This is a genomic window from Lachnospiraceae bacterium GAM79 (assembly GCA_020735665.1).
Taxonomy (GTDB): Bacteria; Bacillota; Clostridia; order Lachnospirales; family Lachnospiraceae; genus Coprococcus.
Genome location: CP085928.1, coordinates 2,206,894 through 2,264,564 on the forward strand (window position 1 = coordinate 2,206,894; position 57,671 = coordinate 2,264,564).

Sequence of the window (57,671 nt, forward strand, 5' to 3'; positions counted from 1 at the left end):
GTTTCTCCCTCTCTTGTAAGCAGTTCATCCATCCTTCCAATCAGTCTTTCCATATGCGCCTGCCAGTGCTTCCAATCCCGTTCCTGAAACCAACCGCCCCACAAAACTCCCGACTTCTCCTGCTCTTTTGCACATTTACGGCTGTAAAAAAGAGTTTCCGACAGATATTCCCTTACCCACTGAAGGGATTCTTTTGATGCTGTAAAAGAAGACAGGGAGGAAAACTTTTTATCCCCCCTGATTCCATCCAGTGCAGAAAAATCCTTCTCCTGGAATTTTACAATTAGTTCTGCCACTGCCATTGGGCTTGTATGAGACACCCCTTCTGACACTTCCGGAGGGGCATTCCAAGAATCTGCCCTCAACCAGTCAATCATCTGCTGAAGCTTCACATCTCCTTGTTCCGGAAGATGGTTCCGTATAAGACCAATGGCATCCAGCCCAGTATCAGACTCAAACGCAGTAATTCCCCAACATCCCATGACATCCCTCCTAAATTCCGAGAATCTGCCAGATATAAAGCGGTGCAGTTAGGGTAAATACCAGACAGGCAAACAGAATTGCAGGTGCTGCCCATTCAAACTGTCCGTGCTTCCGATAATCAAAGTATGCCGTTCCCAGTTTTCCAAAAAAGAACACGGCAAGGATCAGATCTATAGCGGGAAATACAACATGATCGACAACTGTTTTAATCTGTTGGGATGCCGTCTGCCAAGTTCCCTCAATCGCACCGGCTACATCGCCCGATGCATATACCGGAACGCAGAACAAAACTACCAGTACGAATACCATGCACATAACTGCTGAAATTTTCTTTGTTCTCATTTATTTTTCCTTTCTACTAAGATTGTGTGAGTTTCAGCCCCATTCTTTGCTGTCTTTCAAGAAGAGGAGCCAATTCGATAATATCCGGATGTTCCTGAAACTTTAGATCTCCCCGAAAGCCAACTTTTAAACTGCTAAACCGCTTTGCCTCCTCCTGCAAAGAAGTAGGTGCATCTAGTGGAAGTTCCTGATTCCACCGAACCCATTCCCCATTTTGAAAACGTGGCTGCAATCTCAAAATCACATAGGATTCCGGAACAAATACAGGATAATACCTTAATACTCCTCCAACTCCATAGTAAGGCTTCCCTTCCATCATCACTGTCTTTTGCATTAATTCCAGTGTATCCTCTAAAGATGTACAAAACCAGCACTCCTTATCACCCATCCTTCGTATCCTGCCATCCCGCAGAATATCTTCCAAATGGTCACGGGTTGTGTAATGATACAAAAATCCCTTTGGTTTCTCCGTCTGTTGATATGACATACTTCCTCCTACTCTGGTTTCTGTGGTGCGATATGCCAGTCACTCCACAAGTTCCCATCAATGGTAATAGAATCATTCAGATTCATGGAGAGCATTCCAGCCGGTGTCCAGCAATCCAGCAGCCAAGTATATGGCGTATAACTTCCGTCCGGATACCAAATTGGTGTAAAATGCGTTCTCCTCTCATAGGTACTGTAACCATTTTTCTTAAACTCATGGGTCATATCATAGCCGACATTCATCCGCTCCAAAAGCCTCCAAAACCTCTCATACTGAAATTCCGGAAAATAAGTCACCGCATTCTGCGCAGATGTCACTGCAGAACTCTGATTGGTGCTGACATGAGTTGTTACCTTTTCCTGGAATCCATAACCGGATTTCATCGTCCTTCCCGTAGCAGTAGGGGACTTTTCATCGGTTGTAATTCTCATATCTGCAGTCAGGCTTGCGGAATATCGGTCCAGATCAAACTCCCACCAGCCATGGTCACACCAGTACCCGTCATCATCCTCATCCCCGCTGTGCCATACCCAGTATTCCCTCCACCATGGTCTCCACACACCCCAGGATGCAGAGGTTACTTCTGCATTGGAAGGAACCGAAGGTCTTGTAAACTCGTCATTCCGGTCATCCGCATTGGGATCTGGCGGTGGATTTTCATCCAGATCCACAACCTTGATGTGAAGAGTTCCTTTACTTGTTCCTCCTCCGCCCCGCACACGGACGGTCATCGTCATAGTCTGAGGCTGCTCCGGTGTTGTCCAGCGGATCCAAGCCAGCTGACTGTCGCCAGACGGATAATATACCTCCCCTACCTCATAGCTTCTTCCCCCTACGGAAAATGTTACGGATACCGGATGATCCGGATCACTCTGCCCGCCGCTTACCTCTACTGCCGTAATCACTTCCGTATTCGTCCGATATTCATAATCATAAGTCGTGATTTCCGGTTCTTCTGGAGGCACATCCCGGAACCGTACAATACCAAGACCCAAGGAACTCTTTATTTCACTGTTGGAACGGACTCCCGATGTCGGACCGCCCCAGGCCGGATATCCCAGATCTGGTGTTTCCAAAAACATGGAAAGCGGCAGGTTCTGAAATGCCACTGTTGGAAGGACAGTACGAAGCCCACCACTTAACATCTCATCATAGAGCGCTGCCTCTGTTGCTGTAACCGCAATCAGGGTTCCCTGAAATTTAAGGAAACTGATCGGCTCCAATAAGAGCCTATACTCCCCTCCCACCAGTGTGTCAAAGTCCATTCCGGTTAGTCCGGCAATGCTACGCACCACCTGTTCATCTGTAAAATAGCTTTTTATCTGCTCAATATTAGCTTGCCCCAAGCTTTTCGAGCTGATGATCCTTGGTAGGGGCTGTGCCGGATTCACATACTCATACGGATTGGTGTCGATCATCAGGGCACTTCCTTTGGTATATGACATTTTACTGACTTTCCCAAAGGAGTAGGTAATATTGGGATGCTTATTTGTTAAGTCAATCGGTCTTGTTACCGGATCATGGCTCTCTGCCCGGATTACGGTAACCCGCACTCCTTCATTTCCCGGTGACCAGGAATTCTGGATGGTCCCCTGTCCCATACTTCCGCCACCTCCATCCAGGTTCCCGTCCCCTACCGCATAAACCTGGATGGAGAGTATCAAAGACAGTAAGATTGAGACTGTAAAAAACACATATTTCTTCTGTTTCAAGTATCCTCCTTTCCAACCACGGGAAGCCTTGTTTCCTTCCCTGGTTTCTGGGAAAAGAAAAAACACCACATTGATGCGGTGCTTCCTCTTTCTGTCTTAATCCATAATGCCAATCTTATTCCCGTTTTCATACATATCTTCTGCTGCAGTTCCAGAGCCTCCTCCTCCATGATTTTCTACCCAGCCGAATCCTGGAACATAGATCTGGTTCCCGGAAGTATCTCCTGCCTGCGGCTGTTCCGGATCTGCTACCGGTTCGGACGGTTTTTCTACCGCTTCATGATCCACCGGAACCGGAGGGGTATCCTGCTTTGTACCATCCGGTTTTTGTGTTGGATCTGTCAGGATCTCCTTGCTTGGCGGTTCTGGTTTGGTTGGTTTCGGTTGGATACTCTGCGTTGTCTGATCAGTCTGTGGCGCCCGACTGTCCACCGCCTGAGTGTCTGTTTCCTGATTTTCTCCGATTCCCTGATGAATCACAAGGCTCTCTTCTTCTCTGGACACTACTTTACTTTCCTCTTCCTTCTTTTCAAAATCTCCAGGATCTACAATCAATTCTGTTTCCGTTTCCCCTGTTCCTGGCAGAACATCTTTACCTGACGGTTTCGAACCAAACTGCATTCCTATGGCAGCGATCAGGCCGATTCCTATGAGCACGCCACCCAAAATTGCCAGATTCTTTTTCATCTTCTCTGTCAGTTTCATAATTCTGCTCCTCCTTTATCCTGTTTTGTTATGCACAACATACTATACAATCCTCTCAAAGTCCAGGTCATTCCCTAGAACACCTCTGTATATCCAGCCTGTACCTTCAATGTGATCCACATGGATGGAAGAATCCGGCCGCCAAACCGAACCGGAACCTCCAGTCTAACAATAGCATCTGCCTCAAACCGCTGCGCATGGGCTGGATCTGATGGGGCCAGAGGTGCATTCCGAAGCGTCACTTGCAGGCTGTCTATGGCAAACTCCATTGCAGTTCCAGTATCCGCATACTTTATATGCCTGCCGCCAGACAATCGGGTCCCTATGGTTTCATCCAGATAATCATAAATGTCCCCTTCATTCAGATCTTCTTCCCAACTTCCCTCTCCAAAAGGAACATAACTGCCAGAATATCCCTCCCTGACTCCATGATACACACCTGCATAATTATCATTGACTGTGGAGATGACAGCATCCTCCACGGCTTCCCGCACACCTGCCGCAATAATTTGAAGCCGGAAATACTCACTAATCCCACACATCAGAATAATCAACGAAAGAACAATCCCGATGGTCATGGGAAATGAGGAGGCTCGCCTGTCTCTCAGTATCTCTTTCATCCGTTTCCGCAATCCCTCCACCTCATTTCCAGTAAACTTCTGATTTTCCAGCTTCCTGTGCGCGAAGCGTAACCGGAAAAGAAGCAAACTCGCCAAACAGACCGATATTTGTATCCATCGTCAGGGTAACGGTAACCTCTTCATTTAACTGGATTCTTCCATGACTGGACCATAAAATGTCCGGATAAAGCCCTGTTTTTTCTGACAGCACAGCGGCACGGCGGCTTGTCTCTGTACCTACGCGCCCGCTTACCTCTGCTTCACGCACCAGTTCTGTAGCGAAGGTATCCAACTGCTGTTTCTGAATAAAAATCGGAAGCACACGCATGGCAAGGGCAAGCACCATGACCGCACACAAAACCAACACGATCACATCCACATATCCTTCGCCCCGTCTTTCTGACAGTGCTCTCCATAAACGATGACTCCTCATCCTCTCCTCCTTCCTGTCTAAAACATTCCTCCGAGGCTCTCCAATGCCACATAGCAGATAATCGCCAGGTAAGTCAGCAGAAAACATACCAGCATGACAAAGGAAAAAACACGGATCTTAGGAGGGATTTTCTGTGCCTGTGCTTTTAATCTCTGCAGTTCGATCTGCTTAAAATCATGAGCCAGCATCTGAAAATACACTGTGCTGTCATCCCCTCGAAGGACACCAATCAATCCACGTACCACATCGGACAGCATGGGCGAGTTCAGTCTTGCCTCGAATCGTGTCAGCGCCGCTTCATAATTGGAGGAACGCATATCCGCCAGAAGAATATCTAACTCTCCAGTCAGCGCTGGTCCCGCATTCCCCTTGAACCGCTCCAACATACCGATCACATTACGGCTTGCTTTCAGTTCCTGTTCCATAGTCGCCACCATTCTCGGAAGCTCCCCCTCTATCTCTTCCCGCTTTGCCTTTAAGGTTTCATCCGCTTTCTGATTTTCCTTAAAGTAAAGAAGTAAGGCCAGCACAACCACGACAGGAACTAGAAGTGGAAAAAGAAATATGCAGGGAATCGCTCCCAAAAGAACTGCGCCTGATTTTACCAGAGCATACGCCTGATACACTTCCGGGGTCATATTCATTCCACTGGCTTTTAACACATTCTGCATCCTGCTTCTCTTATATGCATCCATCCGGATGAAACCAGACAGTCGCACTGCTAGGATCATAAAATAAGTTTCCAATGTCTTTGCCGCTTTCCGCTCCTGTTTTACCGTACCCAGCATGGCCTTCGCCGCACCCATGGTAGGTAACTTTAGAACAGACGCAGTTAAAAAGAAAAGTCCCAGAGCTAAAAACAGCCCGAATAAAAACAACAAGCCTTCCATAGCTACCTCCTGTATTCAATGGGACGGGTCAATTTCACTACAAAGCCAGCGGATATAAAAATAGCCGCTGCAGTAGCAGCCAGAATACACTGTCCCAGTACCGTATGCATCAGTACATCATACCAATCCTGATTCAGCAGATACATAAGAGGAATATTGCCTACTACAAACACAACCATGATCATAAACTCTTTTCTTGGTTCTGCGATCATGTATTCCAGTTCTGCGTTCACGTTCCGCATATCCGACAGCTTTGATACGATGGGCGGCAGTGTAGTCTTTAAGCTCCGGTCATGCTGGCAGTCACTGACCGCATCGCACCACTCCCGAAACACCTCATTATCAATCCTTCCCCGCAAAATCCGAAGGGCGGCCTGAACATCCGGATTTACCATTTTAATCTGGATGAGAAAATCCTGAAATACTCTGGACACTGGAGGATTTAAATATGCTGTATTCTCCTCCACCGCCGTCACAATATCTTCTGTCCTCAGATATGCTGTGGTAATGACCGAAAGCGCCGTTTCCAGTTCTGCAGACACATCCCTTTTATAATGATTGGCAGTCAGTTTCACATACCAGAATGGCAGAAATAAAAAACCCACTGCCATCACCGGAGCCAGGAAAAAATTCCCTAACAAAATGGCAATGGATCCCCCAGCGCAAAACAGTGCCAGAGCAACTGCGCAGATGAAGGAAAACCGGTTCCCCCTGCCCGTCATTTGAAGAATGTTCTGTGCTTCCTTCAGTTCCCTGCGCAAAATCCCTGATTTTTTTCTTCCTGATGATTCCCTGATGTCTTCCCGCAGACTTCGTTTGGGATTCAATAAAAATCCAAACAGGCTGTCCGTAAACTCCACTGGCTTCATTTCCAGCAGTAAAAATACACCCACGATCATTCCTGCACACGCCAATAGCTGAATCGCCGTCATCCGTTCTCCCCCTCTCTATCCTTTTTTACATTCAAAAGTCCTGCCAGCGTTTCCTGCGGCATTCCATTCTCCATCAGCCGTCTTGCCAGACTGTCCGAAATTGGGTTGATTTGTCTATGATGCCCCACAATTACAAACTTTCCATCCTCCACTCTGTTTTCCGTAATCTGATATTGAAACAGCGGACGGTATCGTCTGGTTCCATCTGCCAGAATCTCACACTCCATGATTTCCATTAAACGGCGTTCCTTGTTTTCCAGCTGTTTGCAAAATGCGATGATCGGATAGGCTTCCGTTACAAATCCCATCAAAGTCTCATCGCTCATATCCACAGCACGTTTACACAGGGAAACCATGCGGCGGTAGGTTGCCTCACAGCTCATGGAATGGATGGTTGTCACAACCGCAACACCGGTTCTGGCTGCCTCCTGTGCCGCATTCGCTTCTGGTCCACGCATTTCTCCTACCACAATAATATCCGGATTAAAGCGTAGCGCCATATCAAGAAGTGCAATCTGATCTACTCTCTGCCTCTCATTCTCGCTGTCACGGGTCAAGGTATGAATCACGGAATTGACTACCCTCCCATCCTTTCTGCGTACCAACGCCAGCTCCCTTGAACCATTCTCAATACTGTAAATACGCTTACCGTCCGGAATTGTGGTCAGAAGCCAGCCTAACAGTGTGGTTTTTCCGGAGCTTGTGGCTCCCGCCACACACACAGAGATTCCATACCGGATGCACTCCGATAAAAAATCCAGCATCTGACTGGTTGCCGTTCCTCCCTTTATAAAGTCCTGTTTCTTCATGCTCTGGGGATTCACAATTCGGATCGAAGCTGCCACCCCGACATCCTCATCAACAAGAGGTGTCTTCAGTACAGCAATACGGATATTTTTACTTAAATGTCCCAGAACGCTTGGACTCGCATCATCCAGCACCATTCCAGACACATGCAACATACGCCGAATGACATTGATGGCATGTTCGGGGCTTTCAAAATGCTCTTTCAATTTTTCTGTCACTCCACCAGAATACTGGACCTCCACATCATCCCAGGCATTTACATCGATCTCCTCGATTCCTTCCCCGTAGATGTACTTTGTGAGAAAACCGAACTCTGCCATTTCTGAATAAATCGCATCAATCAGCTCATCCGTGGTTTTTCCCGGTACTTGTATACGGTTATCCTGAATATACTTCCCGGCAAATCGGCGGATCTGTGCTTTTATTTCTTCGTTTCCATCTCCGGTTACCAGATTACTATATTCTTTGGAAAGATACGCCTGTATCTCCTGCAGCACGGACTGAAAGTCACGCCCTTCATCCTCCGATGCAAAAAACAGGTCATGGGTACGGAGAGAACGACCTCCCGTTTTTTGAGTGCGCAGAGGATCCTCTATGTCCTCCTCTTCTGACCAGATATCCTCCTTTCCATGCATCTGTCCTTCACAAGTCTGTTCCGACAGGCTATCATTTTGGAGGTTTTCTTCTGTCTCCTCCCCTCCATCCAAGCCATCCAAAGAAGCCTCCGTTTCCATGATCTCCTCCGGAAGATGTCCAGAATCCTGTCGTGTTTCTTCCCGAACAGCTTCGGGAAAACCCGCAGAAAACGCGGCTTTGCTGCGTCTTTCCCCTAACATCCGAACACCTCCTTTGTGATTGCTTCCATGGTTTTTCTAAACCCTTTACTGTCCTTTAGTACCAGTTCTTTCAGAAGGTTCCCTTCCAGAACCTGTGCCTTTACTTCCTCGGAATGAGGGATCTGGAATGCCACATTGCCGAGCACCCGTTCAATGTGTTCGCTGGCCTCATTGGGATATACATTGCTCGCCACTTTATACTGCTTTTCTGCATCCCACTGACTGTCCTTAAGAAGCGGAAGCTGGCTGGAAAGATAACTGATGGATTTCAGATCACAGTTTACCAGCCGCAGCACTGCATCTGCCTCCATCAAGGCAATGGCCGAAAGAATGTCATTGGCAATACAGCTTCCACAATCAACGATGATATAGGGAGCGATCTTTCTCAAACACTGCAGTAATTCCTCTGCCTGTGGCCGCTCGTAAGGTGGGTATGTGTATTCATTTTCCCCCTTCCTCATTCCAAGGATTGTTAGATGGCGTATTTTTTTATGAGTAATACAGTTATGGCGTACCAACGATTCCGACACATGGGTTGCTGCCAGAACACTCCCCAGAGAATGCTCCTCTTCCAGGTCTCCAGGAGGACAGATACAGGGAAGCATCGGTGTATTCATATCACACAGAAGGAGAGCTACATCCTTCTTCTGCATGGCAAGACGCGCCGCCAGCTTCACTGCTGTCGTGGTTTTACCAGATCCAGGACTTCCCCAGACTGCCAGCATTTGATTCTCATTTTCCGGTTCCCAGTCAGGAGAGCTGTCCCCGGCTCCCCTGCTGAAAATACTGTTTTTTAGAAAATTCAAGGCTTACTCCACCCCGCTTTCCTCTGTTTCGCCCTGTCTGGTTTCCTCCTGCTCCTCTGCTTTGGTTTCCTCTGGCTCCTTATCAGAATGATCCAGTGCCTCGTTTTCTTCCGCTTCTCCTTCCATATCTTCTGGAGGATACAGTTCCGTTAACATCTGGTTTTGCGCTTCCAAAAACTGCCCTGCACTCTTTTCATCCCCGCGATACACCAGAGATAAATGCAGTTTTCCATCTGCCTCCAGTTCTGCCAAAACCATTGACTGCTCTGGTGTTACCAGCAAGGTAACGGTTCCAGGCAGCTCACGATCCGCTCCATCTTCCAGTTCTTCTCCCGTATTTGCGTCATATCCACTGTTTGCAGTCACAGCAATGACCTCCACATACTGAAGTTCCGCAGGAATTACTGTTTTTCCCTGCTTTCTATAATCTGGAGCTATGACTGACACAATATCGCCGCTCTTTAGCTTTCCGGACAATCCATTGGCAAATGCCTTAACCGTAACAGAGATTGCCTGCTTTTCTCCTGTCAGATGATAGAGATAGGCATTTTCTGCCGCCGGCTCTTCTGCAATCTTGGATGTCAGGATGTAATCTCCTGGCGCCAAATCTGCAGATGCAAATGCCCCAACTACAGTATCCGAATGCTTTACTACATCATCCGGCAGGTTATAACTGCCAACCTCTATGGTCTTTACCATGTCAGAAGTAATTTCTTCTCCCACTGAAATTGGTTTTACTACACGGACAATTTCCGTCTTTTCACTCATAGCCTTATTAAACAATGGTGTAACTGCAAAGCAGATGATCAAAGACAGCACGATGCAAAGCACACCAAGTACAGTCCTGTTTTTCAAAAATCGCATTTCATCTCCTCCAACTCTTTTCCTTATTTTGATTCCTTTTTAACCAGTGTTCCACTGACTGCTGTCTTCCTATTTTCTGTTGTGGTATACGATGGCCGCAACCATTGTAAGCGGCACTGCAACACAAACCATGATCCATAATTTCTTCTTCATATCATCCATCCTCCTAATCTCATACAATAAACAGCTGCCGCTCCTCCTGCCAGAAACGGTCCCACAGGAAATGCTTCTTTATCTCGTTTTCCCTTGAACCGATTCCACAGGCAGACCATACAACCATACATCACAAATCCTGTCAGTCCTAAACAGGAAGCAGTCAGGCTTGCCGGAAGTCCCAGTACCAAGCCGGTTGCTCCTGCCAGCTTGATATCACCGCCGCCCATTCCACCTTCCCTCTTGCAAAATAATGCAACTATGAGGTATGGCACTGCCCCTAAAGCTCCAAGCAGCTGTCCGGGGGCAAAGTTCAGAAAGGAAAGCAGGGCAATCCCTGCCTGGAATCGGTCCGGAATAATCCGGTACCGAAGATCCCAGGCAGAAACCGCAATAAGCAGCGAGAAAAAAAGCACTGCCTGTACCGCCTGAAGCAGCGATATCCTGATCTCCATATCAACCGCTATAGTCAAACATTTCCTGCACCCTGCGTACCAGTGTAGGAAGTACGGTATCATTAAACAGTGCATAAAGACCTGCCAGAAGCAGTGCTCCCAGCACAACTGCGATCAGGATCTTAATGGCTGTGTCCACATATCCCTCACCGGATGTATCCTGAAGCTTGTTTTTTACATTCCACATATGCATAACCATTGCATTTCGATAATTTACCAGCTGTCTTTTAATATTCTTCATTTGATCTCCTCCATTGATTTTCTGTTTTTGTTCTCTGTACCCCTTAAATCAGACCATGTTCTGCCCTGGATTTTGAGGGGGTGCTGTCTGTAAGGTAGATGCCTGTGCCATGGACAGTGCCTCTCCATAAGCTCCCAATACCGCCTGTTTCAGCTCGTTGCGGAATTCCTCCGTCACAGGAAAACAGATATCCTTGTATCCATCCTGTGTTTTCCGGCTGGGCATAGACATAAAGAGCCCATCCTTACCTCCCTCGACGATTTTGATTCCCCGGACGGCAAAACATCCGGCGATTGTGGCGGATGCATAGGCTCTGATCCCGCCCTGTACTCCTGGTGGATACATAGATGTAATCCGAACGTCTAAATCTGGCATACTGATTCTTCCTCCTTTGTTTTTTTCTGCTCATAAACCGTTCCTTTCTGGATCTATTTCAGTCAAGCAGACAGACAAAACTGCATGCTAAAACTGCATGGTGTGTATGAATTCCTCCGCCAGTTGCGACTCTGTAAAATCAATTCTCTTAAAGTCATAACGATCCACATAAAAAAAGGAACTCCCTGTTTCATCATAGAGTTCCAGCACATCACTAATGGATAGCCCATGACCTGTATAACCGGACGGCGGATGATACCGGAATTTATCATAGAGTTCTTCCAGGTCATTGGTGTCAGATGCCCCTTCATAGACTTTGATATAAAAATCCGGCTTGGGGGAGCCATATTGCTGCTCCATCTGGAAAAGTGCAAGGAACTTCATATGCACATCCACATCTCCTCTCAGTTGCCAGATGCGTACATCTTTTAGCCCCTTTGCCGATTCCATATCTTGCTGGCTATTTGCCAACCGGTCGTAGATCCCGTCCTGCCACTGAATTTTTTGGATATTCCTCTGCTTACGCAGGAAGCTTTCTAATGCTTCATTCTGAAACATGGGATCCACTACTGCACATCCTTCCGTCACACGACCTACCCGGTTCCCATAATACCGGATCACTCCATTTTCAATCTGAATCTGCTTCATTTCCCTTCCCTCATTTCTAAATCATCTCCATCCCCCCGTCCTTATGTACCTGTTGAAACTGTTCCAGACTCTGCACATCGGGAAAGATCATCCTTCCCTCTAACATTTCCAGTACGGCAAAATCATCCCTGTCGCAGATCAAAATCCGATACTGGTAGTCCTTCTGCATCATTACATAGCTCCATACTTCCTCTGGATTTACCAGCCATACCCCTGACGCATAGCGTCCATCCGGCAGAAAACTGTATCCAGAATATTCAGGGGAATGTCCATGTAAATCCAGCGCCCCAAATGGACGGATCTGGGAGAGCTGGAGTCGTTCCTTTTCCCCCAACAGTTCTGGCCGCAGCACACCAACCACATCCCTGTTCCAGCAGTGCCATGCCTCCCCAGTAGATAGGGAAACCAGATGGGCAATGGAGTGTCTGGGATTTTCTGTTTTCTGGATATTCGTACAGAAAAAAAGCTGCCCTGTGTAATGCTCTGGTAATACCTTTGAGGGAAGAACCACCACCCGGTTCTGGATAGATGCCTCCTTTTCTGTCTGCATACAATCCTTTTCTGTGAATTCCTGCATGATCTTACCCCTCCTTTTTCTGCAGCAGTCTGCTCAGTTCTCCGATTAGATCCAGTCGGAGGCTGTCCGGCATAAACTGAAATGCAGTACGGACATATGCCTCCACTGCCTCCGGAGACTGATCTCCCACCTCGATAACCTCTACCTTCCGAACTGTAATTTTTCCACCCGCCATTCCCAGACAAACAATATCCCCATACTCCAGCTTTGCCGCTTCCCTCATAGATTTTGGAATCAGGACACGTCCCTTTCCATCCACTAAACGATACATCGGTTTACTCATCTGGTCCTTTTCTCCTTTCCCATCAATGCCTCCACTTCATTGGGTTCAATCCCCAGTTCATCGAACACCTTCAGATAAGGTTTGCAAACCGTCTGTACCGGAGCCTCAATACCAATCAGAATCACTCCGGGGACTGTTTCTATCATCAAATCACAATCAAGCGGAATCCCAGCCGTCAGTAACAGTTCACTAGGCACAGAAAGGACACCGTTTTCCTTTTTTTGCACCATTGTTTTTCTCTTGTTTTCTGTTCTCATAGCACCTCTCTTTCCGGACAGATTTCTTCCCGGATCTCATAATGATCCGTTTCTCCATCTCCCCACATTCCAAATAGATCCAGCTGTCTTGGTTTTGACCGCTCCCTCTCACCAGGATCATAATTGGTAATAATGACCTCTGGAAACTCACAACCGCCCTCATACCTCTGAGCCAGGTTATTGATGCGGGTAACAGCTGTAATAAAATATCCTGCATACAGTTCCCGGATGAAATCGCAGTCATTGTAACTGACCATCCACTTCCCCCTGCTCCCTGTCAGAGTGTCTCGGAGCCGTTTGTGATCCTCTTTTCGGAATACCACTGCATAATGACCTTCCGTCTCATAATAGGGCGGATCGCAATAAAAAAAGGCACTATCCCGGTCATACTGCCGAATCAGTGCCTCAAAGTCTTTATTTTCTATTACGGTATCTGCCAGCCTGCGGGATGCCTGCCAAATGGTGTCAAAGCAGTTTCTCACATCAAACGGACGGCAGCCAAAGGACGTGCAGCCACTTCCATAGCTGTACCGAATTAGTTTAAAAAATGCAGCCGCCCGTTTTACATCGGTTACCTCTGCATTTTCCAGCAGGATTTTTTTCACTTCCTCATAATCCGGCGGCATCAGATGCTTCTCTGCCAGCTCCAGCTCCTCAATTAAAAATCGGGTATCCGGTTCCTGCTTTTCAATAAAATTACGGATTACTGTAAATTCATCCCTGCTGTTTAACGGAAGAAATCCGAGTTCCTTAAGGAATGCCCCCGTGCGGTTCTTGACGCAATAAAACAGATTTGCCAAGTTAGAGTTATAATCATTATAAATCTCCATACACCGGTCATCTGGTGGTTTTCCAAATAGTACCCAACCACCTCCGCCAAACACCTCAATGTACCGGTCATAACTTGCAGGAAACATCGTGTAAATCAGGCTGCGGAGTGCTTTCTTTCCGCCAACCCATGAAATAAAACTGTTGATTCTGCATCCCTCCTAACATCCACAATACTCATGAAACATATAACTGAGTCCTACGAAAATACCGGTGACATCCCAGGTTCAAAGTCCAGCTTCTCTGCCTGTTCTACTGCCTTTTCCAGTCTTTGGGCTTCCCTATCAAATCGATAAACTGAATTCCCCAACTTCTCCTGTGGGGTCACGGCTTCCTCATTTACAGCTTCAACCATCGCATTCAGTTCAGTTACGCTTACATTCTCTGTTTCTTTTAGAATAATCGTTTCATGAATCGATGACGGAATCACGATCAAATCTGATCCCAGCTTTTCTGCAATAAGAGACATCACTTCTTCGTCACACATATAAACCGCCCCATTGACCTAATTTGAATTCGTCAGAACATACATCATTGCATTGGGATCCACATCCTCTAAATATTCCAAACTACCTGCTTTTACATCTCCCAGTTCATCAGAATACATTTTTGCCAGCATATCCTGTAAATCCAAAAAACAAGGAGGATTGCTCTGCTTCATGTTTTCCCAGGCATCCTGCTTTAACTGCTCCTCACTGACTCCCAACCACCTCAGCCTGTCATAATTAATAATGGCACTTCCGGCCTTTTCTCCATCCACCAACACATGAAATCCATAAACCAGTGCCAGATCCTCTCGTATTTCATGAGGACAGCTTGCCAGAAAATCTATATTTTCCTGTGCGTTGCGGACATAGACGGTCAGACTCTTCTTTATCGTTTCATAATCCCATTCCCTGCTTGAAATGCCATCTATGCTTATCTCTGCTTCCTGGCACTTCTGATAATCCTGAGCAATTTTCTGCCACACATCCTCCAGTTTCTTTCCATCCTCAAGTTCCTGATAATAGGATTCCAGATATAAAAGCGGAACGGATGTATAGCTTTTAGTGCCTGGAAGGTATACTCCCTGCAATTTGATGTTGTTATTTTTTAACACCTCCATGATTTCCACTTTTCTTTCCTGAAAAGATTCCGGAAAAAATCGTTTTAAATTCTTTTTTGTTAATTTCAAAAATTCTTCATATGTCATTTTCTATTCTCCTTCACACCTCATTCTTATTAGTTTCCTCCATTTGATCATCAAGCACGTTCAACGCTTCCCTTACTGCATTTTCATTCCCTGTTCTGTGTTCTGCTGTGTCTGTATTGGAAAATCTTCATTACGGGTAATCATTCCGTAGGTTGTCTGCACACTTTCCAACAGCCCAAGCTGACGTTCCCCATATCCTTGAAAATCAAATGTAGCAAATGCTGGATCATCAATATTGAACTCCAATTCCCGAAACAGATACCTTGCATACGAAGCCATGGAATACATCTGTGGATCATAGGAATAACAATCCAGGTTTTCCGCAATCCGAAGAGCCTGTTCCAAGCTATCGCATTGCTCTAGTTCCAAAGCTGCCTTGAATTTGCAAAGCGTTCTATCATCAGGAAATTCCTGAAGCTGTCTTGCCAGTTCATTCAATGTCTCAATGTCATCTGTCTGCTTAACGGATAATCCATGCACTGTGCTGATGCTCTCCGTAATGATACAGTCATCAAAAGTTCTCTCGTTTAATCTGTTCAGCGCCCACTGAAACCCCAAATCTGTAGTTGGAAGTTCCAACCAGGTTCCCTGTTCTTCTGGATATTGAGATCCGACCAGGCGAAGAGAAAAAATCCCTCCGGCCACTCCGTCAATATCGGGAAGGTGAATTCCATCATAAATATCTTGATACGAAAGAGCATTCTCAAATACATAACCTTTTGAGGTAAATATGCCCATTTCCTCCTTACGCTGATCCATCCCCACTCTTTGCGGATCCAATAATTCTCTTATATCCACTTCAAGCATATGGATCCACTCTAATCTGTCTTCCTCTAGGTAGAATTCTCCCAGTTTCCTGTCATCTATAATGCCTCGGAGGAATTTAAAGCACTCCAGGTTATAACAAAGATTGAGTAACTCTTTTATCCCAACTAGAACATCTATATTTTCTTCCTGACGCATCTGAATGGCGGCTTCATAAGTTTCTATCTGACTGGAGTCCATATGAGTAACCAGACAAGCTAATACATTGACTTCTTCTAAGGTAACAGACGCTGCCTTTTCCAATATATTCTTAAGAAAAGATGGCCAGTTCCCCAGAAGTTCAATCCGGTAAGGCTCATTTTCATGAATAAAGGCTCTCATCTTTGCATCCTTCAAAAAAGCGGGTTCTGCTGGAAGCCTCAGCTTCGCCCCTTGATAACTCCGCTCTGGGAAATATGCTTCTGAATAAATGGCAACATCCAGGGCTGGTTTTAATGTATGTGCCGTCCCTTTCAAAACCTCTTCCGGACATACAAAGTAATCCAGTCCCTCATTTCCAAGAAAAACCATAAGTTCTCCATCTGGTACCAGGATCCTTGTCTCTTGCATTTCTCTGATAAAGCCTCCAGCAGCAATCATTCCCCATGTTTCTGCTAAACTCTGAACCTCCTCATGTGTCAGTTTATCCTGTGAGTCTGCCTGCAGTACACTCCATAATCTTCCCTCATAAGCTTCCAGATCCAGTGATAGGCTAACCGGCTTATGCAGCCTCTTTGCATTATTAAAGTATGTCATCAATTTCTGATTTCTTTTTCCCAACAATCCTACACCTTCCATATGGTCGCGTATAAAAGACGAATAGTTTTCCATCTCATAAGCGGTCAGATGAATACCTTCCTCTGTACTATTCAGAGAATATATCTCTCCTTCTATGGGGCTGAACAATCGAAGGGTATAAAATTCTCCATCATAATGCTCCAAAAACAATCCCTCCTTTCTGAACGGCTGGTTCCTGCTCTTCTCCTTTCAAACCTTCTTCTGTGGTCAGAAAGAATTCATCTCCACTGTTCCAAAAGCTGACATACAGTTCTCCCTCTGGAATTTTGATTCCCCGCTGTTCAAATCCTTCTCCCCACCCATCACTTTCCTGACCTTCCCAGTACTCCTTTACTGCTTCAATCTCCCTTTCAGAAAGCTGGTTATGACTTTCTACTTCCAGAACTCCCCATAGTTCCCCCCGCCAGACTTCCACGGTAGGCTTCATACTGTAAATTTTTTCTTCTAACTTTGGATCATCCAGATAGACCGCCAGCCCCCTATCTCCTTCTTCCTCAAGATTTTCCTCTGCAATCCGTTTCAGGATCTCCGTCTCATAGCTGCACAACTCAGCTGGAAATACCTCCTCTCCGTATTCCTCCAAATTTCCCCAGTCATCTTTTGTATACATGGTAGCTATCAAAGGACTGAAAAACCGAAGTACAGAACGCTCCGTTGTTTTTTCACTGATGCTGTCCGATTTTACTCCTGTCAATACTTCTTTCCTCCTCTCGTAAAACTCTGCTTCCATGCCTGCGAATCACACAGGCCGTCATAATCCATTCAAATACTCGGTCGCTCACCAACTCTGGATCTGTAAGTTCTGATAAACGAATATGACTGCTTCCCTGATACAGATCCCTTGCCATATGAAACAAAACGTAGCCATCCAAATCAACACCGTGGATATGAATTTTGGAAAAATGAATCCCCTCCTGGTCAATTGCCGCTAAAGCTCTGCTACACAAAAATCGATCTGCGGAAAGAAGATAGACCGCAGAACAGGTCGCTGCTTCTTCAATGGCTCTGTTACACTTCTCTCCCATAGCCAAAAACCGTTCTCTATGACCACTTTGAAAAAAGCACGGATTTCTTCTCCCTGTCAGACGGCACACGCGGCTTACAAAGGTGCTGACAGCCACTTCCTCTGCCAACACCTCCAGAAGCTCATAAAACGGGACACAATCGGTAACACGGCGTTCACACGGGCTTCTCTGATTTTCCAGACAACCAGAAAGGTGACTGATAACCATTCCGCTCCTTCTTGGACGAAATCCTGGTATATGCTGCATTTCCTTTTCCAGCCCAGCATAACGTGTATCACTCATAAATCGAATCATTGTCTCCTACCTCCTCAATATCTCAATTTCTTCTACCCTAATGTCATTCCTCCATATCCTTGTTCTTTTGATTCTAATAATGTTTCAACCGCCTCCTCCCTTGTACGAAACATTCTCCACGGTGAAACTCGATGATAAAGTCCAGTATGACTTCGTACTCCAAAATACCTCCCGTCATAACTCTCTACCGTATATTCGCAGGTACTTTTTTTTGTTTTGTTTGTGATCATCACACAGGTATCTCCCTTATTCCATCCATAAGGAAAGCCCGAATCTTCTTTTAGCTTTTTTTCATCCATTTTCTTCAATTACCACACTCCCCTTTTCTTTGAACTTTTTAACGCCAAAAAGCCAACCATGTTCTAGTAAATAAAACATGATTGGCTCATCTGCTTCTAAATATATAAATACCAGTTATCCCCTTAAATCTTTTTCTCCTTATGATTTATCCACAAGGTTGTCCAGACTTACCTTTTAAGATCACACCTAAAGCGACAATACGAGTACAGATTCCAGATGTTGGCTAATATTGGATAATCTTTTCGATACTTGAACTTTGTTCTATACCTTATATTTTGTCTGGTGCACCAGCAATGAATATCCTTCATCATCATCGAATCTCCCATACCTATACGCTCGCCTAATATATTAATCTTATACTCATCCATCTCTGTTTTCGCAAATAAATAGAACCATACATTATAATATCTGATTCTATACACCTTGCAATCATCACTGTACTTCATACACACTCCTGTTTATACTGTTTCTCTATTTCCACTATTTCCACTGTATCTACATAATATATAGCGTGAATTAGGGGGTAAATATTCCAACTGTGATCAGCAAAATCTCTACAACACCCATTCCACTTTCATCTGTTAAAAAACGTTTTACATTCTTCATAGCTCTCTTAGGTTCCGGTTTATCCGGCACCCTTCCTCCTTCTCTTTTATTTCATTACTTAACTTATTTTTTCGTTTTGAACTTTCTGCCCCGACATTATTTAAAGTCCCGACAATATTGATCCAATTATGGTATTCTTTAAAATCCCATCAGTGCAGGCGCTATCACGATAATCATTACAACGCCCAGCTGTAATATCATAGGAAACAACAGTCGGGTTCCTGCCTCCTCTCCTTTCTTCTTTGCAAGTTCCCGTTTCAACTGAAGTGCTGACAGCTCTTCCTCTGCAAGCATATTCAGGATATCTCTTGTACCTTTTCTGATATTCTGAGAAAGCAGCGTCATCATCTTCAAATAGACCGGAAGCTCCAGTCGATTTCCCAATCTGTAATACCCTTCTGTCTCCGGTATGCCTGATCGGATCTCATTTAATGTATAATTGATCTCCTCCGAAAGGATACGACTATCCGTCATAGTAACGATCTTTAGAAGTGCTCCTTTTACTGTCAGACCCGCTCCCATATACAATGACAACAGATCGACAAATGATGGATATGCCTGCATCAGTTCCTGATTCCGCTTCTGTCCTGCCTTATGCAGATCAGAATATCCTTTGCAAACCAGAAGAACACCAATGCTTACACATAATAAGAACACTATAAATGGCAAAGGAATACTCTTTTTTGTCGTAATAGCATATCCGTCCAACTCAGCCGGAAGCTCTAACTGCCGGCTGTCATTTGACTGAAGCTGCATAAATCGGATCTGCTCTTTCAGCTGATCTATAACCTGTTCCGTCTTCGTCTTTTCTTTCCCGGTTATACGAATCGGATACTGCCTTACCGCCTGAAAATCCTCATACGATAACGTCGCCGTCAGATTGACCAGAACCGGCTCCGGATAATCACCATCCAGAATCGCACCCTTAAAATCCACACAGTCATCACGGTCTATCTCCCACGAAACATCAAGTCCGAGGTCTTCGATCTCATCAATCAGGTTCAGATCCTTCTTCACCTGATCTGCGCTCCCATTTTCTCCCAGATACACTGAATCCAGATATTCAAATCCCGCATCAAATGCCTGCTCTATGCTGTCGGCATCATACATGACTGGAAGCACCGCAACATGAAAATGTTTCTGTTCTCCATCGATCTCTGTCTGCAATTCCATACTGCTCTCATCTCCTCCATATGAGTCGCGATCCAGCACCACCTTTCGTTCCTGACTGAATTCTTTAACCCCTGCGGCAATCATCAGAACCACCATTAAGATCAATATCATAAGAGTTCTGGATATCAGCCCGGTATAATAATCTTCACATATCTGTCCCAGACGTTCTTCTGATACTACATGAACCTTACGCAGACCGGCTCTGACCCTCCTGTGATCCAGATACCTGCCATACCTTTTATATAATCTTCTTACACCCGGTAACTCCATCCGTCACACTCCTATCCTGATCATTTTTCTACTCCACGCAGCAGAAAGGATACTTACAGCCAAACAGATTGTCATAATCAGTCTGCCTGCTATATTCTCATACAAAATATGTATATAGCTTCCATTTGCGATCCGCAGATATGCTAGAATGAAAAATGGAACGATCAACATAATCTTCTGTTCATATTTTTTCGCTGCGATCATCGTCTGTATCTCAAGCTCCACTTCCATCTTCCGGCTGATATCTGCCGCCGTTGCTTTCATAATGTGAACCATGTTGCCACCGGTTCGTTTTGCCACACCGACAACCTGCGCAAATTCCGATATCTCACGAACTCCGGAACGCTCCCCCATATCCTGAAGCAGATATTCTATATCTTCATGCATTCGAAGCCCACGTATCACCCATTTCAATTCCTTCACGATAAGACCAGAATCTCCATATAACTTGCGCATTTCTTCATATGCCGCCGTAAATGCATTTTCAAATGCATATCCTGCTCCCATACTTGCCGCAAGCGACTGCACCATATCCTTAAACTCGACATATAATTGCCTTTGTCGTTTCTCTATGCATCTGCTTCGAAAGACTCGAAGTGCCGCCACACCTCCCGGCGCTGCAATCAGTATAGGAAGCGGAGAATTGTAATATAGAAAACTAATGATCCCGACAAGCCCCAGATATAGGATCAGACACACCGCCACCTCAGGCAGAGACAGTCTGTATATTCTATAATCTGTTTTTCTTCTTGTATCCTCCTGTCTGTTCATCCCTTTCTTCCTTTCTGTCAAATCTTCCGCCAGTAACCTTACCGGAGATTCTTCCGAAAATGCCGCCGGTAACCCTACCGGAGATCCTTCTGAAAATACTGCCGGAAACCTTATCGGAGATCCTTCCGAAAATCTCACACCCCGGCACCTTCTGACCTTACCTCCGCACATAATACGCTCTTGTAAGCTATCCCGGCACGTAGGAACTTCTCCTGATGCAGCAGTTCCGCCCGCGCCCGAAGTCTGCCTGTAACCTTCTGCAGCTGAAAACCATCTGTCACATTTTGTTCCGACAGTGTTCCTGCTGCCGCATAAACCATATCTGTAACCTCCTGTTCTTCTCCCGCCACCATCTCCTCAAACTCATATATCGTATGAAGTTCTACCAGTCCTTCACGCATCCCGGTCACCTCGGCAATCTCCAGCACCTTTCTGGAACCATCCCTCAGTCTTCCAAGATGAATAATGACATCTACAGCAGATGCGATCTGTCTGCGAACAGCTTCCAGCGGAAGCTCCATTCCCATTAATACCATAGATTCCAGACGAGTGATCATATCTCCGGAAGAATTCGCATGTCCGGTAGAGAGGCTCCCATCATGTCCGGTATTCATAGCCGCAAGCATATCAATGGCAGCCGCATCCCTAACCTCTCCTACGATCACACGATCCGGCCGCATTCGAAGACTGGACTTAATAAGCTCCCGGATAGTAACCGCATTCGTTCCCTCTACATTTGAGTTCCGACTTTCCAGCCGAACGAGATTTACTACATTCTTCAACTGTAGTTCCGCAGAATCTTCGATCGTAATAACCCGTTCCTGCTGTGGGATATAATCAGATAATGCATTTAGAAACGTAGTCTTGCCTGCTCCGGTTCCTCCTGATACAAAGATATTGTACCGAGCTTTCACCAGCCGTTTAAGGAACTCTGCCGCATCCTCTGATAATGCCCCAACCTCAATCAGGCGTTCCATCGTCATTTTCTCTTTCGGAAATTTACGAATCGTCATCGTCGGTCCATTTAATGAAATCGGCGGCAATACCACATTCACACGGGAACCATCCGCCAGTCTGGCATCCACGATAGGAACCGCCTCATTTACAATACGATTACAGCCTGCGACGATCTGCTGAATGATCGAAGCCAAACGTTCCTCATTCTCAAATGTCTGATCAACCTTATAAACCCTGCCGGATCTCTCAATAAAGATATTGTCATAGCCATTGATCATGATCTCCGTCACGCTCTCATCCTCAAGGAATTCCGACAATACATCCATCCGCCTTACAGTATTAAACAGCTCCTTTCTAAGTTTTATCCGTGCAGGCAATGGCAGCTCTGTCGTTCCCTTATATTCCATAATGCACTGATCGACCAGCCGTCTGACTTCCATATCATCAATTTCCTGTGACATATCGAGCTCCGCAAGGATGCGTTGCTTCATCTCATTCTTTATTTCCTGTTCCATAACATCTTCTGCTACCCTCCCTGCCATTTTCTTCCATGAGGTTTCCCGCACAACGAATCATCTCCGCACTGTCATATTCAGCATTTGGAACTTCTACGCACTTCATGCGGCTGACGATCTTTCCAAGCTCCTGCCGTTTCAGACAATTCCGGAATACTTTCACTTTCTCCTTCGCATATGCTTCATCAAACACCGGCACGATCACATGGTCAAACGCTTCCAGAACCGAACTGTCACCAAGTACGCCTCCATCAATATCACATACGATCGTGGTGTATCTGCCCCATGCATAGAGCCGATCTAAGAACCAACACATATCTGCCGCATCCAGATTCCGAATATCCAGATAGGATCGGGGAGAATCAATAACCCCCATCTTCCCATCCGCAATGACGCTCCGTTCCACATAGTCAAGTATCTGATCCGACCTCGTCTTGATCAGATAAGCAAGCTCCGACATCGTATACCGCTCCTGAACTTCTCCGATAACTGCAGGAAGCCCATAAGCCTCAAATCCGATGTACAGACCACCTCTTACCTCGTCCAGATAACAGATGCACTTCGATAATCTTGTCTTCCCACAACGCCCAAGCGGTGAAATAACAGCATATGAACAAAACAATTCACTGGACAGGCTCTTACATCCGGCTCGAAAAAAACGTAGGATATCCTGAACGATCTTGTCTGCATCTTCATACTTACAAATAACATTCTCTGCACTATGCTCCGACATTCCTATCACACACAGCTCTGTGTATGTATCCCAGAACGCCGCATCAGCCATCCAGTCTTCCGCAACCAGTACCAGATCCAGATGATTGCCTGTAAGATATTCCGACAGACTCTCTCTCGTTGAAAATGCAAATGCCAGAAAAGAATTTCCGATATCAGCATTAATATAGTTCATCAGACTAACTGCATATCTGATATCCGGATCACAGATGCCAAGCTTTCTCTGTCTCATACAGCAACCTCCTTTATCCATATACTACATACACCAGACACGCCAGCCAGATAGCCAGAGAAAAATGAATCCTGTGTCTCTCTGCCCTGCCATCCAAACCACGCCGTTTCTTTTTGCGGATGAGCAGATTTATCACATAAAACAATGACAAAATTCCACCTGCAATAAATGCATACAGCAAGATCTTCCAGATCATAAATCCACAAAATGCTCCGACAGCCGAGAATAATTTGATATCTCCCGCACCAAGCCATCCTGCCAGAAACATCACATACAGAATACCGATTGGAATCCATATCCCTGCAAGTACACGAATACTTCCGATACGAACTCCATTCTGCCAAACGGTGATAAAAATACCTGTCTCAAGTCCTAACAGGATCAGCCAATTCGGAATCTTCCATGTTCTGATGTCATATAATGCTGCGATACCCGCAACCAGAATCATACCTGTGTTCTCAATCTCTGCCGATATCTCTCCCTCCTTTCATCTGACCTATATATTTCTCCTGTGAACAGCTACTCATCTTCGTGTCCGTCAAGAGCGTATCCATACGTTAGCATTCTGAAAAAGCGAAGTAAATACGCAGAAAATAAACTATATTTCACCATTCTGAACTTGACACAGATTCCCGCACATGACACAAATCAGCACATCTTTCCATCGGTAATCTGTTCTCGATAAAAACCATTACATTACCTTGATAATTCACCTTTACCCATTTTCTGACATCAAAAAAAGACCTGCCGAAACAGATCTTTTTCTGATACACATATGTAATTTTCAGCACTTGTGCTATTTTGAATCATAGACGCATTGTGCTATTTGATTTTGAATGTAATATACTTTTTGCCGTATCCAACGTATAAACGATATGTCCCTTTTTTCAGCTTTGAAAGATCATAATGATCTCCCAGATTGAATGTAACATATTTGCGGCTATGTGCCGGCAGGTCATACCAATTTGTCCATGTAATATTCTTTTCTGCTACTGTCTTCCATTTGCCATTTTCATACTTTTTGAGTTTCCTGTTATTGTTGTATCTGCGCTCTTTGTTGGTTCCGTTATACAGCATATAACAAACCATCATATAGTCCGAATCAAGCTCAACAAGCTCTGCTTTCACAGATTTTCCCTTGTATGCCGAAAGTGCTTTCACAACCTGAATCTTTATCTTATATACAACCGTTCCTGACTCACTTCTATATTTTGTCTGTACAACTACAGTTCCTGTCTTTTTACCGGTTCTGATCGCCATGCCATTCTTCGTCTTTACAACTTTGGCAATCTGCTTATTCGATACCGTCCATTCTGCATTTTTCAGCTTATCGGGTATCTCATATACAGCATATATCGAATAAAAATGCCATGTGGTATTCGTAGCTATCCACCGTTTCCATGAATGTGTCGTGATGCCTCCCTTTGCATTACTTCCACATAACTCTGCTTCCGATGCCTGAACGGAAGCCTGTGAAACAGTTCCATCCTTAAGCTCTGCGGCTTTACTGCTGATACCTGTTGTTACCACCATAGCAAAAATCAATATGCTGCTCATTAAACATTTAAACGCTTTTTTCATGTTTTCTCCCTTTCATATAATTCGCCTTTACATGTCCCTCTGTGATCAATATGAAATTGATACCTTATTTTAGCATATATCTTTCTGCATCTGGTATATATCAAATCTTAAATTTTGCTTTTAAAGCCTCAGATATGCTGCACGCTACCGAATCTTTTGCAGTTTGCCGTTCTCCATATAACGCAAGATAACTCTATAATTATTTCTGGATTTCAATCTTTACAGTATTATCTTTAAATGAAAGTACTATTTTTTGTGTATAATAGTCCAATATAATTTTATTATCTATAAATTTTGCATTAGTAAATGCACTATAGTATGGTTTTATTTCTTCGTACCCACATTTAAGTTCCATTTGCGTACTAAATATTTCTTCTTCGGCAATTGCTTCTCTTGGAAATGAAATCTTATAAATATTTGAATCATTTTCTATTTCGATTGTATTAGCCGAAAATAAATATTTATATCTGTCCATCCATAAAAACTTAGAATGTTCATAATATTTAATGGTATATATCACATTATCTTCTATAAATACATACTGATCTAATGTATCATCATAATACGCATTATTATAATGTGATTTTAACTCTTTTTGAAGAATATCAAAAGATACGTCACTACTGAATTGGGCATATGTGTATTCATATTGCAACAAATGGTTTTTTATATTTATAGTAAATTCTTTATTGTTTTTATTTGTAATTGTAATATATTTCGAATTATTGTAAAAAACCGTATTATAAAGTACTACTCCCGCTCCACACAAAATTAATATTGCTATCAACATAATTAAACCCACAGATTTCTTTTTTATTAAAAACATAACCATAGTGATAATCAATATTATTATAAACACTATAATTAATAAATGAAAACTCCACATAATTTTTCCCTTACTTTTTCATTGTTACGGTATTAAAAGAACCGAATCCTGATGTTACTAAGTCATAAGCAAATGCTGAATAATCAATAAATCTTTTGTATGTTGTCCAACCATCATAAACCTGTATCATATTATAGGTTTTATTTGAACTGATTTTAGATTTTTTTGAACTTCTTTTATATATTGCATAACCACATACCGTTACTGTGTGATTACCATAATACCCTCTAGCTATATTCATAATTACTGGTCTATTATTATCAATTTCTTTCTTTACCTGATTTTTAAAATTCCATACATATATTCCTTTACAATTACTTTTACTATATCCATAATCTTTAAGTACATCATTAACGACATTATTTATTTTTGTTGCTGAAATTCCATCACGAGATGTATATCCATATTTTTTTGCAATTTTTTTAACCTTACTATATATAGTTTTATAATCATTACTTATTTTGGTATATCCATTTTTGTTATAATAATATAACACTCTAGTTATTGCTGCTAAAGAGCAATTAGAACCATTATCAAGACTACTTTGTGAAAAAGTTGCCATTGTTAAAGATTTTGAAGATGTTTTAGTTATAGTTCCGCCATATCTATCTTTCAAATATTTGGCACAGTTATCGATACCACCATATCCCGAACCAGATTGTCCATCATATCTTTTTTGCAATAACATATCATCATAGTTATAATTATCAACATATATAAGATTATTTAACTGATAAACACATTCTGTCTCTAAGTCAGCAAGCAAATTCAAAGTAAGATTGTAATACTGTTCTTTCCTTTCTCTTAAAAATTCAGAAAATTCATCTTTATCTATACACACACCATCTAATGTATAATAATCTATATTTTTATAATATAATTCACCAGATGATAAATAATATAAATCACCATATTTTTCTGGTAAAATTTCTCCCTCAACAACATCTTTGATTAAAGCTTCCTTTGAATGTGTTGCAACTGTAATATAGCCTTTATTTCCTTCTATAACATAGTTAAAGCCCTTATATGTGTTTATATTATTCGCATCTAAAAGATTTATAGATTTTCCCAATACAACTTGACCCTTATCAACTCCATATTGCATAGAAAGTACTTTTTTAGCAATTTCTTCATAGCTAAAACCAGTTAGGGATGTAATGCTATCACCATATATTTCATCCAAATCTGTAATATATTTCTTCACCTGCATTCCATCATATTCTATATCTACATTTGCATACTCGCTTATATCATCACTTAATTGAATAAACTTATCAACATCAATATCACCGCATTCTGTGTTATCATATAAATCACTACGTGATTTCAAAAAATAAATATAATCTTCATATGGAATAACAAAATTCTCTGAATTAACCCCCACAAAATTTGCTATTTTTTTATTATAATTAGCGTTTATACTTGAACATTCAAATGTTATACTATTTGCAATAATAACAATATTATTAAGATTAAGATTTTGAGCCTTAATCTCAACATTACCAAACGGAGCATAAATTAATCCATTTAAATTTACATTTAAACTATCAATAACAATATCTCCATATTTTGAATAAATTATAGAATCATTTGAATTTTTCACTTCACCCTGCAGTGAAATATCCCTATAAGCTTTAATTGGCGCATTAATGTTTACATTTCCACTAAGAGTAATATCTCCCTTTACCTCCACAGGTGTGTTAATATCTATATTTTGATCTTTAACCATATAATCATCGGTATATTTCTCAATTTTACAATTAGTAAAATATTGCGATTCAATTTTATCAAAAATATAAATTACATTCTCATTAACATTTTCTTTTTTACTTCCATTAATATTCATATTGCCACTAGAAACAATTGTGCCATTCGTGGCTATATTGCCATTTATGCAAAAATTATCTGCATTAATTGTAATAGCACCGTTCTCATCAGATTCCGCAAATATAGTATATGGATAGTCTATTGTATTCTTATCAGTTGTCGTTTCTGCCTTTACTATACCAGTAACATTAAACAAAAGAATTACTACAAGTAATATTGTTATTAAACCTTTTAAATTATATTTCATTTTACACTGTATGATAATTTTAAATTAATTATCATATACCCCTTTCTTTAGTATTGTAATTCATTACTATTCGTTTTTACCTCTTTTATCTGAAACATTTTTTTGAATATTTTTCTATGTCTAACGAATATTACTATACCCATTACCAAAAAATTTGCTTTTCGTTATCCTCCCTCCTTCATTTAAATACTATTGACAAGTCTTCACAATGATTCTTAAAATTGTACACTTCTTTTGACTTACCAATCTGTAACCAGATAGATAATATAATTGCATGCTCATAAATCCCTGTATCATTACACGCACTATATTAACTCTGCATTATCCCTTTGTCAACAATATTTTAGCTTTTCTAAATAAAGTATTTCTATATATAAGTTTAACTTTTATATCATATAATACTTTACTTATAAAAATCCTATGTTATAATATATTAGGAATCTATAAGTCTATATTCGGAACACATAACCTTAAGAATTAATAGATTCAAATATAAGCGAGGTGTTGCTATGGACAACAACAAAAGTAATTTCAGGAGGGGATCTGTTGAACTTATGGTTCTGTATCTGTTAAGTCTGAGAGACTATTATGGATATGAATTAACTCAGATTTTAAAAGAACAGACAAATGGTGTCATGGATATACCTGTAGGATCACTGTATCCGGCACTATACAAATTAATTGATGCAGGCTTGATCTCTGATTATAAGATGCCTGCCGGGAAACGTCTAATGCGTGTATACTATCATCTGGAAGCTTCGGGTAAAAAGCGTTTAGAGCTTCTGTTAAAAGATTACCGGGAAACACACGAGGCGATCAATAATATTTTAAACTATACAGGAGATGAGGAAATCCATGAATAAGCAGGAACAACATGCAGTTAAGCGTTATTTACATGATATAAAACGAACACTTCCTGTGTATCGTAAAATGGAGCGACAATTTCTTTCAGATATCCGTTCTACGATAGAGGAATATGCCGAGACAGGTGCTGTTATCACTTTAACTACATTAAAACAAGAATTTGGAGAGCCCAAAGATCAAGTGATCACTTATCTTACATCAAAGGATGGAGAGACCCTGCAAAAAGATCTTTCAACCTCTGCTTATATCAGATCTACATTGGTTCTCTTAATGATCGCGATCTTAACTCTCCTCTTTGCAGGGCTTTGTTATGAATATAATATATACCGCATGGCGAATGAATCTCAGCTTGCTTATACCGAAACAGTAATTGGGGAGCTTCCGGATTGTGAATGGGAAGATGGAAATCCTCCCGGAGATGCAGTATTACCAACGGAAGACTCAACAACAGAAACAACAAATTAACGAACACAGCCCCCATATAACTAACCTGGCTATATGGGGACTGTATTTTTATGTCTGTTTTTTATTTAAACATTTTCTTCGTTCTGTGGAACTGCTTCCGGCTGGGATGTAGGTGCAGCTGCCGGTGCAGATTCCTGTACAGGCTCTGCCTGTGGTGCAGGTGCGACATTCTGCTGCGGTGGCATCTCATTCGTCTGTGGTGCCATACCCTGTGGTGGCATTCCATTCATCTGTGGCGCCATACCCTGTGGCGGCATTCCGTTCATCTGTGGTGCCATGCCCTGTGGTGGCATTCCGTTCATCTGCGGATTATACATACCCTGTGGTGGCATTCCGTTCATCTGCGGTGCCATGCCCTGTGGTGGCATTCCATTCATCTGCTGATTATACATGCCCTGTGGTGGCATTCCATTCATATGCGGATTATACATACCCTGTGGTGGCATTCCGTTCATCTGTGGATTGTACATACCCTGTGGCGGCATTCCGTTCATCTGCTGATTATACATACCCTGTGGTGGCGTCTGCTGATACTGGTTGCCACTGTTCATAATACGGTGTTCCTGTTCCTCTACTTCTCTGTACTCTTTCTCCAGAGCTGCGATATTCTCCAGGCCCTTTGCAGCGCTGTCGAACAGATGCTTGATCTCCTCCGGTGCTTCTTCCTTATTCAGATTGTAATAATATCTTCCGATCTCTGTATAGATTCTGTCAAGATTTGAATTCTCAGATGAGATCTTACCTTTTATCTTCGTCTTCTGTGCAGCACATTTTGTACTGTCAACTGCCTGATTGGCTAATGACTTTGTCTTTTCAAATGCATTCTGAAAAAAATTACCTGCCATTTTCAAATGACCCCCTTACGTTAATCATCAATATATTTATTTAATGTCTCAACAACATCATTCAGATTGTATGGCTTAGCTATGTAATCGTCCAGTTTATTCTCAAGGATTCGTTCCTTATCGCCGAACATCGCTCTCGCCGTTACTGCGATAATTGGAAGTCTCTTTCTCTTTTCCTTCTGCTCGATCTCACGGATCTCCTGCGTAGCTGCGATACCATCCATAACAGGCATCTGTACATCGAATAAAGCGGCATCGTAGATCTTCTGCTTGAAGAGTTCAACTGCTTTCTGACCATTCTCTGCAATATCATAAGAGAAGCCTGCCATACCAAGCAGCTTACCGATTACCTGCTGATTAACCGGTTCATCCTCTGCTACAAGGATTCTTGCTTTGCTGTGTGCATTGATTGAGAATACTGCCGGTTCTTCTTCCTTTTCAACCTCTTCTAATGCATCATCAGATGCCTTTACAACCTTCATAGGTACTTCTACGATGAAAGTAGAACCAATATCTTCTTTACTCTGAACCTGAATGTTACCACCCATCAGTTCAACGATCTGCTTTGTGATTACAAGTCCAAGTCCTGATCCGCCGTATCTTCTTGTATCAGAAGAATCAACCTGACTGAAACGGATGAACAGCTTGCTCATGTTTGCTTCTGAAATACCGATTCCGGTATCTGCAACCGCCATACGGATCTTAACTTTATTTTCCCCTTCCATATCCATGGATGCGATCTTAACACGGACACTTCCTTCAGAGGTGAACTTGATCGCGTTTGATAACAGACAGTTTAATACCTGCTGAATTCTCTGTCCATCGCCCTTTACCAGCTTTGGAATATTGTTTCCAAATGAACAGTCGAGCTGTAACCCCTTATTATTTGCAAGTGGTACCTGTGCAGCAACCGTCTCCTCGATCGCCTGCTTGATATCAAATGTTTCTTCTTTGATCTTATATTTTCCTGCTTCCAGTTTACTGATATCAAGAATATCATTGATCAGTCGGAGCAATGTATCCGCACAGTTCTTTGCGGTTACAAGATTATCTCTGTAATCTGCCTGAAGATCATCTGCCATCAATGTAAGCTGGAGCATACCCAGAATACCATTGATAGGTGTACGGATCTCATGGCTCATATTTGCAAGGAACTCAGCCTGTGTCTTATAGGCTGCATTCGCATCAACAATTGCCTTGGACAATTTGTTCTCTGTATCTTTCTGATCTGTGATATCGATAACGACCATGTTAATGTAATCTGCTTCTGACTTATACATTACGGTATTGAATACCTTCTGAAGGGATTCCATCGTGATCTCGACATCCATCAGATCTCCTTCTTTTGTTCCGGAGTTATTATATGCCGTGAACCATGCATTGATATCCTGAAGAACTTCAATCTTGCTCTCCTTCAGGTTCTTGCCGGTGTAATCACTGACATCAAGTTTGAAGTACTCGCCAAAGATCTCGTTTGCATCTACGATCTGATAACTGGTTCCGTTTACAGGATCTTCTATGATCTTTGCCTGCGCAAATCCGATTGGCAGGTTCATAAATAATTTCTTATATTTATCTCCCTTTCCACCATTGCCTCCGGCACTGTCACCGCAGACGATAAACAAGCCTCCAAATGTTACAATCGCAGCAAGTATTCCAACGATCAGAGCACCCGCTCCTACCCCTGCAACACCTAAGATACCAGCCAGAAGACCAAGTACCGCACCGGCTGCTGCGACCGGTTTCCAACCCAACTCCTTAATTTTCTCCATTGATGCACCTCTATTTCTACTTTTTTGAATCTAATACTTTGACTCCACATGTTATTATATTATAAATGAATGTTAAGGTCAACGAGATGATAAAAAAACCTATAGATTTTTCATAAAATCTATAGGCCTTTTTTGATATTTTTTACTATATATAACTAACAACATTATTCTGTTTCTTTTTATAATATGTCAGATATAAACAAATTTACCGGATGTACGCCACTCATTTTTTATCTATGTTATACATCCTATCTACAGCCTTCAAATGGTCGCCTTGCAGATGCTCAGATTCCCGATTTCTACTTCTTGTCATCGTCAAATACATCCTTAAGGATCTCATCTACATGCTTGTAATAATCATCATCTGTCGGCGGTTCAGCTTCATTCCGTACAGACTCCGGAAGCCTCTCATCATCCTTTGATACCTCTATTATATCTGATGGCTCTACATCGGAGATTTCACCTGACCGACTTCTGCGTCTCCGCTTGCCGGATGCCGCACCTTCCAGGCGATTCTGAAGCTGTGTTCTTCCGCATAAGAATCCGAACAAGATCCAGCATGCAAATGTAAGAATCAGTCCAAGCTTCAAGCCCGGTGGGAAATACCTGAACTCGATCACATGCTCTCCGGCCGCAAGCTTCAAGGCTATGAAAGCATTTCCTACCGTATCGATCTCATACTTCTTGCCATCTACATAAGCTGTCCAACCCTTATCATACGGGATGGATGTAAACAGCAGTCCCGGATAGTCGATCGTCATATATCCTTTCACATAACCATCTTCCATTTTACCAACCAGCATCTGCTGAGCACTTAATATATCATATGCCTGTAAGAAGGAATCCCAGTTAAAGGAAGATACGACCAATCTGGCACTTCCGCTGTTCGCCTGTGAACTCTGAAAACAATACTCAACCGTTACGGTCTGTCCCTGAACCAGATGTCCGACATGGTAAGTCTGGTTCTGAAGTCTCTCATAATTCTGTTCCTCTCCGTCTACATAGATCCTTACCTTATTGATACCGGAGCTGTTTGCCAGAATATAGATATCTGCAGACTCGTCCGTCACATCAAAGCTCAGCTGGAAATCGCACTTACTGTTGTCCGTTCTTGTATAGGAATAATACTCACTGGTATCACTATCATGTGACAGCTCGCAGTTATCACTGTACATCGTTACTTCCGGATATAACTGTGAGAATACACCCGGCACACCGGTTGACAGCTTCACGAACTGATTTAAGGTATCGAACATGTTACCGATCGTACCATCATAATCTAACAGGTCATTATTTACCATGTAGCCAAGACTTAACGCATATGGATTTTCATATATGTTCACTCCATCTACATCTGTTACATAGTTGACATCAAAATAATTATATTCGCCCTCTCTCTGTAACAGATAACGCACACGCAGTAATGAATTGGATAAGGTGTTACCGCCGTCGAACAGGAATTCATTTGCGCCTGTGTAATATCCAAGGTCATGCATCATATCAACCAGATCAGCGGACACTGTCGATCCGAACAGACAGACGCTCTTAAGATTATAATAAGTAGGCTCATCTACGATCTTTGTATTCATCAGCTCTACCCTATATGCCTTATCCTTACAGTCCAGTGTATCGATCGCCTGATTCATCGATGATTCCATGCCAAAATACTGGCTGATATCGACATATCCGTTGCTGTCATATCCCTTAATTCCATTTGTGACCGTCTCTACCAGACAGGCTATGGTCAGTACATATATGACAAGCTTCCGCCAGACTCCCTTTGTCAGGGTAAATGCCAGTATTAACAATGCATATACCGTCAGGAATATCTCAGTCCAGATCAGGGTCTGACGCTCAATCGTACACTTCTTATAGGATAAGATCAGGAAACCATATCCAAACGCTACAGCCAGAAGTACCGCAAAGGTATCTTTCTTATCCAGAAGCAGAAGCACCTCACAGCACATGGCAAGCATCAGGAAAATGAACAGGAATGAGAATCGGTTCGGAATTCCGTACTGATCATGAAAGCCATGCCAGATATAATTCAACAGCTTATTATTAAAGCTTGCAAAGATCACTACCAGAATGATCACATTCTTTATCTTATCCCACAGCTTAATGTTCCGGTTAAACAGATAGACAAATACCAGAACAAAACAGATCGTTCCGCAATAAATGTTCAGGCCGCCGTCAAACTGCTGGTTCTTGATCGGCTTCGTCAGATAAAACAGCTGTTTGATCTGATCCCATATACTTCCATACCATTCCCATTTCGGAAATACTCTGGTCGCCGACGCTGTTGTATTCAATCCCAGATATGCCGGGATCAACAGAAATGCCGACATACCCGCTGCCAGCAGAGAGCATCCGGCAAATCGGAAGCCATCGGTAAAGAATCTCTTCACACTCTTATGGTTTGTCAGCAGAAAGACCATAACGAGGAAGATACAGATCATAAAACTCATATAATAGTTACACATCAGCGCATAGAACAAAGACAGAACATAGAGCTTATAATCCCCACTCTCTGTCATACGCTCAAAGCCTGCCATGATGAGCGGAAGGATCATGATACAGTCCATCCACATCAGATTCCATGAATATCCGATCACATAATTACTGATCGCATATGCCGTTGAGAAGATCAGGATCGCAGCATCATATGTCTTATAATTCCTGCATTTCTCACGCATATAATATGCAAATGACATACCGGAAAGTACGATCTTGATTCCGATGAACAAACTCATTGCTATATAGATATGTTCTCTTTTGAATAATACAACAAGGAAATTGATCGGACATGCAATATAATATGCGATGATCGCCAACATATTACTTCCAAGTCCGATATCCCATGTATAGAACAGACTGCCTTCATTCTTTAACTTGTCATAATAATCTGAGAAAAACGGAAGATACTGATGAAGACTGTCTACCATAGTCAGACTGTTTCCTCCAAACGGTCCGATCTTTTCCGCGATCCATACCCCTAAAAGGAAGCACGCAGGAATCACTCCCGCAAGCAGGATAAGATAATTTCTTCTCATAAATATCCGGATTGACGTTTTTTCTTTCTTAAAGACAAAGCACTTACCGAATACATAATTGATTATGACTACAAAGAACTGAACAATGATCTTCGATATAAATTCATTGTAGCGGAACGAATCACATAACAGATTCGTGCCGACAACTTCAACCAGCATCGCAAGAAGCCTCGTTCCGACAAAGGAGATAAATTCCCGTATCAGCGTTCCTGCATCTTTTTTACTGCTCTCTGTGAACACAAAAAACTTATTTGCAAAGAATGCGAATAAAATCGCCAGTGATATAGCTATGATATTCGCTACGCTTCTTGACAAATCGGTAAACAGACGCAGCAGATAAAAAGATACAATATTTACAACCGTAGTTGCCCCACCTGCTATTACATATCTGACAATTTCTTTTTTTAATAACTTCTTTATTTTGTCCATAATGAAAACTCTCTTATACCAGCTACAGCCGAACAGTTATCCCGATCGGCTGTGCTATTTATGTGTGTGTTATTTTGTGTGTTTATTTCGTGTTGCCAAGTCCTGACATCAGATAGATCATCGGAGAATTCCAATAGATCGTCACCTCATTACAGGAGAATGACTGCGCATTGTCTGCATATCTGCTCTCCGGTGCTTTGCCCAGAAGAACAGCCTTTGCATATGGATCTTCCAGATTACTGTCTGCGCCACCTACTAACATACCCGGCATTGCTACCTCTAATACCTGAGATGGTCTGTGGTGCGGATGAAGCGGAGTTCTTGTACCATAGCCTGTTACATAACAGTAGCCAACTGCATTTCTTCCAAGCAGATAGTCTCTTTGGTATGAAGCATATTTTACATAATCTGCATTTGGCTTAAGCTTATTTGCCATCAGAAGTAACATTCCTTTATTTGCAATATTCATATTGCTTCCCCATGCAAATGTCTTGGTTGGTGATACCCATACACCGAAACCGTTGTCTTTAATCTGATCTACGGTCTTATCTACTTCATTGAAGAACAATTCGTTTGCCTTGGCAGAACCGCCGTCATATTTGATGTAGTCATACAGAGCGTAATATCCGACATCTGCCCATCCAAGTCCATAGTTTACGATATCGCTACCCTCAATGATCGCATCGGCAGCCTTCTTATAGGAAGCATCTCCGGTTGCTGCATATAATTCTACCGCTGCCCAGATCGTCTCATCACGGAAGATCGTATCCGGATATTCACCTGTTACGATATCGTCCGGATTTGAGAATCCGTAAGCATCCATATTACCGCTCAGGTATTCATATGCCTTCTTTGATGCATCCAGACATTTTGCTGCAAAATCCGCATCGTAATCTTTATAAAGAACTGAAGCCTTTGCCATAACAGCCGCAAAATCTCCGGTCGCTGTATTTGAAACCGGACATGCGATCAGCTGTGCGGTTTCTTCTTCCGGCATAACTGTCTCAGGGAATACATCACAGGTTACCTTGTGATATACACCACCATTTGCATCCTGCATCTTGAGCAACCAATCCAGCTCAAATCTTGCTTCATCTAAGACATCCGGCACACCGTTTCCGCTCTCCGGAATACCGATGTCATCTGCCTTATATCCATTGTCTTCATATGTTAAGAACAGATCCTGTACTGTCTTTGCACCTGATACAACATAGCGTCCATAATCACCGGCATCATGCCAGCCGCCTGTTACATCGATCTTCTTATCTGTTCCGTATACAACCGCTTCACCTGTATGGCAGGCAGGATGTGCAAATTCACCTGCAATGCTGCTATCAAGCTCCACACCGCAACGCTGATTATAAAGCATCAGCACGACATCCTTATACAGATCTCCGTAAATGTCGTCACCGATCTTGAATTCCACTGATTCTTCTCCATCATCTGTCTTGATCTTATAGGTTCCTGCATCCTTTACGGATGAGAAATCCGCCTGCTTACAGAACATCTCTGATGGTGGATCGTAGGTAGCTTCTTCCGGCAGATCTGCTGAATATACAGATTTTCCTGATGCCACATCAATTACTTCAAATGATTTCGCATTTTTTCCGATCACGGTAGCGACCTTGGAGTCACCGGTCATGTAGCCCACCTGGTTCACATTGATAGCCATAGGATCAGGTGTTGCTTCTACCTGCTGTGCGCCGGAAGCGTCAACTGCCTCTAATAAAATATTATCAAAATAAATATTATGCTCTGCTTCATCTCCGGTCATACCTTCCTGTTTTCCCATGTTGAAGCAAAGTCTTGGTGCAGGATCGGAATCCTCCTCCATCTTAAACTGTGCTGTGATATGCTGTGTCTCCGGTCCGATCGTGATCACATCACTGGTGTATGCATGATAATCTCCACCATTGATCTGTAATCTCCATTCGATCGTACGTTCCAGATCAGAACGGACATCGAAGGAATATTCATAGACACAACCCTGATACAGACGGAATCCATCATAATAGATCTGGTTCGCATAGTCTACGCTTCCCGTCTTCTTAATATTGATACGAAGTTCTCCATCTTCATTGGTCATTTCTTCATTTCCACCATTTGTATAAGTATGGAAACCATCGGTATCTTTATCATCAAAGTTGATATTGATCACCTTATCGCCGTCTGACACCCCGAGTTCCTCCTCTGTTGTTGCTTCTTCGGTCGTAGCTTCGGTTGTCTCTTCTTCGGTTGATACCTCTGTTGTCACTTCTGTCTCAGAAGTCGAACCATCGGTATCCTTCTTTGCTCCGCCACAGCCTGCAAGCAACGACATCGTCATCGCTGCTGTCAGGCACATGACTGCAACCTTCTTCATTTTTCTCATGTCTTATTGTCCCTCCATGTTTTCTATATTGCTATGTACCTTCCTTCTCAACTGTACATATAACTCTGTGTTCATTCAACACTTCATTACTGATCTGAATACTGCAAAACATCCTGATACTTCATATGGCCTCCAAAAATATCAAGTGCACTGCCTATCGTAAAATCAATTCGGCTCTTCCCCAACACACGGAGCTTATCCAGATCATCAAATGATGCAATACCACCTGCATAAGTTACAGGCATTCTGCCCCAATCTCCAAGAAGCTTTGCGATATGCATCTCTATACCGGATGCCTTACCTTCCACATCTACAGCATGGATCAGATATTCATCACAATAATCGGAAAGCATGTCCAATGTATCTGTTGTTATCTTCACATTTGTAAACTTCTGCCAGCGATCTGTCACAATGTAGTATCCGTCCTCGCGTTTTCTACAGCTTAAATCCAACACCAAATGTTCCTTTCCGACTGCCCGTCTGATCGCAGTCAGATTATCGTAGTTGATCTCACCATTCTTAAAGACATAGGATGTGACGATCACATGGGATGCTCCCATATCAAGAAACCGTCCGGCATTCTCGGCATTGATTCCGCCGCCGATCTGCAGCCCTCCCGGATATTCCGTAAGCGCCAGCTCTGCCTGATGGCAGTCCGCTTCGTAGTACCCGCTCCCCGCAGGATTCAATAAAATGATATGTCCACCATGTAGCCCGGCAGCCTTATACATCCTTGCAAATGCAGCCCCGTCATACTCAGATACAAAATTCTCCTTCGCAGTATTGCCTTCATCCTGAAGGCTGCTGCCAACGATCTGTTTTACTTTTCCATTATGTATATCAATACACGGACGAAATCTCATCTCTCACCCCGGCTGATACGCCTTTTCCATTTCTGTATATTTCTCCTGCCGATTCTTTTAAATATCCGCAGATATCATTTATTCTATCACAGAACCGACTATAAGCCAAGTCCTCTCATCGGCCTTCTCCTACGCATATCACACCGACGTAGATCTGTTCCGCTCCGGCCTCCTGCAAGGCTTCTGTACATGCCTGCACCGTTGCCCCTGTCGTATAGATATCATCTATTAATAACACTGTCTTCCATTCCGCCGGAAGCATCTTAACTTCTAATGCCTGTTTAATATTATTAGCGCGTTCAAGCGGAGATAATTCCTTCTGCGGTGCTGTCTCTGATACCCGGAGCAAATGCGTCTTATCTACCGGAAGATGAAGCTGTCGTCCTACCACCTCGGCCAAAAGCTCAGCCTGATTATAGCCACGTTTCTTTCTTCTGCGCTTATGTATCGGCACCGGAAGAATAATCTGTATCCGGTCTGCAACCCCTGCTTTTCTGAGACGTTCTGCCAGAAGGTTGCCATAATAATCCACATATTCCCGTTTATTATGATATTTAATAGCAAGCACACTGGATGCAACCGGCTCCTCATAACGAAAGACCGGATATGCCCGCTCGAAGCTTCTGGTGTGTCGCCTGCAGTCTTCACAATATTCCTGTTCAGCTTCCGAAAGCTCCTTCCCGCATTTCATACAGACCGGTCCGGTCACATATGGCAGCGTCTTATGCCGGTTACAGATGCCCTGTTCGCCATATGCCATAACTGCATCACAGATCGGACATCTCCTTGGAAATACAAGATCCATAAGCGTCCGGTTCCACATATTCTGTTCCCGCATATTTTATCCCCCTTTATAACTCTGAATTTATGCCAGTTCTGCCAGTCGTTCAGCAAATGTTGTATACCTCTTCTGTTCGTCGATATTATCGATCATTGTCTTAACCAGACCGATATTGCCTACGATCACAACACCCTTTCTGGCTCTCGTAACTGCCGTATAGAGCAGATTCCGGTTCAACAACTTTGCCGGTCCTGTAAGAAGTGGAATCACTACGACCGGATATTCGCTTCCCTGTGATTTATGTATCGTGATGGCATAAGCATGTTCCAGTTCATCAAGCTGGGAATAAAGGTAATCTACCAGTCTTCCGTCGTCGTATTCAACAACAATCTTCTGATCGAATTCATCGATTTCTTTTATAAAACCAACATCTCCGTTAAATACACCTACGCCCTCTTCCTTCACAAAGCGGTCCTTTGCATCCATGATCTTCCACTCTAGCTTATAGTTGTTTTTGATCTGCATGACCTTGTCACCCTTACGGAATACAACATCATTTTTCTCTTTCTCCGGTATGCTTCTGCTCGAAGGATTCAGGATCTCCTGCAATCGTTTATTCAGATTCTCGACACCCAGCTCATACTTACGCATCGGAGTAAGCACCTGGATATTCATCGGGTCAACCTGAAAGAAGCCCGGCAAACTGTCTAAGATTAAATGCTTCAATTCCGCAATGATATCCTGTGATCCCTGTCTTGGAATATAGAAGAAATCTCTGCTCTTATTATTAATCTCGAGTTGCTTTCCCGCATTGATCAAATGGGCATTCGTAATAATGTCACTATTCTCACCCTGTCGGAATATCTTGTCCAACACCGTTACAGAGAATACCCCCGAACGAATGATATCCTTTAATACATTGCCCGGTCCGACCGATGGAAGCTGATTGGAATCTCCTACCAGTACCAGCCTGGTTCCCGGCATGATCGCTTGCAGCAGGCTGTAGAACAGACTGCTGTCTACCATTGACATCTCATCTATTATGATCACATCCGCTTCTAACGGATTATTTGAATTTCTTACAAATGTATAAGCAGAGCGGTTGCCTTCTTCATCAATCCCGCCACCGGACAGCTCCAACAGGCGATGGATCGTCTGTGCCGTATATCCGGTTGCCTCGGTGATTCTCTTTGCCGCGCGTCCGGTCGGTGCCGCAAGCAGCAGTTCCAAATTCAGCTTCTCAAACATCTTGATCATGGCATTGATCGTTGTTGTTTTACCGGTACCCGGTCCACCTGTGATCACTGCCACACCATTGTTGACCGCATTCTTGATCGCAAGTTTTTGTTTTTCTTCCAGTGTGATCTTCTCTGCTTCCTCGATTTGCGCAAGCATCTTATCCAACGGTCGATCCTCTGATGTGAAATCAAGATCGATATCTGACAGTATCCTCGCCGAATTCAGTTCAATATAATAATTTGCCGCCGCATAGACAGCAGTAACATCTCCGGCAAGCTCCTTTACGATCGCCTTACCCGTCATCTGAAGTTCTATAATCTGGCTTCCGATCTCATCTTCCAGTTCTTCATTATATGGTACATTGTCATCAACCAAGAGCGAATAGGTCTTTGCCACCAGCATCTGCTTCGGAAGATACATATGTCCGAGCTGGCTCGCATTTAACAATGTATATAACAGTGCAGCGCGGATACGAAAATCCGAGTCACTGCTGATCCCCATTCGCTCCGCGATCTCATCTGCCGTCTTAAATCCGACACCGTTTATGTCCTCTGCAATCTTATACGGATTTGACCGGATGATCTTATACATCTCCTGTCCATATTCATTGAAGATCTTTACCGCCAGATTGATTGATATTCCATATCCGGTCAGGAAAATAATCGCATCCTGCATCTCTTTCTTTTCATTATAAGAAACAGCGATATCTCTTGCTTTTCGTTCCGAGATACCTTTAACTTCCGCCAGTCGTTCCGGTTCTTCTTCAATTATGCGCAGAGAATCCATCTTGAATTTTTTAACGATACGTTTTGCCAGTGCCTCACCGACACCCTTTATGATACCGGAACCCAGATATCGTTCTATACTTATCATATCATCCGGCATTTTTATTTCATAAGAATTAAATTTGAATTGGAGATCATACTGGGGATGATTGACATATTCCCCTTCCGCAGATATATAGATTCCCTCACTGACACCGTGAAGGGTTCCGACAAAAATGTCTTCGCCGTCTTCACCCTCTACAGTGAAAACGGCGTAGCCATTGTCGTCATTTTTATAGATAACTTTTTCAACATAACCTTCTTTTATCACAACAAGTCTCCTGCGTTACTCTTTCTTACTGTTGAGTAATTCGATATATTTTCCTGTTCCGATAGCAACTGCACGAAGCGGATCTTCGGCAGTCATGGTTGTAATTCCTGTCTTTTCTTCCAGAAGCTCCTCCAGTCCATGAAGCAAAGCTCCTCCACCGGTTAATACAATACCTCTGTCAGCAATATCTGCTGCCAGTTCAGGCGGAGTACGTTCCAGAACGGAGTGAACAGCCTCACATACCTGTGATGCAGGTTCTCGGAGTGCTTCTTCTGTCTCATCTGAGGTTACGGTAACTGTCTTCGGAAGTCCGGTTACAAGATTTCTTCCGCGGATATCCAGTGTGATATTCTCAGGTCTTCTAAAACATGTACCGATCTTGATCTTGATCTCCTCTGCAGTTCTCTCACCGATCAGAAGATTGTGTTTTTTTCTCATAAAACGTACGATTGCTTCATCAAAATCATCTCCGGCAACCTTGATGGATGCACTTACAACCGGACCGCCCAGAGATATAACCGCGATATCCGAAGTTCCGCCACCGATATCAACGATCATGTTGCCACATGGTCTGTAGATATCAATTCCTGCTCCGATTGCTGCTGCCACCGGTTCTTCTATGATAGACACGTCTCTTGCGCCTGCTGCGTAAGTTGCGTCCTCTACTGCTTTCTTCTCAACCTCTGTTACCTGTGAAGGCACACATACACTGATACGAGGTCGTCTTCCAAAGTAACTTCTGCCTACTGCTTTCTGAACAAAATACTTTAACATCTTTTCTGTTATTGTGTAGTCCGATATAACGCCCTGACGAAGCGGGCGGATTGCTACGATATTTCCCGGTGTTCTTCCAAGCATAAGTCTGGCTTCTTCACCGATCGCTACTATTTTATTTGTATCTCTGTCATAGGCAACTACGGACGGCTCTTTTAATACAACGCCCTTGCCTTTTACATATACCAATATACTGGCGGTACCTAAATCTATACCGATATCTGAACTTGCCATGATTGGTCCCCTTTCTGGTTACTGTTAATCCTGTACATCCCTTAATATTACAAGAGATGCCTTTCTTCCGTCAAGCCATTTCATGCTGACTTCGGATAAATCCATGATCTTGTCGAACTGTCTTATATAGCTTCTCCAGCTTACCTCTTTCCGTTCAGTAAGGAACGGCTTCTGTACGGTCGCCACACCCTTAAATGTATCATTCAGATCACGGATCAACGTCTTACTGTCTTTTCCTGTAAAATCATATCCAAGCATATCATTTAACGGCTGATTGGAGAACAATACCTCCCCCGTCTCTTCATCACGGATAAAGATGCCGATCTTGATATGATTATAAGTATCTACCAGAAGCTTATTTACCATTCGGATATTACCATCACCTTCTATTCTGGCAAGGATACCCTGAATGACATTCCGAATGTCCTTCGAGAATTCAATATCATCCTCTGACCATATCTTATCCGTATGGTTATTCGCCATAACGATACATCCGCTGATAATATTATTGATCTCTATACTGAGTGCAACAAAGCTTGTTACACCGATCTGTTCCATATTACTCTGAAAATTCTTAAAGTCATGGTTCTTATCCGCTACAATGCAGTCATATGTTCTTTCCTTACTGTGCGCAAAGAATTTCTTACCCTTCTGCCATTCTTCCACATATTCTTCCGCAGACATGCTTTTTTCCCTTGACCAGATATGGCTGCACATATACTCCTGATCTTCGTTCAGTGAGTATATCGCCATAACATCGATGCCCAGATAATCACCGGTTCTTTCCAAAATATTGCTGATTGTCTTATTATCATCGCTGTCCATGGAACTGAGTGCTTCTGTCAGGATCTTCTGTCTCTGGATCTTTTCCTCTAACAACATTTCAACAGATTTGCTCCGTTCTGCTTCTTTAGACAGAACCTTGTCATTATATGCATATTCTGAGAAGATATTGCACATATTCCACTGGATCTTATATACCTTCTTCATCTTTGCAACATCTGCTGTATCATATCCGCACAGAATCCAGGTTGCGATATGTTTCTCTCCGATCTTAACCGGTGCACCGCAGATAATACTTCCATCTATACCATCATCCATCTCCATAATGACCGGAACATTGTTCTGGAGGATCACCTCATTTAACTTCACAATGATGCTCTTATACTGAGGTTTCTCAAAAAGATCATAAAAGCTTCCCATATGCAGAGACGGTCCTGCCGGTTCTACAAGCTGATCACCCGCCGGAGATACAACCGTTGAATACAGTCCGCTTAAGCCTGCAAATGCTTTTACAATACTGTTCCATTTGTCTTTATCGATACTCTCGCTCGTATATTCATTCTCATCTACAGTCGTGTTCATAATGTAAGAAAGCTTGTCTTCATACTCTTTCTTAGCTTCCTCTACACTGTTCTGCAACTTCTTGTTCTCAGTAATATCTGTTATAAAGAACTCGATCGTATAAGAAGAATCCTCTGCCTGTGTGATACTGTTCTGGGAACGAACCCATCTGACATTTCCATAATCATCTACGATACGATACTCGTCCTCATAATCAGATCCACCACTCTTTAACACATTCTTCGCTTTCTGAATAACTCTTGCGCGATCCTGCGGATGAACATAGTCTTCTGTCAATTTATTCCCAGCCATAAGTGCATCTACATTCATTCCAAGCAATCTGGCATTCGGTGTAATGTATTTCAATATGCTGTGTCCTCTGCTAATGGATTTTACCATCACAAGACTCTTGATCTTGTTCATAACAGATAATATATATTCACCTTTTTCCCCATCATAGGAATGCTTTTTTTCTTTTACAAATAGTAGTTCAATGCCATCGGCACCTCCGTCCGGCGACTTTACGATATGACAGTTCAGCATCATAGTAGTGATCGCACTTTCTGCCGATACAAAACGTACCTTCATCTCAAAATCCGTATGCCCGGTATTCTCCGCCTTATAAAGATTCCCGATCAGGATATCATAGTCATTCTTAACTATAATATCGCGAATGCCTACAGCTCCACTGTAAAAGTCACCTTCTTTATATCCGAATTCCGTTATATTCTTTGTTACATAACGAGTCTGCCATCTGCTGTCCGGCTTGTAGAGATACAGTGCCAGAATGCCTGCATGGTTAATAATACGTTCCAGACTCATACTTCCGATTGCTACATCGGAACGCAGTTCAAACAGCACCATATATGCTTTTTTTCCATTATATTCAAACTGATTGACAAATCCGCTTACAACCAGTCTTTTTTTCTTATTTATATTCAGCAGAAGTCGATGCCAGATGATCGTTTTTTTCTCATTTAAAATCGGCCAAAACTCATCACTGGACATAAACTTATCCGGTGCCATCGTAATCGAATCGATCTGATTACCGACCAGTTTTACCGCTGCATTGTTGATACTTAAAACTTCTCCATCCTCGCAGAATACAACTGCGGGATATTCAATATGGCTCAGAAAATCTGAATAATTACTGATTTTGCCTATCTCCAAATGTATCCCTCTTTTCTCTTATGCAACCCCATAGACACATAAAACTTTTCCATGTCAGCCATAGAAAAGTTTCATGTATTTAAAATATCGCTGTTAAAATTATTCCTCTGTCTTGCTGTCTTCACTGCCGGCAGCTGTTTCTTCTTTCTCGTCGTCTGATGATACCATCGATGTTGCTTCACTCTTTAGACCTGTAAACGCCTTATCCGCAATATCCTTTGTTACACAACATGCGTCTACGACACCATCTAAGGCTGCAAGCAACTCACCCATATACTTGCTGACTGCATCGCACTCTTTCTTTACATTCTTTCTGAGTACATATGCTTCGCCGGTTGCTTTATTCGTGATAGCTTCAGCTTCCTTCTGAGCATTTTCTTTCTGAGTTCTGCACTCATAATCTGTCTTTGCACTTAATGCTTCGGCAGCTTCATGTGCTTTATTTCTTGTACGTTCACTGTCGCTGTAAGCCTGTTCCTTCAGACTTGCACAGGTTGCTTCTGTCTCATCATACATCTGCTTGCACTTTTCATTTGTCTCTGTTTCAAGTGCATTGCAACGATCTGTTGTCTCTTTCTCCATTGCTTCGCATTTTGCAGTCATCTCTGCATGCTGAGCTTCACACTCTTTATTTGTCTGGGCGATCAATGCATCCGCACTCTCTCTTGCCTCTAAGAGTGTTCTTGAAATAGACTCATATCTTCCTGCTGATTCGAATTCTTTCTGCTTATAAGCATTTACCTGCTCTTTCAGGGATTCGATCTCGCTTTCATATTCGGAATTCTTAGTCTTAAGTCCTTCGATCGTCTTATTCGACTCTGTCAGGTTTACTTCTCTCATGGTCTTAAGGCTTAATACAGCTTCGCTGAGCTTATTTACATTTGCTTTTAACTCATTAACTTCCTTCTCATGGTCAGCCTTTAACTCCTCAATATAATAATCAACCGAATTCTTATCATATCCACCAAATGTTACAGTCTTAAATGTAGACTCTGCCTTTACTTCTGTTTCATCAAAATTATCTTTGTTCTCTTTTGCCACGATAATCCCTCCAAAATAATCTATTATTTAAGCTGCGCCCGATGTCTTAACAGGATCTGTTACCGGCATCCCTTTCTATGTGTGTGTGATACTCATGCTTTCCGGCGCAAATGCTCATTTTCTGTAAACATCAATTGAAATGATTATAACACACCCTTATTGTTTTGCACAATTATTTTTTCTTAATTTAGTTACAAAGCACATATTTTGTGCTATATTGAACGAAGAAAATACAAATCGAACTGTTAGGAGGAATTTTTATCAACATGAAACGTACAAGAAACTATCTGACAGCCATTCTTATGATCGTGATCGGTCTTATCTCACTTACCGGCTGTGGTCAGAAGAAAGCTACTGCATACCAGTCGTATGTGAAAAATCTTCTCGATGTCAATTACAAAGGTGATTACACCAACTACATAAAAGAAAACAAAGGAAATGAAACCGACGCACTCGCTATGTATCAGGAATGTCTGTCAAATCTGGCAAATCAGCTGATCTCGCACTACAACCTGAATACAAATAAGTCTGTCGAGGTTACCCAGACTTTCACGACTCTTGCAACTACGATCTATAGTAATGCAAAATATGAAGTCTCTGAAAGTTATAAAGAAAATGGCGATTATTATGTGGATGTAACTATTTATCCGATCGCAGTCTTAGACCAATCCTACGATGAGATCATGTCATATATAGAGGATTTCAACAAGGATGTCAATAATGGCGTATATAACGATGTTAAGAAAGAGGAATACGATAAGAAGTTTGCAAACGGAATCGCCTCCATCCTCACTTCTCATGCAGAGAATCCTGAATATAAAGATGCCGTTGTCGTAAAAGCACTTATCAACGATGATGGCGAATACTACAGTATCGCATCCGACAGCCTCACGGAGATCGATCAGGCGATGGTCGCCACCGAAACCGCCGACGCTACGGAAACCGACACTTCCGAAGAATAAACGAGTGAACGACAACTGCACCAATTTTTATCTTAAAAAAAGAACAATACCCTTTCACTACGCAGAACACTCTCGTTCTATTTCTCACATAGCGGTACTAAACTTCCACCTAATGGTGGTTCGTTAAGGACCGACGTTCGTAACTAAGACCTTAGCGAGGCTCACCGAGGTTAGTTCGAAGTTATACCGAGTAAAAAAGTCTGCTGCATGAAAGATATTGTTCTTTTTTCTATCTATACATACTACACACTGTTGTCTTTCTGCCTACTGATAAAATACTTACAGAATAGTTATACAAAAAGGCTTCGTCTGTCAGAAACAAGACGAAGCCCCTTTTGTTTAAATGATCATATCCAGCATTTATTTGTTCGATATCATAAAGCGATACTTTTATTTTGTTTATTTCTCGCGGAATGTGAATTCCTCGTTTGCAAGTTTGAATTTACTGCCATCGATCAGCATCATGTCTGTGCCGCTGTTGATGATCTTTCCGCCGAGGTAGGTGTGATTGGTTGATTTGTTATCACGCAGATAATAAACGCCATTGACGTTGATGATATATGCATGACGACGGCTGACGGAATTGTTGTCTGTTACCTGATAATCAACACCCTGTGCCGACTTACCGATACAGAAGATCGGCTTGTCTATCTTGATACGCTCACCGGTTCTGGTTCTAACGATCACAGGTCCCGGTTTGCCCTTTGTTGCATTTGTAAGAACTGTCGTTGATGTTGCATCAGATTCGTCATCATCGAATCCGATATCACTGCCGGAATAATCTTTTACTTCCTTCGCCAGCTTAAAGCTTGGAGTTGATACAACAGTTGTCTGCAACGGAGCTTCTGTATTTTCTTCTACAGCTTCTGCCATCTGCGGTCTTACAATAAAATGCTGTTCATCTTCCGGATGAACATTATTATCATTCTTCATATCTGTGATAAACTTATAGAACTCTGACAGATAAAATGATGGATTGTGATCAAAAAACTTGATCAGTTCATATCCACAATCTGATGCTTTTTTATTTGCAAAATCAAGTTTGTTGATCAGATCTCTGACGAACTTCTCCATATTGCATTTTTCCATCGGTTTATCAATCGGAAGGAATACAAGCTGTACACTCATATCCTCCAGATTCAAATACATGTATCCAATATTCAGGATAACCTTTCCCAGTGGCATATCATTCGCCTTCAGATACATCAGCTGGTCTGTTATACTGAACATGATATCTACCAGTTCATCTCTGTGAATCTTCTTGGTGATAAACTGATTCATCGTAATCATGGCCGGAATCGAATATGTAAGTGCTCTCTGTCCATCAATATACTCTTCATGACAAAAGCTGTTGTTTCCTACAAATGATGTATTGTACAGCTCGACTTCATTATGAAGGATCTGGACATCATCTTCAATTTTAAAATATAATTTGTACTCGTCGCACAAATAGGTCTTCTCTGTGCTCATAATAACACCCTCCGCAATTATTCTCCAGCCACTCAAGTCCCCTTTACTCTACCGTAACAGACTTGGCAAGATTACGTGGTTTATCTACATCCAGCCCTTTCGCATCCGATGTGTAATATGCGATCAACTGCAAAATAACAGCCGCTGCAAATACTGTAAATAAACTATCCTGCTTAGGTATTCTTATATGCTTATCACATATCTGGGTATCAGTAACTTCATCACCCATACTAATTAGAATAACATATGCTCCCCTGGCTTTTACTTCCCTTATATTTGAAACCATCTTCTCGTAAACAGCCGGCTGAGTCGCTAATGCGATAACCGGTACATTCTCTGTGATCAGAGCAATCGTACCATGTTTTAACTCACCCGCCGCATAAGCCTCCGCATGAACATAGGATATCTCCTTCAACTTCAGAGCCCCCTCCAGTGAAAGAGTATAATCCATGCCCCTTCCGATAAAAAATGCATCCGGAGCCATTTTTATATAATTAGCGACAGCCTTGACCTCATCTGCCTGAAGCAGGGTTTCTTCGATCACCGGAATTGTTCCAAGTAATTTACCGATAAATTCCTTTGCCCGATCTTCTGAATAAATACCTTTTACAAGTCCAAGTCTGCAACCGATTAAATACATTGCTGCCATCTGAACCGAATATGCCTTTGTGCTTGCTACCGCAATCTCCGGTCCGGCATGTGTGTATAACACATAATCACTTTCTCTTGCAATTGTAGAACCCTTTACATTTACAATCGAAATAACCTTTGAACCACATCGTTTTGCCAACCGCATCGCCTCCAGAGTGTCGATCGTCTCGCCAGACTGGGAAGTAACGATAACCAGTGTCTTCTCATTGATCAGTGGTTCTTTATATCGAAATTCCGATGCGATCTCAACATTTACCGGTATACGAAGCTCCGATTCGATCATTGCCTTGCCAACAATTCCTGCATGCATCGCTGTTCCGCATGCGATCACTGTAATGTTTTCGCAATTTTTGAACACCTCATCATCAATTCCGTCCTCTGTAAAATCAGGAAGTGAATTTACAATTCTTGGTGTGATCGTATTTCTCAGAGATTCCGGCTGCTCATAGATCTCCTTTAACATGAAATGCGGAAATCCGCCTTTCTGAGCCGCTGTGATATCCCATGTAATCTCAAGCATCTGTGGTCTTACTTCATTGCCCTTTAAGTCCTCAACCTTGATTCCACCCTCTGTCATTGTCAGAATATGATATTCCGGCACAACAAAATAATCCTTTGAGAATGAAATAATGGCTGTCAGATCGGATGCAATGATAGATCCTTCTTCACTGTGAGCCGCAACCATCGGGCTGACATTTCTCACCGCGTATATAATTCCGGGTCTGTCTGCAAACATGATACATAATGCAAACGATCCTGCAATTATCTTTACAGCTTTCCGAATCGCCGTAATCGGATCACCCTCATACAACGTATCAAGTAAGGCTGCCACAACTTCTGAGTCGGTCTCTGATACAAGCTTATCTGCTAAACCATACTCTCTTATAATATCACTGTAATTCTCAATGATACCATTATGGATCAATGCAACATTTCCACATCTATGTGGATGCGCATTTGCATCTGTAACACCACCATGTGTTGCCCATCTCGTGTGTCCGATACCGCAGGTTGAAGAATATTCTCCGTCTTTGCATAACTCTCTGAGTTCGCTTACCCTTCCTGCCTTTTTTCTGATCGTCAAAGTGTCATCATCATTCAAAAGTGCAATACCCGCACTATCATAGCCTCGGTACTCCAGCCGTTCCAGTCCATCGATCAGGATGTCCTTCGCCGGCTTTCTTCCTGTAAAACCTATGATTCCACACATATATTCAATTAACTCCTTTCGGCATATGATGCAGTTTGTTCTTTAAGTAACTGTATCACGTTCTTAACGCGACAGTCTTATCTTATAATGCATCATTCAATTATCCGGTCATGCTGTTTTGTTTTGAGATTTCTCCCATATTTGACATACATGTGCGCATCCGGACTCTACGTAGAGGCATCCGCCGAATTTTCGATAACCTCCATCCTCGTTACCCTTCTCAACAGGCTGTACCGACCAACCACGTTTACACCGCATCTGTCAGTCCTTCAATGCCAGGATAAAAGGGACATGGCGCTAAGATTTCTAAATCTTTCCAAATCTGCTGTCTCCTTGTATAAGCAGACATTAAAATTCTATCATAGACCTACCAATAAATCAACGACTTCATACCTGTAAGCCTGTGATTTATTTTTTTATGCAGCACATACCGGATCACAGCCGATATACCACAGAACAACGTTTTTTTGCTCCATACGCTTTACTCTAAGCGGAACAGGAAATTCTGCTGACCTTCTGCTATATCATCTGTGATCCGTTATGACTTTCTTTTATAAACTAGCTGATAAATGAACCACCCGGCAAGCCCTTCTCAGTTGTAAGCAGAGACAGGTTACCTTCTGCATCTTCCGCGCATAAAAGCATACCTTCCGATACAACTCCGGCAAGCTTACATGGCTTCAGATTCACGATCGCAACAACACGCTTTCCAACCATTTCCTCCGGTGTATAGAAGCCTTTGATTCCCGAAACGATCTGTTTTACATTGTTCTCACCGAATTTTACCTGTGAACATAACAGTTTTCTGGAATTCTGAACTTCTTCGCAGGCAATGATCTCTCCGATCATCAGCTGCATTTTCTCGAATTCTTCAATGGTGATCTGCTGTTTATTTAATACAGAAGGATCTGCATTCAAAGCAGCGACCTTAGCTTCTGCCTGTTTCATTTTCTTCTTTTCTTCGGAATTCTCTTTTTCTTCCTTCTGCTTCTTTGCTTTCTCGTAGATAGTTTCTTCTACCGGAGGTGCAAACTTGGCAACTTCTGCCATAACTTCCTTTACGTCCAGTCTTGCGAACAGGATCTCAGGAGTTTCTGTTACCTTGTTTCCGGATGGGTAAAGTCCGAATCTTCCAAGCTCTGTTACCTTTCTCTTTGCAGCATTTAACTGGTTCAGGATCTTAACAGAGGTATCCGGCATATATGGCTCCAGAAGGGACGCACCGATCACGATGCTCTCAACCAGATTATATAATACGGTATTCAGACGATCCTGCTTTGTTTCATCTTTTGCAAGTGCCCAAGGCATCGTCTCATCGATATATTTGTTGCATCTCTTGAATAAGGTGAAAATCTCTGAGATCGCATCTGCAACCTTTAACTTATCCATGCATTCTGCGACCTTGATACGGCAGTTTAATACGACATTCTTCAGATCTTCATCTACTTCTTCTGTTACTCCGGTATTCGTAACTACGCCGCCAAAATATTTATTTGACATGGAGATCGTACGATTTACCAGATTTCCGAGTGTATTTGCAAGCTCGGAATTGATTCTTTCTACAACCAGCTCCCATGAAATGATTCCGTCATTCTCAAATGGCATCTCATGCAGAACGAAGAAACGGACTGCATCCACACCAAACAGACGGACCATATCATCCGCATACATTACATTTCCCTTGGACTTACTCATCTTACCGTCATTCTGGATCAGCCATGGATGTCCGAAGATCTGCTTTGGAAGCGGTACTCCAAGTGCCATCAGCATGATCGGCCAGTAGATCGTATGGAATCTTAAGATATCCTTTCCGATCAGGTGTAAGTCAGCCGGCCAGTATTTCTTATATAATTCATCATTATTACCGTCTACATCATATCCAAGACCTGTGATATAGTTTGATAATGCATCGATCCATACATAGATTACATGCTTGTCATCGAAATCAACCGGGATGCCCCACTTGAAGGATGTTCTGGATACACACAGATCCTGAAGTCCCGGCTTGATGAAGTTGTTGATCATCTCGTTCTTTCTGGACTCCGGCTGAATAAAATCAGGATTCTGCTCAATGTGCTTCATCAGTCTGTCCTGATATTTGCTGAGTTTGAAGAAATATGCTTCCTCTTTTGCTTCCTGTACCGGTCTTCCGCAGTCCGGGCATTTGCCGTCTACAAGCTGTGAATCTGTAAAGAAAGATTCACATGGAGTACAGTATTTTCCTACATATTCTCCCTTATATATGTCACCCTGATCGTACAGCTTCCTAAAAATCTTCTGAACCTGTCTCTCATGATCTGCATCTGTTGTTCTGATAAATTTGTCGTAAGATGTGTTCATCAGATCCCAGATATCCTTAATCTCGCCTGAAATCTCGTCAACGAATTCCTTTGGAGTCTGCATGTTCTCAAAAGCCTTGTTCTCGATCTTCTGACCATGCTCATCGGTTCCGGTCTGGAATCTTACATCATATCCTGCGAATCTCTTGTACCTTGCAATGCTGTCAGCCAACACGATCTCGTAGGTGTTGCCTATATGAGGTTTACCTGATGCATATGCAATGGCGGTTGTAATATAATACGGTTTTTTTGCCATTTCAAAAACCCTCCTTGATAAAACTACAAACACGAATGAAATGTCTGCGCTATTTTTTCTGGCAATCTTATGTGGCCAGATAACAAAAATTATATGCCTTTTTTGTGCAAATTGTCAACAGATTCCATTTGTTTTTATACAGTTTTTGCAACCTTCATCTCTAAATAAAATTATGTCTTTTTTTTCGGATTTCTTTTGTGCTATAGTATGTCCGAACAGTGCGATCATGTAATACCGCACGACACATCTGCGGATCTGCCGTCATCTGTTACTGTTTAAAATTATACTTTTATTATTGAGGTTATTCTGTCATGAAATTTTTTTTAACGAAAACACCTGTTGTTATCACACTTGCACTCATCTGCTGTGCCTTATGGGGAAGTGCGTTTCCCTGCATCAAGATAGGCTACCGTATGTTTGCGATCGGCGGAAATGATACCGCATCCCAGATCCTGTTCGCCGGCATCCGTTTTCTGCTCGCCGGACTTATGGTTATCCTTATCTGCAGCTTCATATATAAAAAGCCTTTGATCCCACATAGCGGGGCAACGATCAAACGTATCTTTATCCTGTCATTGTTCCAGACTATCCTGCAATATGTCTTCTTTTACGTCGGTCTGGCAAATACGACCGGAAGCAAGGCAGCGATCATTGAAGCGGCAAACGTCTTTCTGGCGATCCTTGTATCGGGTCTGTTATTTAAAATGGAAAAGGTTACATCCAAAAAGATGCTTGGATGTCTGATCGGATTTATCGGAGTTGTTATCATCAATCTGGGGAATGGTGTAGACGCGCATTTCTCTCTCACCGGAGAAGGCTTCATCCTGTTATCAACAGTGGCTTATGCTTTCTCTTCAGTTATCATCAAATATTTTTCCGATAAGGAGAATCCTGTTCTGCTCAGTGGCTGGCAATTCTTTGTCGGCGGCTTCGTGATGATCCTCTGCGGTCTGGCCGGAGGCGGACATATCGCGGGAGGCTCTGCTCCTGCTGTCCTACTTCTGCTCTATATGGCGTTCATCTCGGCCTGCGCCTATACATTATGGAGTCTGCTGTTAGCGCACAACCCGGTATCAAGAATTGCCGTCTTTGGTTTCTCGAATCCGGTCTTTGGCGTACTGTTATCAGCTCTGCTTCTGCATGAAACATCTGCCTTAAATATCCGCTGTCTGGTCGCACTTGTTCTTGTCTGCGTAGGCATTATCCTTGCAAATAAAGAAAAAGCCAAGTAAAAAATGCCATGTATCATCAAATTCGCCTGATGATATATGGCATTTTATTTTTATAGATTTCTCACAACGCCGAATATCAGCGCTGCTACGATCAGTATATAGATCAGAACCGTATCCACTGTACCAAGCCGATATGTATCTCTTTTTATATAGTTCAAATCTCCCCTGACTATCAGATATATGATACATGGTCCTGCAATGTACAAAAACGGATTATAGGAAAAGGATGTCCGTATCTCTCCTTTTAATAAAGACAGGCACGCTCTGGTTATCCCACAACCGGGGCACTGCCAACCGGTCAGAACTCGAAATATGCAGGGAACCGCCAAACCGGTCAGTCTGGCAAATGCCGCATACAGGATTCCTGCTAAAAGGATAATGACATCCCGATATATAATCTTTCGGACACGATTTTTCTTTTCTTTCATATATGTTTCTTACTGTCCGTTATATGGGTTGTTATTATCATTTCCATTGCTGTATGGATTATTGCCGCCCTGATTGTAACCACCATATTGCTGATTCTGGTTGTAACCGCCGTTATATGGTTGCTGATTCTGGTTGTAACCGCCGTTATATGGCTGCTGATTCTGGTTATAAGCTCCATACTGCTGATTCTGATATCCACCATTATACGGCTGATTATATCCTGTTGTTCCGCTGTACTTGTTAACCGCATCCTGCGCTAATGCATAGTTGATGATTCCAAGTCCAAGGAACTGAAGAACTACAAACAGGATACCGCTGTTGCTTGATGGCATACCGTTTCTGTTCTTGATGATATCGACCTTTTCACCCATCTTATATGCCCAGTACCATCCGTAAATATTACAGGTAACAATCGTAAGCAGCAGTGCCATTCCACCACCTGCCAAGTCATTCTCGCCTGACATCTCATTTGTATCATCTGTAATACATACAAACCAATAAAGCCCATAGATACCACAGGTGACAATTGACAATAAGATACACATGCCAATACTTCTTTGTTTCATACTTTCCTCCTTGCCGACGCGCCTTTCGCATCTCTTTCATAATAAAAAAAGTATAAAATATTTATAAACAACTGTCAACGAAGTTATACAAAAATATTGCACATTCGACAATGTTATTGCGTAATCTTCCGTAGTTTGTATCTTATTCTGCTTCATCCCGACAAAATTCCAATAAATTCCAACAATTGCATACAAAAAAATTGAAAAAAAATACATATCGTGATACAATTTGTTTTTCCGTTATTATTTCAATAACAATATTATAAATATGCCCTGCTTCTCTATTTTATGTTATATGAATATATGCAATTTTTCTGTATAATTTATGCATATATGCGAAGCAGTGACGAATACATACTATTTTAAAGAAGAGGTGTCAGTTATGAAAAACATGTTAAACTTCAAGGAATTCACAGCAGATGAGCTGATGGATATCCTGAACCTTGCTCTGGATATGAAGAAGAATCCGGAGAAGTACAGCGAATCATTAAAAGGTAAGAAACTTTATACTTTATTTGAAAAGACATCAACCAGAACCTTCCTTTCATTTGCAACCGGCATTACTGAACTAGGCGGTACCTACTACAACCAGTTATGGAAGGATTCCAACTTTGTACTTGGTGAACCTGTTTCCGAGATCAAATATGTCTGCCGTAATGTTGATATCATCATGGCACGTCTGATCAAGAATGAAACTGTTGAATTATTTGGCAAGAATGCAACTGTTCCGTTTATCAACGGCTGCGACAATTCCTACCATCCTTGCCAGATCCTTGCAGATGCCCTCACGATCCTTGAGAAGTTTGGAACTCTGGATGTCAATCTGATGTACATCGGTGCAAAGAACAATGTATTTAACTCCCATGTTGAATTCTTCTCCAAGATGAAGAAAGGTACTTTATACGGACTGACCCCACTTGTAAATGAGACAGCCTGCGGCCCTGATTTCTATGAAGAAGCAAAGAAAAGCGGTCATTACATCGAACTCGATCCTTCTATGTCTATGGAAGAAGCAAAAGAATATGCTAATAAGATGGATGTTCTCTACACGGATACATGGGTAGATATGGAATTCTTTAACAATCCTGCTTACCAGAAGCAGAAGGAAGAAACCCTTGCAAAAATGATGCCTTACCAGTTAAACGGCGACTTCACAAAAGACAGCAAAGCGATCGTATTCCACGATATGCCAATGCATGTCGGCTTCGAGATCTCTCAGGATGTCGTAGACAAGAACCTCGACCATATCCTTGACGAGGCCGAAAACCGCCGTCATGCCGAAAAGGCCGTAATGTACACACTCTTAAATTCATAAAACCATGGAATGTAAATAACCGCCTGTGGCATACTGTTATGTAGTAAGCCTATCCACTCTGTGTAACTTCGAACTAACCTCGGCAAAGCCTCGCTAAGGTCTCAGTTACTCGTGTCGGCACTTAGACAGCGTATTTTGCTATTTTATGTGCCGTTACACCGAGGATAGCACGAAAGTGTCTTACGAAATAACATGTATGCTCCAGGCGGTTATCTACATTCCATGGTCTTACCGGAAAAATCGGTTGCATGCCATTCAGGCAGGTGCTATAATCGTGGATAGCAAATTTGTAAGGAGGCTGCCATGAAGCATCTTATAGATCCAATGGATTTAAGTATGGAAGAGCTTGATCACATTTTAAATCTTGCTCAGGATATTATTGATCATAAGGAAAAATACAGTGAGTTATGCAAAGGAAAGAAGCTCGCTACTTTATTTTTTGAACCAAGTACAAGAACTCGTTTAAGTTTTGAAGCTGCCATGATGGAATTAGGCGGTAATGTACTTGGTTTTTCTTCTGCCAGTTCATCATCCTCATCTAAGGGTGAAAGCGTTGGTGATACGGTAAAGGTTGTAAGCTGTTATGCAGATATCATAGCTATGCGCCATTTCAAGGAAGGTGCTCCGATGCTTGCATCCATGAAATCCGATGTACCGATCATTAATGCAGGTGACGGTGGACATAACCACCCAACACAGACACTGGCTGATCTTTTAACGATCAAACGTGAAAAAGGAAGACTGGACAACCTTGTGATCGGCTTCTGCGGAGATCTGATGTTTGGACGTACCGTTCATTCTCTGATCAAAGCAATGTCCCGTTATGAAAATATCAGTTTTGTGCTTATTTCACCGGATGAATTAAAAATTCCTGATTATATCCGCACAGAAGTGATCGAGAAGAATAATATACCTTATAAGGAAGTTTCTTCTATGGAGGATGTGATCGGAGAACTG

Annotated in this window: 54 protein-coding genes and 2 pseudogenes (1 of these 56 running past the window's edge); 6 read left to right on the forward strand and 50 right to left on the reverse strand. The window is 42.5% G+C overall.

Translation table 11 applies throughout. The features are described 5' to 3' along the window. Positions 1-224: 224 nt before the first annotated feature. The 35 genes and pseudogenes from LK416_10000 to LK416_10170 all read right to left on the reverse strand — a co-directional run bounded on the left by LK416_10000 (position 225) and on the right by LK416_10170 (position 27,944). A pseudogene (locus LK416_10000) lies at positions 225-482 on the reverse strand (DUF4259 domain-containing protein). A 10-nt stretch (positions 483-492) separates the two neighbouring features. Beyond that, a complete protein-coding gene (locus LK416_10005; protein UEA73991.1) occupies positions 493-825 on the reverse strand; it encodes a DUF3852 domain-containing protein in 333 nt (110 codons plus the stop codon). 16 nt (positions 826-841) lie between these two features. Further along, entirely contained in the window at positions 842-1,312 is a 471-nt protein-coding gene (locus LK416_10010) for a hypothetical protein (protein ID UEA73992.1), read from the reverse strand. A gap of 8 nt (positions 1,313-1,320) precedes the next feature. Continuing rightward, positions 1,321-2,913 (reverse strand): hypothetical protein, encoded by a 1,593-nt coding sequence (locus tag LK416_10015; GenBank protein UEA75906.1) that lies wholly within the window; start codon positions 2,911-2,913, stop codon positions 1,321-1,323. A 207-nt stretch (positions 2,914-3,120) separates the two neighbouring features. Next, positions 3,121-3,729: a hypothetical protein gene (locus LK416_10020; protein UEA73993.1), complete on the reverse strand. Its 609-nt coding sequence runs from the start codon at positions 3,727-3,729 to the stop codon at positions 3,121-3,123. Positions 3,730-3,803: 74 nt separating this feature from the next. Then, positions 3,804-4,349 carry a hypothetical protein gene (locus LK416_10025; protein ID UEA73994.1) on the reverse strand — a complete coding sequence of 182 codons (546 nt, stop codon included), beginning with the start codon at positions 4,347-4,349 and terminating at the stop codon, positions 3,804-3,806. Between the two features lie 22 nt (positions 4,350-4,371). Further along, the gene (locus LK416_10030) at positions 4,372-4,782 is read right to left on the reverse strand and encodes a DUF4320 family protein (protein UEA73995.1); all 411 of its coding nucleotides are present in this window, start codon (positions 4,780-4,782) and stop codon (positions 4,372-4,374) included. Positions 4,783-4,799: 17 nt separating this feature from the next. Further along, a complete protein-coding gene (locus LK416_10035) occupies positions 4,800-5,672 on the reverse strand; it encodes a secretion protein F (protein ID UEA73996.1) in 873 nt (290 codons plus the stop codon). A 2-nt stretch (positions 5,673-5,674) separates the two neighbouring features. Next, positions 5,675-6,604, reverse strand: coding sequence for a hypothetical protein (locus LK416_10040; GenBank protein ID UEA73997.1), 930 nt, complete (start codon positions 6,602-6,604; stop codon positions 5,675-5,677). Continuing rightward, positions 6,601-8,247: a CpaF/VirB11 family protein gene (locus tag LK416_10045; GenBank protein ID UEA73998.1), complete on the reverse strand. Its 1,647-nt coding sequence runs from the start codon at positions 8,245-8,247 to the stop codon at positions 6,601-6,603. Before LK416_10045 ends, LK416_10040 begins: the two co-directional genes overlap by 4 nt. Continuing rightward, positions 8,241-9,053: a ParA family protein gene (locus LK416_10050; GenBank protein UEA73999.1), complete on the reverse strand. Its 813-nt coding sequence runs from the start codon at positions 9,051-9,053 to the stop codon at positions 8,241-8,243. Before LK416_10050 ends, LK416_10045 begins: the two co-directional genes overlap by 7 nt. Positions 9,054-9,056: 3 nt before the next feature. Next, entirely contained in the window at positions 9,057-9,917 is an 861-nt protein-coding gene (gene cpaB, locus LK416_10055; protein UEA74000.1) for a Flp pilus assembly protein CpaB, read from the reverse strand. A gap of 149 nt (positions 9,918-10,066) precedes the next feature. Beyond that, on the reverse strand, positions 10,067-10,525 hold the full coding sequence (locus tag LK416_10060) for an A24 family peptidase (protein UEA74001.1): 459 nt from the start codon (positions 10,523-10,525) through the stop codon (positions 10,067-10,069). A gap of 1 nt (position 10,526) precedes the next feature. Beyond that, complete coding sequence (locus LK416_10065) at positions 10,527-10,766, reverse strand: DUF6133 family protein (GenBank protein UEA74002.1); 240 nt, start codon at positions 10,764-10,766, stop codon at positions 10,527-10,529. Positions 10,767-10,814: 48 nt separating this feature from the next. Next, positions 10,815-11,141, reverse strand: coding sequence for a SpoVG family protein (locus LK416_10070; GenBank protein ID UEA74003.1), 327 nt, complete (start codon positions 11,139-11,141; stop codon positions 10,815-10,817). A gap of 87 nt (positions 11,142-11,228) precedes the next feature. Beyond that, positions 11,229-11,789 (reverse strand): YodL domain-containing protein, encoded by a 561-nt coding sequence (locus LK416_10075; GenBank protein UEA74004.1) that lies wholly within the window; start codon positions 11,787-11,789, stop codon positions 11,229-11,231. A gap of 16 nt (positions 11,790-11,805) precedes the next feature. Then, entirely contained in the window at positions 11,806-12,366 is a 561-nt protein-coding gene (locus tag LK416_10080) for a hypothetical protein (GenBank protein UEA74005.1), read from the reverse strand. Positions 12,367-12,370: 4 nt separating this feature from the next. Next, complete coding sequence (locus LK416_10085) at positions 12,371-12,649, reverse strand: AbrB family transcriptional regulator (protein ID UEA74006.1); 279 nt, start codon at positions 12,647-12,649, stop codon at positions 12,371-12,373. Next, positions 12,646-12,906, reverse strand: a complete 261-nt coding sequence (locus LK416_10090) for a hypothetical protein (GenBank protein UEA74007.1) — start codon at positions 12,904-12,906, stop codon at positions 12,646-12,648. Before LK416_10090 ends, LK416_10085 begins: the two co-directional genes overlap by 4 nt. Continuing rightward, on the reverse strand, positions 12,903-13,883 hold the full coding sequence (locus tag LK416_10095; GenBank protein UEA75907.1) for a DNA adenine methylase: 981 nt from the start codon (positions 13,881-13,883) through the stop codon (positions 12,903-12,905). The genes LK416_10090 and LK416_10095 overlap by 4 nt, the downstream gene beginning before the upstream one ends. A gap of 50 nt (positions 13,884-13,933) precedes the next feature. Continuing rightward, positions 13,934-14,926, reverse strand: a pseudogene (locus tag LK416_10100) (DUF5688 family protein). A gap of 72 nt (positions 14,927-14,998) precedes the next feature. After that, the gene (locus tag LK416_10105) at positions 14,999-16,672 is read right to left on the reverse strand and encodes an antirestriction protein ArdA (GenBank protein UEA74008.1); all 1,674 of its coding nucleotides are present in this window, start codon (positions 16,670-16,672) and stop codon (positions 14,999-15,001) included. Next, positions 16,659-17,222, reverse strand: coding sequence for a hypothetical protein (locus LK416_10110; protein UEA74009.1), 564 nt, complete (start codon positions 17,220-17,222; stop codon positions 16,659-16,661). Before LK416_10110 ends, LK416_10105 begins: the two co-directional genes overlap by 14 nt. Next, positions 17,191-17,847: a hypothetical protein gene (locus LK416_10115; protein ID UEA74010.1), complete on the reverse strand. Its 657-nt coding sequence runs from the start codon at positions 17,845-17,847 to the stop codon at positions 17,191-17,193. Before LK416_10115 ends, LK416_10110 begins: the two co-directional genes overlap by 32 nt. A gap of 32 nt (positions 17,848-17,879) precedes the next feature. After that, the gene (locus LK416_10120; GenBank protein UEA75908.1) at positions 17,880-18,146 is read right to left on the reverse strand and encodes a hypothetical protein; all 267 of its coding nucleotides are present in this window, start codon (positions 18,144-18,146) and stop codon (positions 17,880-17,882) included. 168 nt (positions 18,147-18,314) lie between these two features. Then, positions 18,315-18,593, reverse strand: coding sequence for a hypothetical protein (locus LK416_10125; protein ID UEA74011.1), 279 nt, complete (start codon positions 18,591-18,593; stop codon positions 18,315-18,317). 298 nt (positions 18,594-18,891) lie between these two features. Beyond that, positions 18,892-20,196 carry a type II secretion system F family protein gene (locus LK416_10130; GenBank protein UEA74012.1) on the reverse strand — a complete coding sequence of 435 codons (1,305 nt, stop codon included), beginning with the start codon at positions 20,194-20,196 and terminating at the stop codon, positions 18,892-18,894. Between the two features lie 3 nt (positions 20,197-20,199). After that, the gene (locus LK416_10135; protein UEA74013.1) at positions 20,200-20,967 is read right to left on the reverse strand and encodes a type II secretion system F family protein; all 768 of its coding nucleotides are present in this window, start codon (positions 20,965-20,967) and stop codon (positions 20,200-20,202) included. Further along, positions 20,927-21,115, reverse strand: coding sequence for a hypothetical protein (locus LK416_10140; GenBank protein UEA74014.1), 189 nt, complete (start codon positions 21,113-21,115; stop codon positions 20,927-20,929). The genes LK416_10135 and LK416_10140 overlap by 41 nt, the downstream gene beginning before the upstream one ends. Beyond that, a complete protein-coding gene (locus LK416_10145) occupies positions 21,102-22,439 on the reverse strand; it encodes a CpaF family protein (protein ID UEA74015.1) in 1,338 nt (445 codons plus the stop codon). Before LK416_10145 ends, LK416_10140 begins: the two co-directional genes overlap by 14 nt. Then, the gene (locus LK416_10150; protein UEA74016.1) at positions 22,417-23,403 is read right to left on the reverse strand and encodes a hypothetical protein; all 987 of its coding nucleotides are present in this window, start codon (positions 23,401-23,403) and stop codon (positions 22,417-22,419) included. The genes LK416_10145 and LK416_10150 overlap by 23 nt, the downstream gene beginning before the upstream one ends. Positions 23,404-23,416: 13 nt before the next feature. Continuing rightward, positions 23,417-23,851: a prepilin peptidase gene (locus LK416_10155; protein ID UEA74017.1), complete on the reverse strand. Its 435-nt coding sequence runs from the start codon at positions 23,849-23,851 to the stop codon at positions 23,417-23,419. Positions 23,852-24,225: 374 nt separating this feature from the next. Beyond that, positions 24,226-24,984 carry a hypothetical protein gene (locus LK416_10160; GenBank protein UEA74018.1) on the reverse strand — a complete coding sequence of 253 codons (759 nt, stop codon included), beginning with the start codon at positions 24,982-24,984 and terminating at the stop codon, positions 24,226-24,228. A 199-nt stretch (positions 24,985-25,183) separates the two neighbouring features. Then, the gene (locus tag LK416_10165) at positions 25,184-25,774 is read right to left on the reverse strand and encodes a hypothetical protein (GenBank protein UEA74019.1); all 591 of its coding nucleotides are present in this window, start codon (positions 25,772-25,774) and stop codon (positions 25,184-25,186) included. A gap of 106 nt (positions 25,775-25,880) precedes the next feature. After that, entirely contained in the window at positions 25,881-27,944 is a 2,064-nt protein-coding gene (locus LK416_10170) for a hypothetical protein (GenBank protein ID UEA74020.1), read from the reverse strand. A gap of 509 nt (positions 27,945-28,453) precedes the next feature. On the opposite strand from LK416_10170, the gene LK416_10175 reads away from it, so the two are divergent. Both LK416_10175 and LK416_10180 read left to right on the forward strand, forming a co-directional pair. Further along, the gene (locus LK416_10175; protein ID UEA74021.1) at positions 28,454-28,807 is read left to right on the forward strand and encodes a PadR family transcriptional regulator; all 354 of its coding nucleotides are present in this window, start codon (positions 28,454-28,456) and stop codon (positions 28,805-28,807) included. Then, the gene (locus LK416_10180) at positions 28,800-29,273 is read left to right on the forward strand and encodes a hypothetical protein (protein ID UEA74022.1); all 474 of its coding nucleotides are present in this window, start codon (positions 28,800-28,802) and stop codon (positions 29,271-29,273) included. Before LK416_10175 ends, LK416_10180 begins: the two co-directional genes overlap by 8 nt. Before the next feature lie 65 nt (positions 29,274-29,338). Here the strand turns inward: LK416_10180 and LK416_10185 are convergent, their stop codons facing one another. The 10 genes from LK416_10185 to LK416_10230 form a co-directional block, all read right to left on the reverse strand. After that, positions 29,339-30,118 (reverse strand): hypothetical protein, encoded by a 780-nt coding sequence (locus LK416_10185; GenBank protein UEA74023.1) that lies wholly within the window; start codon positions 30,116-30,118, stop codon positions 29,339-29,341. Positions 30,119-30,138: 20 nt separating this feature from the next. After that, positions 30,139-31,890 (reverse strand): response regulator, encoded by a 1,752-nt coding sequence (locus tag LK416_10190; protein ID UEA74024.1) that lies wholly within the window; start codon positions 31,888-31,890, stop codon positions 30,139-30,141. A gap of 299 nt (positions 31,891-32,189) precedes the next feature. Further along, positions 32,190-35,372, reverse strand: a complete 3,183-nt coding sequence (locus tag LK416_10195) for a YfhO family protein (GenBank protein ID UEA74025.1) — start codon at positions 35,370-35,372, stop codon at positions 32,190-32,192. Between the two features lie 82 nt (positions 35,373-35,454). Then, positions 35,455-37,743: a glycoside hydrolase family 9 protein gene (locus LK416_10200; protein ID UEA74026.1), complete on the reverse strand. Its 2,289-nt coding sequence runs from the start codon at positions 37,741-37,743 to the stop codon at positions 35,455-35,457. Positions 37,744-37,829: 86 nt separating this feature from the next. Next, complete coding sequence (gene hisA / locus LK416_10205) at positions 37,830-38,606, reverse strand: phosphoribosylformimino-5-aminoimidazole carboxamide ribotide isomerase (GenBank protein ID UEA74027.1); 777 nt, start codon at positions 38,604-38,606, stop codon at positions 37,830-37,832. A gap of 115 nt (positions 38,607-38,721) precedes the next feature. Then, positions 38,722-39,444, reverse strand: coding sequence for a ComF family protein (locus LK416_10210; GenBank protein UEA74028.1), 723 nt, complete (start codon positions 39,442-39,444; stop codon positions 38,722-38,724). A gap of 27 nt (positions 39,445-39,471) precedes the next feature. Then, positions 39,472-41,721: an ATP-dependent RecD-like DNA helicase gene (locus LK416_10215; GenBank protein UEA74029.1), complete on the reverse strand. Its 2,250-nt coding sequence runs from the start codon at positions 41,719-41,721 to the stop codon at positions 39,472-39,474. Between the two features lie 15 nt (positions 41,722-41,736). Further along, positions 41,737-42,729 carry a rod shape-determining protein MreB gene (gene mreB / locus LK416_10220; GenBank protein ID UEA74030.1) on the reverse strand — a complete coding sequence of 331 codons (993 nt, stop codon included), beginning with the start codon at positions 42,727-42,729 and terminating at the stop codon, positions 41,737-41,739. 24 nt (positions 42,730-42,753) lie between these two features. Then, complete coding sequence (locus tag LK416_10225; GenBank protein ID UEA74031.1) at positions 42,754-45,243, reverse strand: PAS domain-containing protein; 2,490 nt, start codon at positions 45,241-45,243, stop codon at positions 42,754-42,756. A gap of 99 nt (positions 45,244-45,342) precedes the next feature. After that, positions 45,343-46,284 (reverse strand): hypothetical protein, encoded by a 942-nt coding sequence (locus LK416_10230; protein ID UEA74032.1) that lies wholly within the window; start codon positions 46,282-46,284, stop codon positions 45,343-45,345. 266 nt (positions 46,285-46,550) lie between these two features. On the opposite strand from LK416_10230, the gene LK416_10235 reads away from it, so the two are divergent. Then, a complete protein-coding gene (locus LK416_10235) occupies positions 46,551-47,246 on the forward strand; it encodes a hypothetical protein (GenBank protein UEA74033.1) in 696 nt (231 codons plus the stop codon). Between the two features lie 399 nt (positions 47,247-47,645). Here the strand turns inward: LK416_10235 and LK416_10240 are convergent, their stop codons facing one another. The 3 genes from LK416_10240 to metG all read right to left on the reverse strand — a co-directional run bounded on the left by LK416_10240 (position 47,646) and on the right by metG (position 53,172). Next, on the reverse strand, positions 47,646-48,716 hold the full coding sequence (locus LK416_10240) for an FHA domain-containing protein (GenBank protein UEA74034.1): 1,071 nt from the start codon (positions 48,714-48,716) through the stop codon (positions 47,646-47,648). A 43-nt stretch (positions 48,717-48,759) separates the two neighbouring features. Continuing rightward, on the reverse strand, positions 48,760-50,577 hold the full coding sequence (gene glmS, locus LK416_10245; GenBank protein UEA74035.1) for a glutamine--fructose-6-phosphate transaminase (isomerizing): 1,818 nt from the start codon (positions 50,575-50,577) through the stop codon (positions 48,760-48,762). A 558-nt stretch (positions 50,578-51,135) separates the two neighbouring features. Then, positions 51,136-53,172, reverse strand: coding sequence for a methionine--tRNA ligase (gene metG / locus LK416_10250; GenBank protein UEA74036.1), 2,037 nt, complete (start codon positions 53,170-53,172; stop codon positions 51,136-51,138). A 311-nt stretch (positions 53,173-53,483) separates the two neighbouring features. Between metG and LK416_10255 the strand changes: the two genes are divergently transcribed. After that, positions 53,484-54,404, forward strand: a complete 921-nt coding sequence (locus LK416_10255) for a DMT family transporter (protein UEA74037.1) — start codon at positions 53,484-53,486, stop codon at positions 54,402-54,404. 50 nt (positions 54,405-54,454) lie between these two features. Here the strand turns inward: LK416_10255 and LK416_10260 are convergent, their stop codons facing one another. Together LK416_10260 and LK416_10265 are read right to left on the reverse strand one after the other, a co-directional pair. After that, on the reverse strand, positions 54,455-54,832 hold the full coding sequence (locus LK416_10260; GenBank protein ID UEA74038.1) for a DUF2752 domain-containing protein: 378 nt from the start codon (positions 54,830-54,832) through the stop codon (positions 54,455-54,457). A 9-nt stretch (positions 54,833-54,841) separates the two neighbouring features. Continuing rightward, positions 54,842-55,399, reverse strand: coding sequence for a DUF4234 domain-containing protein (locus LK416_10265; GenBank protein ID UEA74039.1), 558 nt, complete (start codon positions 55,397-55,399; stop codon positions 54,842-54,844). 382 nt (positions 55,400-55,781) lie between these two features. Here LK416_10265 and LK416_10270 point away from each other — a divergent pair, with 382 nt between their 5' ends. Both LK416_10270 and pyrB read left to right on the forward strand, forming a co-directional pair. Continuing rightward, positions 55,782-56,714 (forward strand): ornithine carbamoyltransferase, encoded by a 933-nt coding sequence (locus tag LK416_10270; protein ID UEA74040.1) that lies wholly within the window; start codon positions 55,782-55,784, stop codon positions 56,712-56,714. 303 nt (positions 56,715-57,017) lie between these two features. Continuing rightward, positions 57,018-57,671 carry the 5' portion of an aspartate carbamoyltransferase gene (pyrB, locus tag LK416_10275; GenBank protein ID UEA74041.1) on the forward strand. Its footprint extends 261 nt past the window's final position, so only the first 654 of its 915 coding nucleotides appear in the window; the start codon lies at positions 57,018-57,020; its stop codon lies off the right edge, out of view.

Coding starts and splice junctions, on each gene's coding strand:
- LK416_10015 (UEA75906.1), bottom strand. CDS start 2,913: ATGGGACAGGGGACCATCCAGAATTCCTGGTCACCGGGAAATGAAGGA.
- glmS (UEA74035.1), bottom strand. CDS start 50,577: ATGTGTGGAATCATAGGTTTTACAGGAAGAAAGCCGGCGAAGGACATC.
- LK416_10180 (UEA74022.1), top strand. CDS start 28,800: ATGAATAAGCAGGAACAACATGCAGTTAAGCGTTATTTACATGATATA.
- LK416_10135 (UEA74013.1), bottom strand. CDS start 20,967: ATGAACAGACAGGAGGATACAAGAAGAAAAACAGATTATAGAATATAC.
- LK416_10115 (UEA74010.1), bottom strand. CDS start 17,847: ATGATTCGATTTATGAGTGATACACGTTATGCTGGGCTGGAAAAGGAA.
- LK416_10040 (UEA73997.1), bottom strand. CDS start 6,604: ATGACGGCGATTCAGCTATTGGCGTGTGCAGGAATGATCGTGGGTGTA.
- LK416_10235 (UEA74033.1), top strand. CDS start 46,551: ATGAAACGTACAAGAAACTATCTGACAGCCATTCTTATGATCGTGATC.
- LK416_10045 (UEA73998.1), bottom strand. CDS start 8,247: ATGTTAGGGGAAAGACGCAGCAAAGCCGCGTTTTCTGCGGGTTTTCCC.
- LK416_10060 (UEA74001.1), bottom strand. CDS start 10,525: ATGGAGATCAGGATATCGCTGCTTCAGGCGGTACAGGCAGTGCTTTTT.
- LK416_10190 (UEA74024.1), bottom strand. CDS start 31,890: ATGGAGAAAATTAAGGAGTTGGGTTGGAAACCGGTCGCAGCAGCCGGT.
- LK416_10025 (UEA73994.1), bottom strand. CDS start 4,349: ATGAAAGAGATACTGAGAGACAGGCGAGCCTCCTCATTTCCCATGACC.
- LK416_10130 (UEA74012.1), bottom strand. CDS start 20,196: ATGGAGTTACCGGGTGTAAGAAGATTATATAAAAGGTATGGCAGGTAT.
- cpaB (UEA74000.1), bottom strand. CDS start 9,917: ATGCGATTTTTGAAAAACAGGACTGTACTTGGTGTGCTTTGCATCGTG.
- mreB (UEA74030.1), bottom strand. CDS start 42,729: ATGGCAAGTTCAGATATCGGTATAGATTTAGGTACCGCCAGTATATTG.
- LK416_10120 (UEA75908.1), bottom strand. CDS start 18,146: ATGGATGAAAAAAAGCTAAAAGAAGATTCGGGCTTTCCTTATGGATGG.
- LK416_10150 (UEA74016.1), bottom strand. CDS start 23,403: ATGAGACAGAGAAAGCTTGGCATCTGTGATCCGGATATCAGATATGCA.
- LK416_10035 (UEA73996.1), bottom strand. CDS start 5,672: ATGGAAGGCTTGTTGTTTTTATTCGGGCTGTTTTTAGCTCTGGGACTT.
- LK416_10185 (UEA74023.1), bottom strand. CDS start 30,118: ATGGCAGGTAATTTTTTTCAGAATGCATTTGAAAAGACAAAGTCATTA.
- LK416_10090 (UEA74007.1), bottom strand. CDS start 12,906: ATGAGAACAGAAAACAAGAGAAAAACAATGGTGCAAAAAAAGGAAAAC.
- LK416_10255 (UEA74037.1), top strand. CDS start 53,484: ATGAAATTTTTTTTAACGAAAACACCTGTTGTTATCACACTTGCACTC.
- LK416_10020 (UEA73993.1), bottom strand. CDS start 3,729: ATGAAACTGACAGAGAAGATGAAAAAGAATCTGGCAATTTTGGGTGGC.
- LK416_10125 (UEA74011.1), bottom strand. CDS start 18,593: ATGAAGTACAGTGATGATTGCAAGGTGTATAGAATCAGATATTATAAT.
- LK416_10085 (UEA74006.1), bottom strand. CDS start 12,649: ATGAGTAAACCGATGTATCGTTTAGTGGATGGAAAGGGACGTGTCCTG.
- metG (UEA74036.1), bottom strand. CDS start 53,172: ATGGCAAAAAAACCGTATTATATTACAACCGCCATTGCATATGCATCA.
- LK416_10170 (UEA74020.1), bottom strand. CDS start 27,944: ATGAAATATAATTTAAAAGGTTTAATAACAATATTACTTGTAGTAATT.
- LK416_10070 (UEA74003.1), bottom strand. CDS start 11,141: ATGCCAGATTTAGACGTTCGGATTACATCTATGTATCCACCAGGAGTA.
- LK416_10030 (UEA73995.1), bottom strand. CDS start 4,782: ATGAGGAGTCATCGTTTATGGAGAGCACTGTCAGAAAGACGGGGCGAA.
- LK416_10165 (UEA74019.1), bottom strand. CDS start 25,774: ATGTTGATAGCAATATTAATTTTGTGTGGAGCGGGAGTAGTACTTTAT.
- LK416_10160 (UEA74018.1), bottom strand. CDS start 24,984: ATGAAAAAAGCGTTTAAATGTTTAATGAGCAGCATATTGATTTTTGCT.
- LK416_10155 (UEA74017.1), bottom strand. CDS start 23,851: ATGATTCTGGTTGCGGGTATCGCAGCATTATATGACATCAGAACATGG.
- LK416_10080 (UEA74005.1), bottom strand. CDS start 12,366: ATGCAGGAATTCACAGAAAAGGATTGTATGCAGACAGAAAAGGAGGCA.
- LK416_10075 (UEA74004.1), bottom strand. CDS start 11,789: ATGAAGCAGATTCAGATTGAAAATGGAGTGATCCGGTATTATGGGAAC.
- LK416_10265 (UEA74039.1), bottom strand. CDS start 55,399: ATGAAACAAAGAAGTATTGGCATGTGTATCTTATTGTCAATTGTCACC.
- LK416_10240 (UEA74034.1), bottom strand. CDS start 48,716: ATGAGCACAGAGAAGACCTATTTGTGCGACGAGTACAAATTATATTTT.
- LK416_10010 (UEA73992.1), bottom strand. CDS start 1,312: ATGTCATATCAACAGACGGAGAAACCAAAGGGATTTTTGTATCATTAC.
- LK416_10195 (UEA74025.1), bottom strand. CDS start 35,372: ATGGACAAAATAAAGAAGTTATTAAAAAAAGAAATTGTCAGATATGTA.
- LK416_10270 (UEA74040.1), top strand. CDS start 55,782: ATGAAAAACATGTTAAACTTCAAGGAATTCACAGCAGATGAGCTGATG.
- LK416_10200 (UEA74026.1), bottom strand. CDS start 37,743: ATGAGAAAAATGAAGAAGGTTGCAGTCATGTGCCTGACAGCAGCGATG.
- LK416_10260 (UEA74038.1), bottom strand. CDS start 54,832: ATGAAAGAAAAGAAAAATCGTGTCCGAAAGATTATATATCGGGATGTC.
- hisA (UEA74027.1), bottom strand. CDS start 38,606: ATGAGATTTCGTCCGTGTATTGATATACATAATGGAAAAGTAAAACAG.
- LK416_10005 (UEA73991.1), bottom strand. CDS start 825: ATGAGAACAAAGAAAATTTCAGCAGTTATGTGCATGGTATTCGTACTG.
- LK416_10145 (UEA74015.1), bottom strand. CDS start 22,439: ATGGAACAGGAAATAAAGAATGAGATGAAGCAACGCATCCTTGCGGAG.
- LK416_10065 (UEA74002.1), bottom strand. CDS start 10,766: ATGAAGAATATTAAAAGACAGCTGGTAAATTATCGAAATGCAATGGTT.
- LK416_10175 (UEA74021.1), top strand. CDS start 28,454: ATGGACAACAACAAAAGTAATTTCAGGAGGGGATCTGTTGAACTTATG.
- LK416_10210 (UEA74028.1), bottom strand. CDS start 39,444: ATGCGGGAACAGAATATGTGGAACCGGACGCTTATGGATCTTGTATTT.